This window comes from Klebsiella sp. BDA134-6, from assembly GCF_015601345.1.
GTDB lineage: Bacteria > Pseudomonadota > Gammaproteobacteria > Enterobacterales > Enterobacteriaceae > Klebsiella > Klebsiella grimontii.
The window spans coordinates 3,100,280-3,157,716 of sequence record NZ_CP064784.1; the positions used below are offsets into that span (position 1 = coordinate 3,100,280).

General features: G+C 54.6%; 55 protein-coding genes and 1 pseudogene (2 of these 56 running past the window's edge). 23 read left to right on the forward strand and 33 right to left on the reverse strand.

From position 1 onward, the window contains the following. The 5 genes from IYV58_RS14300 to IYV58_RS14320 form a co-directional block, all read right to left on the reverse strand. A protein-coding gene (locus IYV58_RS14300; RefSeq protein WP_004120012.1) for a MarR family winged helix-turn-helix transcriptional regulator crosses the window boundary here: on the reverse strand, window positions 1-454 show its 5' portion. The gene continues 44 nt to the left of window position 1, outside the view; only the first 454 of its 498 coding nucleotides appear in the window; it begins with the start codon at window positions 452-454; its stop codon lies off the left edge, out of view. Window positions 455-565: 111 nt separating this feature from the next. Continuing rightward, a complete protein-coding gene (locus IYV58_RS14305) occupies window positions 566-961 on the reverse strand; it encodes a nuclear transport factor 2 family protein (RefSeq protein ID WP_195729096.1) in 396 nt (131 codons plus the stop codon). 35 nt (window positions 962-996) lie between these two features. Further along, complete coding sequence (locus tag IYV58_RS14310; RefSeq protein WP_195729097.1) at window positions 997-5,367, reverse strand: non-ribosomal peptide synthetase family protein; 4,371 nt, start codon at window positions 5,365-5,367, stop codon at window positions 997-999. Between the two features lie 65 nt (window positions 5,368-5,432). Further along, entirely contained in the window at window positions 5,433-5,663 is a 231-nt protein-coding gene (locus IYV58_RS14315; RefSeq protein WP_004120004.1) for an acyl carrier protein, read from the reverse strand. Between the two features lie 2 nt (window positions 5,664-5,665). Further along, complete coding sequence (locus IYV58_RS14320) at window positions 5,666-7,186, reverse strand: amino acid adenylation domain-containing protein (RefSeq protein WP_004120003.1); 1,521 nt, start codon at window positions 7,184-7,186, stop codon at window positions 5,666-5,668. A 455-nt stretch (window positions 7,187-7,641) separates the two neighbouring features. Between IYV58_RS14320 and IYV58_RS14325 the strand changes: the two genes are divergently transcribed. Genes IYV58_RS14325 through IYV58_RS14345 form a run of 5 tightly spaced genes read left to right on the forward strand, consistent with a single transcriptional unit; the run spans window position 7,642 to window position 13,769 of the window. Beyond that, window positions 7,642-8,811 carry a 3-deoxy-7-phosphoheptulonate synthase gene (locus IYV58_RS14325; RefSeq protein ID WP_071988216.1) on the forward strand — a complete coding sequence of 390 codons (1,170 nt, stop codon included), beginning with the start codon at window positions 7,642-7,644 and terminating at the stop codon, window positions 8,809-8,811. Continuing rightward, window positions 8,801-9,586 carry a 2,3-dihydro-2,3-dihydroxybenzoate dehydrogenase gene (locus IYV58_RS14330; RefSeq protein ID WP_087828151.1) on the forward strand — a complete coding sequence of 262 codons (786 nt, stop codon included), beginning with the start codon at window positions 8,801-8,803 and terminating at the stop codon, window positions 9,584-9,586. The genes IYV58_RS14325 and IYV58_RS14330 overlap by 11 nt, the downstream gene beginning before the upstream one ends. Window positions 9,587-9,604: 18 nt before the next feature. Continuing rightward, entirely contained in the window at window positions 9,605-10,237 is a 633-nt protein-coding gene (locus IYV58_RS14335; RefSeq protein ID WP_004120000.1) for an isochorismatase family protein, read from the forward strand. Between the two features lie 23 nt (window positions 10,238-10,260). Further along, the gene (locus IYV58_RS14340; RefSeq protein ID WP_227676854.1) at window positions 10,261-12,216 is read left to right on the forward strand and encodes an anthranilate synthase family protein; all 1,956 of its coding nucleotides are present in this window, start codon (window positions 10,261-10,263) and stop codon (window positions 12,214-12,216) included. Window positions 12,217-12,254: 38 nt separating this feature from the next. After that, a complete protein-coding gene (locus IYV58_RS14345; RefSeq protein WP_049080284.1) occupies window positions 12,255-13,769 on the forward strand; it encodes a 4-hydroxyphenylacetate 3-hydroxylase family protein in 1,515 nt (504 codons plus the stop codon). 87 nt (window positions 13,770-13,856) lie between these two features. Here IYV58_RS14345 and IYV58_RS14350 read toward each other — a convergent pair whose 3' ends face one another. After that, the gene (locus IYV58_RS14350; RefSeq protein WP_195729098.1) at window positions 13,857-16,118 is read right to left on the reverse strand and encodes an ATP-binding cassette domain-containing protein; all 2,262 of its coding nucleotides are present in this window, start codon (window positions 16,116-16,118) and stop codon (window positions 13,857-13,859) included. A gap of 4 nt (window positions 16,119-16,122) precedes the next feature. Beyond that, window positions 16,123-17,355 (reverse strand): multidrug effflux MFS transporter, encoded by a 1,233-nt coding sequence (locus IYV58_RS14355; RefSeq protein WP_142471262.1) that lies wholly within the window; start codon window positions 17,353-17,355, stop codon window positions 16,123-16,125. Between the two features lie 401 nt (window positions 17,356-17,756). Here IYV58_RS14355 and IYV58_RS14360 point away from each other — a divergent pair, with 401 nt between their 5' ends. After that, entirely contained in the window at window positions 17,757-18,098 is a 342-nt protein-coding gene (locus IYV58_RS14360; RefSeq protein ID WP_123829330.1) for a hypothetical protein, read from the forward strand. Between the two features lie 6 nt (window positions 18,099-18,104). Continuing rightward, a pseudogene (locus tag IYV58_RS28335) lies at window positions 18,105-18,209 on the forward strand (VOC family protein); the annotation flags it as partial. A 15-nt stretch (window positions 18,210-18,224) separates the two neighbouring features. Here IYV58_RS28335 and IYV58_RS14365 read toward each other — a convergent pair. Genes IYV58_RS14365 through IYV58_RS14375 form a run of 3 tightly spaced genes read right to left on the reverse strand, consistent with a single transcriptional unit; the run spans window position 18,225 to window position 19,458 of the window. After that, window positions 18,225-18,443: a DUF7661 family protein gene (locus IYV58_RS14365; protein ID WP_004119990.1), complete on the reverse strand. Its 219-nt coding sequence runs from the start codon at window positions 18,441-18,443 to the stop codon at window positions 18,225-18,227. Next, window positions 18,437-19,012, reverse strand: a complete 576-nt coding sequence (locus tag IYV58_RS14370) for a GNAT family N-acetyltransferase (protein WP_195729099.1) — start codon at window positions 19,010-19,012, stop codon at window positions 18,437-18,439. The genes IYV58_RS14365 and IYV58_RS14370 overlap by 7 nt, the downstream gene beginning before the upstream one ends. After that, window positions 19,012-19,458 carry a VOC family protein gene (locus tag IYV58_RS14375; RefSeq protein WP_004119986.1) on the reverse strand — a complete coding sequence of 149 codons (447 nt, stop codon included), beginning with the start codon at window positions 19,456-19,458 and terminating at the stop codon, window positions 19,012-19,014. Before IYV58_RS14375 ends, IYV58_RS14370 begins: the two co-directional genes overlap by 1 nt. A 300-nt stretch (window positions 19,459-19,758) precedes the next feature. Between IYV58_RS14375 and IYV58_RS14380 the strand changes: the two genes are divergently transcribed. Beyond that, a complete protein-coding gene (locus IYV58_RS14380) occupies window positions 19,759-20,049 on the forward strand; it encodes a hypothetical protein (protein ID WP_004119983.1) in 291 nt (96 codons plus the stop codon). Window positions 20,050-20,084: 35 nt separating this feature from the next. On the opposite strand, the gene IYV58_RS14385 is transcribed toward IYV58_RS14380, so the two are convergent. The 6 genes from IYV58_RS14385 to IYV58_RS14410 all read right to left on the reverse strand — a co-directional run bounded on the left by IYV58_RS14385 (window position 20,085) and on the right by IYV58_RS14410 (window position 27,826). Continuing rightward, a complete protein-coding gene (locus tag IYV58_RS14385) occupies window positions 20,085-23,198 on the reverse strand; it encodes an efflux RND transporter permease subunit (protein ID WP_049113834.1) in 3,114 nt (1,037 codons plus the stop codon). Beyond that, window positions 23,195-24,664, reverse strand: coding sequence for an efflux RND transporter periplasmic adaptor subunit (locus IYV58_RS14390; protein ID WP_195729100.1), 1,470 nt, complete (start codon window positions 24,662-24,664; stop codon window positions 23,195-23,197). Before IYV58_RS14390 ends, IYV58_RS14385 begins: the two co-directional genes overlap by 4 nt. After that, entirely contained in the window at window positions 24,664-25,911 is a 1,248-nt protein-coding gene (locus IYV58_RS14395) for a TolC family protein (protein ID WP_004119973.1), read from the reverse strand. Before IYV58_RS14395 ends, IYV58_RS14390 begins: the two co-directional genes overlap by 1 nt. Before the next feature lie 13 nt (window positions 25,912-25,924). Continuing rightward, window positions 25,925-26,293, reverse strand: coding sequence for a copper-binding protein (locus IYV58_RS14400; RefSeq protein WP_117085658.1), 369 nt, complete (start codon window positions 26,291-26,293; stop codon window positions 25,925-25,927). A 72-nt stretch (window positions 26,294-26,365) separates the two neighbouring features. Then, complete coding sequence (locus IYV58_RS14405; RefSeq protein ID WP_004119969.1) at window positions 26,366-26,785, reverse strand: hypothetical protein; 420 nt, start codon at window positions 26,783-26,785, stop codon at window positions 26,366-26,368. A gap of 240 nt (window positions 26,786-27,025) precedes the next feature. Beyond that, the gene (locus IYV58_RS14410) at window positions 27,026-27,826 is read right to left on the reverse strand and encodes an MBL fold metallo-hydrolase (RefSeq protein ID WP_112164921.1); all 801 of its coding nucleotides are present in this window, start codon (window positions 27,824-27,826) and stop codon (window positions 27,026-27,028) included. Window positions 27,827-28,010: 184 nt separating this feature from the next. On the opposite strand from IYV58_RS14410, the gene tam reads away from it, so the two are divergent. Continuing rightward, window positions 28,011-28,763 carry a trans-aconitate 2-methyltransferase gene (tam, locus tag IYV58_RS14415; protein ID WP_049113830.1) on the forward strand — a complete coding sequence of 251 codons (753 nt, stop codon included), beginning with the start codon at window positions 28,011-28,013 and terminating at the stop codon, window positions 28,761-28,763. Window positions 28,764-29,007: 244 nt separating this feature from the next. Here tam and IYV58_RS14420 read toward each other — a convergent pair whose 3' ends face one another. From IYV58_RS14420 to sad, 7 genes are all read right to left on the reverse strand, one after another. After that, window positions 29,008-29,448 carry a GNAT family N-acetyltransferase gene (locus IYV58_RS14420; RefSeq protein WP_004119957.1) on the reverse strand — a complete coding sequence of 147 codons (441 nt, stop codon included), beginning with the start codon at window positions 29,446-29,448 and terminating at the stop codon, window positions 29,008-29,010. A 304-nt stretch (window positions 29,449-29,752) separates the two neighbouring features. Then, on the reverse strand, window positions 29,753-31,204 hold the full coding sequence (locus IYV58_RS14425) for a tagaturonate reductase (protein ID WP_049113826.1): 1,452 nt from the start codon (window positions 31,202-31,204) through the stop codon (window positions 29,753-29,755). Between the two features lie 111 nt (window positions 31,205-31,315). Continuing rightward, a complete protein-coding gene (locus tag IYV58_RS14430) occupies window positions 31,316-31,846 on the reverse strand; it encodes a GNAT family N-acetyltransferase (protein WP_004119951.1) in 531 nt (176 codons plus the stop codon). A 90-nt stretch (window positions 31,847-31,936) separates the two neighbouring features. Then, entirely contained in the window at window positions 31,937-33,349 is a 1,413-nt protein-coding gene (locus IYV58_RS14435) for a GGDEF domain-containing protein (RefSeq protein ID WP_004119946.1), read from the reverse strand. Window positions 33,350-33,455: 106 nt separating this feature from the next. Beyond that, entirely contained in the window at window positions 33,456-33,830 is a 375-nt protein-coding gene (locus IYV58_RS14440; RefSeq protein WP_004119940.1) for a DUF4186 domain-containing protein, read from the reverse strand. Next, entirely contained in the window at window positions 33,830-34,756 is a 927-nt protein-coding gene (gene glsB / locus IYV58_RS14445; protein ID WP_004119937.1) for a glutaminase B, read from the reverse strand. Before glsB ends, IYV58_RS14440 begins: the two co-directional genes overlap by 1 nt. A 219-nt stretch (window positions 34,757-34,975) precedes the next feature. Beyond that, complete coding sequence (gene sad, locus IYV58_RS14450) at window positions 34,976-36,361, reverse strand: succinate-semialdehyde dehydrogenase (RefSeq protein ID WP_004119935.1); 1,386 nt, start codon at window positions 36,359-36,361, stop codon at window positions 34,976-34,978. Window positions 36,362-36,466: 105 nt separating this feature from the next. Here sad and ptrR point away from each other — a divergent pair, with 105 nt between their 5' ends. Then, window positions 36,467-37,345, forward strand: coding sequence for a putrescine utilization regulator PtrR (gene ptrR / locus IYV58_RS14455; RefSeq protein WP_195729101.1), 879 nt, complete (start codon window positions 36,467-36,469; stop codon window positions 37,343-37,345). On the opposite strand, the gene IYV58_RS14460 is transcribed toward ptrR, so the two are convergent. Then, window positions 37,299-37,781, reverse strand: coding sequence for a GNAT family N-acetyltransferase (locus IYV58_RS14460; RefSeq protein ID WP_004119929.1), 483 nt, complete (start codon window positions 37,779-37,781; stop codon window positions 37,299-37,301). The two genes, ptrR and IYV58_RS14460, sit on opposite strands and share 47 nt — an antisense overlap. A 145-nt stretch (window positions 37,782-37,926) precedes the next feature. Between IYV58_RS14460 and IYV58_RS14465 the strand changes: the two genes are divergently transcribed. Then, the gene (locus IYV58_RS14465; RefSeq protein ID WP_004119917.1) at window positions 37,927-38,871 is read left to right on the forward strand and encodes an L-lactate dehydrogenase; all 945 of its coding nucleotides are present in this window, start codon (window positions 37,927-37,929) and stop codon (window positions 38,869-38,871) included. A gap of 13 nt (window positions 38,872-38,884) precedes the next feature. On the opposite strand, the gene IYV58_RS14470 is transcribed toward IYV58_RS14465, so the two are convergent. The 3 genes from IYV58_RS14470 to dtnK are packed head-to-tail and all read right to left on the reverse strand — an operon-like array spanning window position 38,885 to window position 41,865. After that, window positions 38,885-39,646, reverse strand: a complete 762-nt coding sequence (locus IYV58_RS14470; RefSeq protein WP_004119899.1) for a DeoR/GlpR family DNA-binding transcription regulator — start codon at window positions 39,644-39,646, stop codon at window positions 38,885-38,887. Window position 39,647: 1 nt separating this feature from the next. After that, the gene (locus IYV58_RS14475) at window positions 39,648-40,634 is read right to left on the reverse strand and encodes a D-threonate 4-phosphate dehydrogenase (RefSeq protein ID WP_049115657.1); all 987 of its coding nucleotides are present in this window, start codon (window positions 40,632-40,634) and stop codon (window positions 39,648-39,650) included. Beyond that, the gene (dtnK, locus tag IYV58_RS14480; protein ID WP_195729102.1) at window positions 40,627-41,865 is read right to left on the reverse strand and encodes a D-threonate kinase; all 1,239 of its coding nucleotides are present in this window, start codon (window positions 41,863-41,865) and stop codon (window positions 40,627-40,629) included. Before dtnK ends, IYV58_RS14475 begins: the two co-directional genes overlap by 8 nt. Window positions 41,866-42,041: 176 nt before the next feature. Here dtnK and IYV58_RS14485 point away from each other — a divergent pair, with 176 nt between their 5' ends. From IYV58_RS14485 to IYV58_RS14510, 6 genes are all read left to right on the forward strand, one after another. Then, window positions 42,042-43,187, forward strand: a complete 1,146-nt coding sequence (locus IYV58_RS14485; protein WP_004119882.1) for an iron-containing alcohol dehydrogenase — start codon at window positions 42,042-42,044, stop codon at window positions 43,185-43,187. An 18-nt stretch (window positions 43,188-43,205) separates the two neighbouring features. After that, window positions 43,206-44,090, forward strand: a complete 885-nt coding sequence (locus IYV58_RS14490) for a dihydrodipicolinate synthase family protein (protein WP_142446574.1) — start codon at window positions 43,206-43,208, stop codon at window positions 44,088-44,090. Window positions 44,091-44,201: 111 nt separating this feature from the next. Then, a complete protein-coding gene (locus IYV58_RS14495) occupies window positions 44,202-44,963 on the forward strand; it encodes a TerC family protein (protein ID WP_142445805.1) in 762 nt (253 codons plus the stop codon). 28 nt (window positions 44,964-44,991) lie between these two features. Continuing rightward, window positions 44,992-46,164 (forward strand): sialidase family protein, encoded by a 1,173-nt coding sequence (locus IYV58_RS14500; RefSeq protein WP_195321673.1) that lies wholly within the window; start codon window positions 44,992-44,994, stop codon window positions 46,162-46,164. Continuing rightward, window positions 46,161-46,631 carry a NanQ anomerase/TabA/YiaL family protein gene (locus IYV58_RS14505; protein WP_004119856.1) on the forward strand — a complete coding sequence of 157 codons (471 nt, stop codon included), beginning with the start codon at window positions 46,161-46,163 and terminating at the stop codon, window positions 46,629-46,631. Before IYV58_RS14500 ends, IYV58_RS14505 begins: the two co-directional genes overlap by 4 nt. Before the next feature lie 19 nt (window positions 46,632-46,650). Further along, window positions 46,651-47,931, forward strand: a complete 1,281-nt coding sequence (locus IYV58_RS14510; protein WP_004119848.1) for an SLC13 family permease — start codon at window positions 46,651-46,653, stop codon at window positions 47,929-47,931. A gap of 142 nt (window positions 47,932-48,073) precedes the next feature. Here the strand turns inward: IYV58_RS14510 and IYV58_RS14515 are convergent, their stop codons facing one another. After that, window positions 48,074-48,862: a PhzF family phenazine biosynthesis protein gene (locus IYV58_RS14515; protein WP_123829320.1), complete on the reverse strand. Its 789-nt coding sequence runs from the start codon at window positions 48,860-48,862 to the stop codon at window positions 48,074-48,076. A 9-nt stretch (window positions 48,863-48,871) separates the two neighbouring features. Continuing rightward, window positions 48,872-49,663 carry a PhzF family phenazine biosynthesis protein gene (locus tag IYV58_RS14520; protein ID WP_087828167.1) on the reverse strand — a complete coding sequence of 264 codons (792 nt, stop codon included), beginning with the start codon at window positions 49,661-49,663 and terminating at the stop codon, window positions 48,872-48,874. A 203-nt stretch (window positions 49,664-49,866) separates the two neighbouring features. Here IYV58_RS14520 and IYV58_RS14525 point away from each other — a divergent pair, with 203 nt between their 5' ends. Next, complete coding sequence (locus IYV58_RS14525; RefSeq protein ID WP_004119840.1) at window positions 49,867-51,066, forward strand: sugar transporter; 1,200 nt, start codon at window positions 49,867-49,869, stop codon at window positions 51,064-51,066. A gap of 73 nt (window positions 51,067-51,139) precedes the next feature. Here IYV58_RS14525 and IYV58_RS14530 read toward each other — a convergent pair whose 3' ends face one another. Further along, window positions 51,140-51,808, reverse strand: coding sequence for a MarC family NAAT transporter (locus IYV58_RS14530; RefSeq protein WP_004119839.1), 669 nt, complete (start codon window positions 51,806-51,808; stop codon window positions 51,140-51,142). A 260-nt stretch (window positions 51,809-52,068) separates the two neighbouring features. Between IYV58_RS14530 and marR the strand changes: the two genes are divergently transcribed. The 3 genes from marR to marB are packed head-to-tail and all read left to right on the forward strand — an operon-like array spanning window position 52,069 to window position 53,150. Then, window positions 52,069-52,503 (forward strand): multiple antibiotic resistance transcriptional regulator MarR, encoded by a 435-nt coding sequence (gene marR / locus IYV58_RS14535; RefSeq protein WP_004102349.1) that lies wholly within the window; start codon window positions 52,069-52,071, stop codon window positions 52,501-52,503. 17 nt (window positions 52,504-52,520) lie between these two features. Next, complete coding sequence (gene marA, locus IYV58_RS14540) at window positions 52,521-52,901, forward strand: MDR efflux pump AcrAB transcriptional activator MarA (RefSeq protein ID WP_004102351.1); 381 nt, start codon at window positions 52,521-52,523, stop codon at window positions 52,899-52,901. Between the two features lie 30 nt (window positions 52,902-52,931). After that, entirely contained in the window at window positions 52,932-53,150 is a 219-nt protein-coding gene (marB, locus tag IYV58_RS14545; RefSeq protein ID WP_004119836.1) for a multiple antibiotic resistance protein MarB, read from the forward strand. Between the two features lie 31 nt (window positions 53,151-53,181). Here the strand turns inward: marB and eamA are convergent, their stop codons facing one another. Beyond that, window positions 53,182-54,081: an O-acetylserine/cysteine exporter gene (eamA, locus tag IYV58_RS14550; protein ID WP_004119834.1), complete on the reverse strand. Its 900-nt coding sequence runs from the start codon at window positions 54,079-54,081 to the stop codon at window positions 53,182-53,184. Between the two features lie 192 nt (window positions 54,082-54,273). Here eamA and ydeE point away from each other — a divergent pair, with 192 nt between their 5' ends. Together ydeE and IYV58_RS14560 are read left to right on the forward strand one after the other, a co-directional pair. Continuing rightward, window positions 54,274-55,467, forward strand: coding sequence for an efflux MFS transporter YdeE (gene ydeE, locus IYV58_RS14555; RefSeq protein ID WP_195729103.1), 1,194 nt, complete (start codon window positions 54,274-54,276; stop codon window positions 55,465-55,467). A 117-nt stretch (window positions 55,468-55,584) separates the two neighbouring features. Beyond that, window positions 55,585-56,055: a helix-turn-helix domain-containing protein gene (locus IYV58_RS14560; protein WP_004119829.1), complete on the forward strand. Its 471-nt coding sequence runs from the start codon at window positions 55,585-55,587 to the stop codon at window positions 56,053-56,055. 132 nt (window positions 56,056-56,187) lie between these two features. On the opposite strand, the gene urtE is transcribed toward IYV58_RS14560, so the two are convergent. Both urtE and urtD read right to left on the reverse strand, forming a co-directional pair. Beyond that, window positions 56,188-56,886, reverse strand: coding sequence for an urea ABC transporter ATP-binding subunit UrtE (gene urtE / locus IYV58_RS14565; protein ID WP_049115158.1), 699 nt, complete (start codon window positions 56,884-56,886; stop codon window positions 56,188-56,190). Window positions 56,887-56,895: 9 nt separating this feature from the next. Then, window positions 56,896-57,437 carry the 3' portion of an urea ABC transporter ATP-binding protein UrtD gene (urtD, locus tag IYV58_RS14570; RefSeq protein WP_004119825.1) on the reverse strand. 256 nt of this gene lie beyond the right edge of the window, so 542 of the gene's 798 nt are visible here — the last part of the coding sequence; its start codon lies beyond the right edge, outside the window — the gene reads right to left on this strand; its stop codon occupies window positions 56,896-56,898.

Here is a 57,437-nt window from a genome sequence, read left to right on the forward strand (position 1 = left end):
GCAATATATTTGCAGCCCTTGCACAGAGCTCAGCGAAAATAGCAATTTCGCCCTGAGACATGCAGGATGCCACCTGCTCAGCCATGATGCGCCTGCTGGACTCTGCAGAATTCAGGAACTCAATACCTTTTTCCGTAATCCGCGTCAGCATTTCTCGTTTGTCACTTTCTGCCGATTCTTGTTCAACAAAGTGCTTATCTTTCAACATCCTCAGAATTTTGGACATTTTACTACGCGCAAATCCGAGCTTTTCACCAATTGCGCTTGGCGTCATCGGCTGGAACTGACGCAAAATATACAATGTATCGTACTGTGGCCAGTTAATGCCATCTGGATTAATCAACGAGCGACGTGCAACAAGTACACATTGCAAATTTCCTAAAGCATCTTCAAATTGACGATTCAATGATATTTCGCGCTCGGAACCACTAGCCACTTTTTTATTCATTTCCATACATTCTCCTGATGCCGTTTACAATAAGTTAAGCTTACCATTTTACCACATCCCTTCAAGGAATGAAAAGTCATCATAACTTTCGCCCCTATTAATAACACAAGAACTATCCTACTCATCCTGAAAGATATATTCTCTATTCATTACATCCTCATAATCTATTAACTCTGTTATCTCGCCATTATTCATTTTAATCACATTAATATACAACAAAGAGAACTGTTTTCCATCCGGCAGAGTATTCCCATGCAGTTTATATTCAACAATGACGACATCGGGATTATTCGTATAGTGGAATCGCTCATCCTCTATGGAGGTAAAGCGTAAGGGCGCAACGCCAAAGCCATTAGCATAGTGTAAGCGAATATTATCACGCCCAATAATCACCTCCCTGTTGCGACGAAAAGGCAACGACAAACGTCCATTAACAGAGAAAAGGGATGCCAGCTTATCCGATGACTTCTCCATCACTGCCGAAATATATTTATCAAATAATGCCGGAACCATTTTATATCCTCTTGATGAAATTGATAAAAATATTGTTAGACGATTTCTTTCTGCCGCTGGAAATAAACGATCATACGTTTGAATGTCTCCTCCGACAGCTCAGGAAAGCGCAAACCCAATTGCGCAATACGCTTAGTCGTCTCTGGATTACCATAGGCGTTGTCGCCAGTATCCAACAAATTCTCTTTAAAGAGATGAATGACCGGCCCCAGCGCAACCTCGCGCCCCTGGGTGACACACTGTTCAAGTTGTTGCAACCACTCGCCGTCAGAAGTCGTTTCCAACGGATAACCCAGAGAACGAATCGCCCGATACACCGGATCAAACCGGGTGCTCTGAGGATGGAAAATATGGAAGTTTTCCTGTCGCGTAGCCTCTGAACGCGCTAAGGCAACTATCGCTTCAGCGACAAAGTCGACAGGCAGCAGGTCCGTTGATAGTGAAGACGGATCCGGCGCCAATCCCATCTGGATAAAGCTTTTTATCTGTCGCCATAAAAAATCATCGCTCTGGCAGGCCCCACTTCGGCTATCTCCGCCAATACGTCCTATGCGAAATACGTTAGCGTCAAGTCCTTGTTCTCTGGCCTGTAGAACATAGCGTTCAGCCACCCACTTACTTTGCGTGTAACCTATCGACAGTGCTTCCGGATGACCCGGTACACAATGTTCAACGATAGGCGATTCAGGATAGCGTGGAGAAAATACGGCGATAGTGGATAAATAGTGCAGCGTTTTTCGTCCGCCACAACCGCAGAAAGCTAAAATATTCAGCGTACCCTGCACATTTGACTGTTTTACCGAAGAATAAGAGAGCAAAAAATTAATCTGTGCGGCCGCATGGAATACCGTGTCCACTCGCTCTGCCAAACGGCTGTACGCTTCAGAGCTTAATCCTAAATTGCGCTGGCCAACATCGCCGAGGCAAACTTCAACCCGGGAAAAATCAATCTCATCGGCGATGCCATAACGCATCGCATTTTCACGCAAACGAGCCAATGCGTGCTCATGCGTCCTGGCTCTTACCATGCATAGCACGGATTGGGTCCCGGCCAATAGCAATGAACGCAGCAGGTAGATGCCCAAAAATCCTGTCGCCCCGGTAAGCAGCGTCAGCCCAGGGGTTGAACACACTCCTCCCTGCCAATGTATGCGTTCATATCCATCCTGAACAAAGGAACGATCGACGGCATCGACGCGCCCCTTTTCACTGGCAATATAGCCGTCGATGGACTCAGCCATAGCCGACAAGGTTGGGTGATTAAATAACAAACGTAGAGGAATATCGCAATCGAACGCCTTACGCAGCAGAAAAACCAGCTGTGTGGCCAACAAAGAATGTCCACCAATGGCGAAAAAATCATCGTGCAGTGCGATCTGACGTCCCGGAAATAATGTTTCCCATAGCGCCCTGACCTGCTCCTGAGTTTTCGTCAGAGACCGCTCTGGCATCTGCGTTGATGATTCAACAATAATATCCACCTTAAGTAACGCTTTACGATCGATTTTCCCGCTAGGCGTGGTAGGCAGCTTATCCACAAAGACCAACTCTGTGGGAACCATATACTCCGGCAGCACCAGGCGAAGGCCGCGTTTGATCTTATCCTTTTGATTGCCTTTATCATCCAATAAACCAGCAATAAAGGCGATGAGCTGCTGGCTTCCTGAATGATCTGCCCTGCCAACTACCGCTGAAACCTGCACGCCCTCCAGGGCATTGATGGCCGCCTCTACTTCTGACGGTTCGATCCTAAAACCGCGAATTTTTAACTGATTGTCTATCCTGCCAAGGTAGCTGAACCGATCGTCATGCTCCAGCCTCACCAGATCACCGGTACGATACGCGTGGCAACTTTGTGCTGCAAAGCTCTCAGCAGAGATAAAACGTCGAGCGCTTTCTTCACTTTTATTGTGATAGCCGGGAGACAGAAAATCGCTAGCGATAAGTAGTTCACCAGCGACACCGGCGGGAACCAGCTGCAGACGCTCATCCACCACCAACAGACTGAATCCGGGTAGAGGGTAACCAATGGACGCTGCATCTCCCCATTTATCGCTTTCCGGCGGCAGCACATACGCGGAACAAACGTGGCTTTCTGAGGGACCATAGAGATTAATCAGGCGAACGGGTTGCCTGAAAAAATGTTTAATATCGGCGGTGAGTACGAGCTGTTCCCCGGTGGAGTAGACCTCTTTTAAACTCGGGAATTGCCTGTTGGCCAATGCGCTCAAATGCGCGAACTGCTGCAAAGCAACGTAGGGAAAATAGAGCCGATTAATTCCCTGCTCCTGGATAACCTCTTGCAGATGATCCAGATCTCTTCGCTCTTCTTCACTGGCAATATATAAGCGCCCACCGCAGGCTAACGTGCCGAAGATCTCCTGAACCGATACATCAAAAGAAAGTGACATAAAATGCAGAGTACAATCTCCCTGACCGCACTCAGATACATCTCGTTGCCACTTAATCAGGTTATTGAGCGTTTTATTTAATAACCGTACTCCCTTGGGCTGCCCGGTTGAACCGGATGTATAAATGATATACAGCTCATCGTCGGGCATTCTTTTGATATAAGACCATTCCCCAGGGTACTCCGGGGGAATGTCATCGATTAACAACAGAGGCACGGAGCCAGACACTGGGAATTTTGCTACCAGCGATCGCGTCGTGGCGATGCAGTCCACGCTGGCGTCCTGCAACATATAACCAATGCGCTCTTGCGGGTATTGTGGGTCGATCGGAATGTAGGCCGCGCCGGTTTTTAACACGCCAAACAGAGTGGCAATCGCCTCGGCATTCCTTTCCAGTAATAACGCAACACGTTTGCCAGGAGCGATATTTAACTGCTGCTGCAGGTAGGCGGCAATCTGCCCCGAACGTTCCGCTAACCAACCATACGATCGTGTGCCATTAGCGGTAATTAACGCAGTATCCGCAGAGTGGCTTACAGCATGCTGATTGAAAGCCGCCAGGGCGTCAAATCGCCAGGCCTCCGCGCACGGCTTAAGGCTGGCTCGAACAACCAGTTCACGACTTAACGGTGCATCCAACAGCCTCAGGGATGACAGTAATACCTCGCCGTCCTCGCCCATCGCGCTCAATAAATGGCGAAATATTTTCAGCCAGTAGTCAATGGTCTGCGGATGATACAACGCCGTCTTATACTCCAGCGTCAGCTTCCATTGCGGTTGTGCTTCAAAGAACAACGTCAGATCGTATTTTGCCATCTGGCTAAAATAGTCATCCAGCATGACCTTAAACGGTAAGTCGTTGAAAATATCGGCCCGGGTATCGGGCATAACCAGCAACGTTCTGAATAGTGGGCTGTCCTGTCCCGCGTTTTCACGCGACAGTGCGACAATTTCATTGAAAGGGATCAGCTTATTGAAATGTGCACCAATAAAAGATTGACGCACCTTTGCAGCCAGCGTCCTGACTGTGTCATCTTCATTGACCTGCACGCGAACCGGCAGAGTATTGATCATATATCCCGGCGTTTCGGCGAACTCGCTACGATCCCGCAGAGTAAAAGGTACGCCAACGGTAATATCTTTCTGCCCACTCATGCGGCTAAGGAAAAATTGCCAGCACATGGACATATACATAAAGGGAGTCATTGACAACGATCTTGCGTGCCGCTGTAGTGAGTCCGCTTCATGTTCGTTGAGGGCCTGCATGGTATAGGCGGCTTTGGTATCTTCCCGCAGACGACGGGGAAAATCGACCGGGAGGTCTGATAGTGGCGGAGCCGGATGCAGTGCCTGCCGCCAGTAATCCCGCATGTCTTCGCACTCTGCCGCCGCAAGGGACGCTGCCTGCCAACGAGTAAATTCCTGATAGCTTCCCGTGCCGTTAAACGCTGGCAGAGCGCGTTTCTCGTCAAGCGCATAATAGATTTGCAGCAAATCATGCAAGACAATACGTACTGAGGGGGCATCAATAATGATGTGGTGGAAGCAGCATGCTAGCCAGGTTGTACCCGAGTCTGAACTGAGCATATTAATGATACTCAACGGACCCTCAGCTAGTGATAAACGGCTAGCCGCCAGTTGTGCAGTCACCGATTCAGGCGTTTCATTCTGTCCGGATTTTCGATGGGAAAAAGAGAGATAGCCATCAGCGCCGATACGCTGCTGTAGTGTACCGTCAAGGTAAACAAAACGCGTTCTGAATATTTCATGGCGCGAGGTCAACTCAGCCACAGCGCGCTGCATAATATCAGCGTCCAGTGTCGCATTAACGGTCAGCAGCACTGGCACGTTATAGCATTGGGGCTGATCCAGCGTATTATCCAGCCACCACATTGCCTGCTGCCCGGGTGTCGCTGCCAGATACGTTACCGCAATTTCTCCACACGCCTTATTCAAACAGCTCTTATTTGACTCGCCGCTATTAAATGATGGCATTTTATCCCCCTCTTAAAATTCCCTGTAAAATCCTTCCTGATTGTTGGCAGTCCCAACTCCAGGTATTAGACCTGCTGCCGTTGCCGAATGGTCTGAGCCAGCGCGGCAATAGTTCCCGCTGTGAAAATGTCAGCCGGCGAGACAGCCAAATTGAATGCCTTGCTTACCATTGATGCTAACTTTATGAAATGTAATGAGTTACCACCCTGGTCTAATAAATTTTCTTGCGGGTTGATCACCGCTGAATGAATAATCTCCTGCCAAATCGAGAGTAGCTGTTGCTCAACGTTGTCCATATTTACACCTGCTCCAGTAAAGAATTTTTTAAGCGTAAACGATCTTTTTTGCCGTTAGCGGTCATTGGCAGGACCGGCACACGGCTAAATTTTTCAGGTATCATCCAGGCAGGAGCATGCATAGCGAGGTGATTCTTTAAATCCGCTACGGATAGCGCATCATCCTGCGTGACATAACAGGCATGCAATCGTGGTTCGTCCGGCGTCTCCTCTACTACAATCAGCACATCCTCCACAGCGTGATGTAAACGCAACAGGTGCTCAATACCGGCGAGATTGATGCGGAAGCCACGTATTTTACAAATATGGTTGCCTCGTCCGACCAGGACGATATTGCGATCCTGGTCGCACGTTGCCCGATCGTCGGTACGATAAAAAAGTACGTCTGCGCCTTGATACGGGATGGAGATAAACCTTTCCGCCGTCAGTTGCGGATCGGAATACCCCAGTGCAACTCCAGCCCCTGCGATAAACAATTCCCCATATTCACCGCAGGTACAGGGTTGCAAACGTTCATTGAACACCGCCATCTCAACCAAAGGGAGTGGAGTACCAACCGGTACAGGAGATTCACTGGTTAATTGCCCCTCGGGCTGAACATGATAGAGAGACGAGATCGCTGAATTTTCCGTGCATCCTAATCCATTGAATATTTTTGCTTTACCGGCCTGCGCCGCCACGCTAAATAGGCGAGGGTTGACAAAATCGCCCGACACCACCACACAGTCAGGTATATGCAGTGTTTCAACCGAAACCTCGACAAATAGCCGGAACAGTCCGCCAGAGAGGAATAGCATCGTCACGTTATCCGATTCGATCTGCCGTACCAGGGCCATCAAATCTGGCAAGCCAGGCGGCGCAATCGTCAGACACGCGCCGGTCAATAGAGCCATCCAGATTTCATTCGCTGAGGCAGCGAATGAAACATCTGCAATTTGCAAATAGCAGTCCCGCTCGCTATTCCCCAACGCCGGTACCGGCAGACTCAGTCTGGCAATCCCGCGATGAGCTATGAGCACGCTCTTCGGTTTTCCTGTTGATCCAGAGGTCATCAATATAAGCGCCGGATCATCAGCGCTTAATACTGGATAATTCCCGCTTCTTTGTTGAGCGCTGTTTTGTATCAGCGTCCTGCTCGACAACACCTGCCATGCCCCGCCGGGCACGCTTGTTACATCATCGCTAATGAGGTATTTGGCTCCTGCCGCACGTAAAATTTCACCCATATAGCGCTCAGGACTATTCGAGTTCACGGGAACCATAACAGCGCCTATTTTCATCAACGCCAGCATAAAAATATATAACTGCGGGCTACGTTCTATTTTTATTGCAACAACATCGCCTTTTATCAGGCAATTCTTTTGCAATACCGCAGCCAGCGCTGAACATTGCTCAGCAAGTTCTCGATAGGTTATTTTTCTTTGTTCGAAAATTAACGCAATCCTGTCCGGAAAACGTTGCGAAATCTCATCAAATATATCAGGAACAGCCTTTAACTGATTGGCATATGCTGAATGCGTCATCACTCTCTCCTGGAGAATTAGGAATGTTCACACGCATAAAATCTTCTCTTGAAGAAGAATTTAAAGACCTAAAGAAATGCCGCCAGTTTACCGTGATACGCCTTAAAAAAGCGCAGCAGGACAGGCAACATATAAGCAACACAAGCATAACCAAGCGTTGTTTTAATAGTCTATCTTCGAACCTTGCCCTCAGTCAATTTGATTTCCAAAAAAAAATCATATAGGAAAAAATCCAAAACACTAAAAAATAATAATCAATAAATTCAAATACTTAAAAAAACAACAATAAAAAATCATCTTTTTTGATTGACATAAGGAACCCATTGGCGTGCAATCTTTGTGCAAAACGTATCGTCTTTCATGCCCATTAAACAGACAAGGAATAGTACCTTCTCATCGCTTTTTTGTTAAAAAACAAACGGAAAACCTGTTAAATTTCGAGTGAGAGATTAGAAATGACATCATTTCCTGGCAATAAGTCCAATTGGCAACAGCCGTTCTGGAGCGATAAGGACATGCTTGCCCTGGTCATACGTGAATTAGACACTCTTCCAGAATTATTAAACTTTGAAGAAATAAGCGAATTTAATAAAGCATTAGCCGCCGTTTATGCAGGTAAAGCAATGATATTTCAGGCTGGCGACTGCGCTGAAAGAATTTGCGAATCTGGCGCGTTACATGTGCGGAAAAAATTGACCTTCCTCGAGCAAATGTCCCGCGAACTCTCAACTCTGACGGGACTGCCAATATTGACGGTAGGCAGAATTGCCGGTCAATATGCTAAACCACGCTCACAACACAACGAAGTCAATGGCGACAGGGTACTTCCCGTGTGGCGCGGTGATTCAGTCAACAGGCCCGAAGCGACGCCAGAAGCCAGGCGTAACGATCCGCAAAGGATGTTGCTGAGCTACCATGCTGCGGCGGAAACGCTGGCCGAAATTAAACGTTACGAACGGGAATATCCTCGCGATGTTCATCCCATCTGGACCAGCCATGAAGCGCTGTTGCTGGACTATGAAACGACTCAAATCCGCACTAATCCCCAGGGAGAATCCTATTTAGCCAGTACCCATTGGCCCTGGATCGGCATTCGTACTCTTGCGCCTGACAGCCCACATATCGCCATGCTGGCGAATATCGCCAACCCTGTTGCCTGCAAGATTGACGCCACCGTAACGCCATCGTTCATCGCGACACTTTGCCGACAGCTTAATCCTCAGCGTATTCCTGGACGTCTGACTTTTATTTCGCGTTTTGGCCGTTCACATATTCATCGTTTAGGCGCGTTGATTCAGGCCGCACAGGCAACCGAAACGCCGGTGTTATGGATGTGCGATCCAATGCATGGGAATACCGGGAAAACGCGGGCAGGCAATAAACGCCGCGAGCTTAGCGACATGATGGCTGAAATCTCCGGTTTCCTGAGGCAGGTGAAATCACATAATGCCTGCGCCGCTGGACTCCACCTGGAAGCAACGCCGAACCCGGTCATCGAATGCTTCTGTGAAAATAATCATCCTGAAGAACATCAACTTAAGCAAATTCTCTGCGACCCACGCCTGAACGTAGCGCAAACGCAGATGTTATTAACTCACTGGAAAGAGAGACAAAATGACCTTTGATAAAGACTACATTGCCGTTATTACTGGCGCCTGCGGTGGCATTGGCGAATCCGTTGCCCACGCGCTGGCGAAAGAAGGAGTTTCACTGGCACTTCTTGATAATAACGCCACTCAGCTGGCAACCCTTGTAGCCACACTACAAAATAACCATCCGCAGCCCATTGCAGGTTTTACGGTGGACGTTGCCGACGACCGCTGCGTAGCAGAAGCCTTTACCGCAATCGGTCGCCAACTGGGTCCGGTGGGTTATCTGGTCAACGGCGCCGGCGTACTGTGCCACGCCAGCGTGGCCGAAACACAGCCTCAAGATTGGACGAAAACTTTTGCCGTCAACGCGACTGGCGTATTTAACACCAGCCGCCATGCAGCCAATCTGATGATGGCTCAGCGTAAAGGCAGCATCGTCACTATCGCCTCAAACGCAGCGCGCGTGCCGCGGGCGACGATGGCCGCCTACTGCGCCTCAAAAGCCGCTGCCCAGGCATTTACTTATGCTCTGGGGCTGGAGGTCGCTCCGTATGGGATCCGGTGTAATGTTGTCGCTCCCGGCTCAACCGATACGCCGATGCTGCGCGGCATGTGGCATAGCGAAAGTGACCGGCAAAACACGCTTAACGGTAATCCAAAACAATTTCGCATCGGTATTCCACTCAATAAAGTCGCCACGGCGGAAGAAATTGCTGCCGCGGTCTGCTTTTACCTGTGCGAAGAATCAGGGCAAACCACGCTATCAACGTTATTGGTCGACGGCGGCGCCGCACTCGGCAGCTGCTAAGCGTACAAGGAGAATAACATGGAAAAGATACAGCCCTATCCACTGCCGACAGAACGCCAATTACCCAAATCAATTGCAGACTGGCAACCCAACAGTTCAAGAGCGGCGCTACTCATACATGATATGCAGCGTTATTTCCTCGATTTTTACACTGCTGACGCCTCGCCGATAGCGCAGGTGATCGACAACATTTACCGCTTGCTTAGCGTCGCCCGACGTCTGCATGTACCCGTATTTTATACAGCCCAACCCGGCGACATGACGCCGCAGCAGCGTGGCTTGCTGCACAGTCTATGGGGTTCAGGTATGAACGGCAGCCAGGAGCATAAACAGATTGTTCCTCCGTTGACGCCTCTGGAAAATGAGTGGGTATTAACGAAGTGGCGTTACAGCGCCTTCTTTAACTCTCCCCTTCTGAGTACTTTGCACGAACTCAAATGCGATCAGCTGATCGTCTGTGGCGTTTACGCCCATATCGGTTGTTTGTGCACAGCGCAAGAGGCGTACTCCAATGATATCGAGACATTTTTTATTGCCGATGCGCTAGCCGATTTCTCCGAAGAAAAGCATCGTCTGGCGCTTGAGCTAGCTGCGGAAACCAGTTCAGTCGTGCTGTCAACCCGACAAGCTATCGACGCATTGGAACATTAAAGATCCTCACGGCACTCCAGGAGATGATGATGTTATCTAAAGGCACAGCACAGCCCGACGAGCTTTCGGCTCATCTGGTCAATCTTGATAGACCCTTTGCCTGTATTTACCGCCCCCAATGCGAACCTATCAACGCAGTATTATTTCTTGAAGGGGATATTGAGCTAAACCAATCCCTTTCAGAATTAGCGCTGGATCCGCCCCTGGACGGGAAGGGTAAAAGCTCATTTAACAAATTGATCTTATTGCCATTTAATCAGGTAAAAGAAAAAGGTTATGCCTGCATTGACGATGGTGAACAGACGATCGTCATGAACATTGAGCGGCAAAATTATTACCCCATAGATTCGTTTATCGCAGCCATTAATGACCATGATATCAAGCCACGAAACCTGCAATTCGATCTTGATGACCAAACGTATGGCGACATTGTTGATACCGTCATTGATCAGGAAATCAGCTCCGGAGAAGGCAGCAACTTTGTGATTTCACGCAGTCTGGAGGGCGATATAACCAACTTCAGTATCCGCCATGCGCTGACGCTGTACAAACGGCTACTGCAATCTGAATGCGGGTCTTACTGGACATGGATGATCTTCACCGGCAGCCGCTATTTCATGGGGAGTACGCCTGAACAGCATATCCAGGTTGATGAGCAGAATGTGGCGATGAATCCTATCAGCGGCACGTTTAAATACCCCGACTCCGGGAATATGACGCACGTGCTGGATGATTTTCTGCAGGATACAAAAGAGCGCGACGAACTATTTATGGTGGTGGATGAAGAACTCAAAATGATGAGTAGCATCTGTCAGCATGATATTCAGGTATCCGGACCGAAGCTCAAAGCTATGTCGCACATCGCGCATACCGAATATTTTATCCATGGCAACTCAGATCGCAGCCTGAAAGAAATCATCAGGCAATCGCTATTTGCGCCAACAGTGACCGGCAGCCCATTAGAAAGCGCCTGTAAAGTTATCGCCCGGCGAGAACGCCGTGGACGCGGCTATTACAGCGGCATCGTTGCTATAACGGGTACGCAAGAAGGTAAACGTTATCTGGACTCGGCCATAATGATCCGCACGGCCGATATTACCGCTCAGGGACATTTTCGGCTTACGGCGGGTTCAACCATCGTCAGAAGTTCCATCGCACAAAATGAAGCTGGTGAAACACGCGCCAAATTACAAGGGCTAATGCATTCGTTCTTCTCTGGAACAAGCGCCGGGACGCCAAACCGAACAGGATTGTCTGCAGAACTTCGCCATCGGGCTGACCAGATACTGGCAAAACGGAATGCACGCGCCTCCGCCTTTTGGCTGGATAACTCGCAATTGGGCCCGTGCGCTCTACTCTCTCAACATGCCATCACACTGATCGACATGGAGGACAACTTCACCGCCATGATTGCCTATCAGTTACGCAGCGCGGGTTGCGCCGTTACCCTCATTCCCTGGTATGACTCCCTGAGCAAGCTAACGCAGCTCACCGATCGCGACATCGTATTCATTGGGCCCGGGCCTGGCGATCCAACCAATGTACGACTCGACAAAATACGCGTGGGCCGAAAAATTATTGCACAACGGCTGCGGGAGCAGCGTCCGTTAATCGGGACTTGTCTGGGGCATCAGTTAATTTGCGCCGAATTAGGCATTCCGATCGAGCGGCTGGTCAATAACCGCCAGGGTAGCCAACATCAGATATCTATCCAGGGAAAACCTCATACCGTTGGTTTCTATAACAGTTTCTCCGCACTCCATCAGCGGCCATGCTGGTACAGCCTGGAGCATGACAAAACAGTCCAGCTGGAACGACTCCCTTCCGGTGAAATTGTTGCATTATCGTCAGGTAACGTTGCCTCCATACAATTTCATAACGAGTCATTCCTGACGCAAGACGCATTTTCTATTTATCAATGGCTGATACAGAACGCCTTAACAACAACGGTAACTCTTAGTCAACAAGATGCCGTTTAAAAGGAAGTGTTGAAAACTGATATTCGGAGAGAGCTGACATGGGAAATAAATCAGTATCGTTACCTACCGGTAATGACTTTTTGGCGGGTCTGAATGATGGGCGAGAAATATGGGCTTATGGTGAAAAGGTCGACAATGTTATTACACATCCAGCGTTTCGCAATTCAGCACTGTCTATAGCTAAATTATACGACGCGCTCCATGACGAAAAGTATCAGGCTATATTAACCACGCCGTGTGATACCGGCAGCGGTGGTGTCACCCATCCGTTCTTCCGCGTTCCTCATTCTGTTGACGACCTGATACGCGATCGCGACGCAATCGCCCAGTGGGCGAGGCTTAGCTACGGCTGGTTAGGAAGGAGCCCTGATTTCAAAGCCTCGTTTCTTACGACTCTCGGCGCCAATCCCGAGGCCTACGGAGAATATGCGGATAACGCCAGACACTGGTACAAACGTTCACAAGAGGAGCTACTTTACTGGAATCATGCCATCATCAACCCCCCTATCGACCGCAATCTCCCGCCCGACCAGATTGAAGATATCTGCATTCACGTCGAAAAAGAGTGTGATGATGGCGTGATTGTTAGCGGTGCCAAGGTGGTTGCTACCGGCTCTGCCTTGACGCATTACAATTTCATCGCGCATTACGGTTTACCTGTCAAAAAAAGAGAATTTGCCCTGGTATGCACCTTACCCATGAATGCCCCAGGGCTGAAACTGGTTTGCCGCCCCTCTTACTCCTTAGCAGCCGAAAAGGTCGGCAGTCCCTTTGACTATCCACTGTCCTCCCGCTACGACGAGAATGACATGATCTTCATTCTGGATAAGGTGAAGATTCCCTGGGAAAACATTTTTATTTACGGCGATACGGCTAAAGCGGCCACGTTTTTACCCAGTTCTGGCTTTCTGCACCGCTCTACGTTCCACGGTGTGACGCGTCTGGCGGTAAAAATCGATTTTATCTGTGGTTTATTCATTAAAGGCGTGGAAGCCACCGGCGTAGCCGATTTCCGCGGTATACAGACCCGCGTCGGGGAAATGCTGGCCTGGCGTAACCTCTTCTGGGCCATAAGCGATGCTATGGCTAAATCGCCGAATCCCTGGCACAACGGCGCCCTCCTGCCTAACCTGGATTATGGTTTAGCCTACCGTTGGTTTATGAGTCTCGGCTATCCACGGATCAAAGAAATTATTGAACAAGATCTTGGCAGCGCGCTTATTTATATTAATTCGCATGCCAAAGATTTTGCCGCGCCGGAACTGGAGCCTTATCTGAAAAAATATATGCGCGGTTCCAACGGTATGGATGCCGTTGAAAGGGTAAAGCTTATGAAACTAATCTGGGACTCTGTAGGAACAGAATTCGCCAGCAGACACGAACTCTATGAACGAAATTATACCGGCAGTCATGAAAATGTTCGTATCGAACTGTTGCTCGCCGCACAAATGTCGGGGCAGATACAAGAATATAAAGGTTTCGCCGAACAATGCATGATGGATTATGACCTGGATGGCTGGTTGGATCGCGATTACCACTGGCCTGTAGACTAATAAGATTAACGGGACAATACATCAGTATAATAATGGGCATGCATCACATTATTGCCAGTCTCTTCTGGCTGTCCCGACCACTATCTCTCACTCTACCCGGCAATGTATGCGCAACCACTCCGCGGTTAAAGAATGGCGACAGGTCAGCATCGATTCAGGTGTACCGCTAAACAGTAATTTTCCCCCTTCTTGCCCGGCATAAGGTCCAATATCAATAATCCAGTCAGCCTGAGCGATCAACTCCATATTATGTTCAATAATAATGACGGTGTTTCCGCGCTCTACCAGTCGGTTAAAGAGTTTCAGCAGCGAGGCAACATCACTGGGATGAAGTCCGGTGGTTGGCTCATCGAAAATATACATGTCACTATCATGATTTAATTGTGACGCTAACTTCAGCCGCTGGCATTCACCGCCTGAAAGATGATTTAACGATTCCCCCAAGCGCAAATATCCCAACCCGACGTCGACCAGACTACGAAAAATTGGCCTGAGCTGTGGCTCATTCAGGAAAAAATCGCCAGCATCGTTAATCGACAGAGATAATACCTCCGCAATATTTTTTCCCTGATAATGATATTTTAGCGCCTGTGGGTTATAGCGCTGCCCCTGACAGGCCTCACATGGCAACGTAACCGTATCCATAAATGCCAGATCGGTTTGTATTACCCCTAGCCCATGACATTCCGGACAGGCGCCTTTAGCATTGGCGCTGAACCACGACGCTGACACATGGTTTTTTTCGGCAAACAGCGAACGGATCGTATCAAATGCGCCGCACCAGGAAGCAATATGCGATCGAATCGAAGTATGTATCGGTTTTTGATCGATAACGATCGCGTCCGGACATTGTGGCGCCAGGGCTCCCATGACGAATGAACTTTTGCCCGATCCCGCGACCCCGGTCACAGCGACCATAACGCTCAAAGGTACGTCTACCGATAAGTTATGCAGATTATGCAATGTGGCGTTTCTTACCGAAATATAACCTTTAGCACATCTCGGTCTTTTATTTATCTCTGCCCGTGAAGAGAAATATCTTCCCGTCAAGGTTTGGGATTGCTTAAGTGCCGACAGGTCACCCTCAAATACAATATTTCCACCTTGCTTGCCCGCTCCCGGCCCTAAATCAATAACATGCTCGGCTATCGCTATCATGTCAGGATCGTGCTCTACCATCAGAATGGTATTGCCTTTGTCGCGTAGTTTACCAATTAATATATTCAATTTAACAATATCTGCTGGATGAAGCCCGGTACTTGGCTCATCAATTATATAAACGATCCCGGTAAGACTACTTCCCAGATGCCGGACCATTTTTAACCGCTGGGATTCACCGCCCGATAAGCTGGGGGTCGTCCGGTTCAAATCCAGATACCCCAAGCCTACTGCACACATTGCATCTAACCTTTCCAGCAATGCTTCGAGCAGCGGCCTGACTTCAGGATAATCGAGCTTTTCTACAAACAGCTTTAACTCTGTGACAGGCAGTGTTGCACATTCGCCAATATTTTTCCCTCTTATCCTGCAGGAAAGTATTTTGTCGTTGAGCCTCATACCCTGACAAGAAGGGCAAACCTGTAAACTAACGACTCGCTGAAATTCCTCAGCTTTAGTATCTTTAGTTTCTTGTTTCAAATAACTTCGCGTAAAGCGCGTAATGACGCCTTCAAACTTTGCACTCTTAGGCCAACCGGCTAACGGCGCTTCAGGAATGAGATTATCCGCATACAGTAATAACTCTCGTTCCGCTTTTGAATAATCCATGATTTTTTTATCAGCATCAAAAAGCCCTGAATAAACATAACGTTTCCAGCGCCATGAACCCGGTGCAAAAGAAGGATAACGAATAGCGCCTTCATTTAAGGACAGATTTGAATCAATCAGTTGGTCGATATCAATGGTGCTGGCAATACCCAACCCGTCGCATGTCGCACACATCCCGGCAGGATGATTAAATGAAAAAACATTAGAATAACCAACAAAAGGTTCGCCAACACGAGAAAATAGTAGTCGCAGCAGAGTATAAATATCTGAGGCGGTACCCACCGTCGAACGTGCGTTGCCACCAATACGTTTTTGGTCAATAATAATGGCCACCGACAGGTTTTCAATGTCATCAACTTCAGGATTACCATAATGCGGTAAACGGTGTCGAATAAAAGGTGGAAAGGTGTCATTTAGCTGACGCTGAGATTCTGCCGCAATAGTTCCGAATACCAGAGAACTTTTCCCCGACCCGGAAACGCCGGTAAAAACTGTTATTCTATTTTTAGGGACCTCTAAATCAATATCTTGCAGATTGTTTTGTCTTGCACCAATAATTTTTATAGCGTCATGTGTATTCATCACACTATCCTTTTTTACCTGTCAATAATAATGCCATGATGGCTATTAAACAGCATCCCGCTATGATTAGCGACATCGGTAGTAATGACAACGGGTCTCCAAATCCAAGCAGTGATGGAGTTATCGCAGCGATACCAAACTGAAAAACCCCTAAAATAGCAGAACCCGTTCCTTTTAAATGTGAAGATGCCGCCATGGCCATACTCGCGGCATTGCCAAAGGTCAAAGCCATAGTAAACATCATGATTAACAGTAATACCGCCACAATCTCAAACTGGAAATGAGAAATATAGTCAACGATGCAAAGTAATATAGATATCACCAGTGTGCTTATCACCCCCAGTTTTATGAGGTTATCTTCGCCAAATTTCGTAACATAACGAGCGCTGACAATACTACCAAACATCATTGCTCCAGCGTTGATAGAGAATATTACAGCGAATTCCCCCGAGGATAAATTAAACGCCGATTGATAGATAAACGGCGATGCTGATATATAAGCAAATAGCGCCCCGAACTGGATTGAAAAAATTAAAGTATAACCTATATATTTCTTATGACTAAGCAGCTCGATAAACTGACTGATAAACTCGTTGAAGTTGAAAGGTAATCGCTGATGACGGGGTAAAGTTTCGCGAATAAAATGACTGCTGAGCAAGGTGGAGACTAATGATATTGCGGCCATAAAAACAAAAACTACCGGCCAGATAAACCATGCAGCCACTCCTCCAAGTAGTGGTGCAATAACAGGGGCGATCCCCTGTATCGCTAACACCAGATTAAAATATCGAGCGGCTTTAGTCCCCGGGCACAGATCAGAAATAATTGCCCGGGAAAGAACGATACCAGCCGCCCCTCCCAGTCCCTGAAAGAACCGTGTAACAATGAGCAGCTGAATGTTCGCGGATATAGCGCCAGCTAATGAAGCGATGGTTAATAGTGTCATCCCGCCTAACAATAATCTACGCCTGCCGTAATGATCGGACAACGGGCCAATGAACAACTGCCCAATTCCTAAGCCCACCATAAAAGCGGTGATACTAAGCTGAACTTTGTCAGGCGTCGTATGCAAATCACTGGCGATAGCTGGAAATAAAGGCAAGTACATATCAGTAGATAATGCAGCAACGGCGCTAAGCAAACCCAGAACAATAACGACTTTACTGGAAAGCAAACCTCTACTTTCATCTCTGTACATCGTACTGGCCGCCGGTGCCTGAACTTCTTTTGGTCGCATGATCAGTGTAATCCCTTTACCTTCTGTGGTCTGTCATAACTATACCACCAGCTAAAGTAATTGCAAAAACGAAATCAATTAAACAAACAACTAAATGATAAATTAATAAATATCAATAAGATACAAAAATAAAACTAAAAAATTATTGGTTTTTGATTGCCTTAAGGGTATCACAAAACTGATAATCCACTTCCATGGATATACTAAATAGAGTTGTAATATCAATAATCTATGCCAGAAACCTCAATACTCGCGATACCTGGAGTTGCATGTTGCGGGTGCTGCTTCATGCCCATAAAAGTTGGGCTGCCCTGTTGCTCAGACATGTAACTTGAAGTTTATTGAGTATATGTCCTGGAGCTAGAAGAAGGCGTTTTTGAAGGGATGTATAATGTTAATGTTTGACTAAAATATTTGCGGGGATATTCATCCGCCCTTGCAAAACGGGTGATGTAATACAAGAATCATTAATACGTGATTGTAAATCTGAATTTGACATTGCAGAATATAATGATGCTTTGTTTTCAACATTTACCCTCGGATTTTCTGAATCACTCTCCTTAACAGTCCTAAAACGACGAGTCGAATATCTTGCCGGAATAATTTCGGTACAAATCTTACGCATAAAAGAAGGTATTGATAAAAAAGTCGCACTTTGTAGCGACCGAAGTCCTGAATGGCCAGTAGGTTGGAATGGTAGTATCTCCCTGCCGAATGGCGAGAACGATGTAAAAGCGTGCTGACCGCAATTTGTGCCGGTCAGCGCGTTTAATCCGTACTGGAATGTGAACGGTAAAACCTTTGACGACCACGATGGTTATCGCATGGTGCTGCAAAACCGAAGCTGGTCATAACCACTGCCGGCGACGCTACTCCACAAGATGGACGTCAGGATGGCGCGGGCTTGCCGCTTCATGAAAAATATCCCCCAACCAGCCAGGAATTTCCGCCTCCGTAAGATCGTCCGGGATGATAACCCCGGCTAGCGGCGAAAATTTCCGCTCGTTAATATCGACGCGGAAAACCCGCCAGCGTTCGCCCTGACGCTGGACGCCAATATGACGCCCGAATACGTTATATATCAGCATCCTGTCTCCCTATATGACGCGGGAGCTTGTGCAGCCAATGCATTCCATTCCGCTTTGGTTATTTCCCACAGTTCGGCGTCCAGCAGGCCGGAGATGAACTGCTTTTTCTCGACACCAACCAGGCGCATACCGCTACGGTGCGAAATCTTTTTCGACCCGCTATTGTCGCAGGCCTTCGGCGCGCGCAGCACCTCCCGGTTAAGCGTATTAAACCAAAAATCGGTCACCCGGCGGCAGGCTTCGGTCATCAATCCCTGGCGATGCCAGCGCGGATCCAGCCAGAACCCGCGGTTGTTATCCACTTCATCAGAGAGCGTAATCAGGCCAATGACTCTCTCCGGCGCCGTTTTAAGGCGGAGGGTCCAAAACCAGCCGGTACCGTTAGCTGCGGCAGGTAAAGCCACATTATTGACAAAGCGCGACGCGCCATCCTCCGGAAAAGGCCATGGAAAACCGGCGGCAAGATAACGCACGATTTCCCACTGTGGAAAGAGAACCTGAATTTGCGGCGCATCGTCTGCGGTCAAGGGGAGCAGCAGCAGTCTTTCAGTCATCAATTCCGCTGCCATCACGCTTGTTCCTCGCGCAACCACGGCGTCACGGTGATGCCCGCCAGTAGCCCTTCCGGGCTAAGCAGGCGCGTAACGGTTTGCCCCCACGGCTCAATGCGGTTGTCCACCAGCAGCCTATAGCCTCTGGCTTTTAGCGCATCGGTTGCCGAGCCGATATCGCGGACTTCAAACTCAATCCACGCCTGCGGCACCGGCAGATAGTCTGGCCAGCTATCGGCATCAAAACAGGAACGCGCCGCCTGCGCCAGCGGCCAGAGGGCGAAATGTTTGACCCCGCCGAGAGCATCATGTTCGGTCAGCAGATACTCTTCGTTACCGGGCATCGGTTTGAGCGGCAGCCCAAGCGCGGCGACATAAAAGTCACGGCTGGCTGCGGCAGACTGCGTTATCGGCCCAAAGCCGGCGACAAAAAGTACATCCATTCCGTCTAAATCGTATTCCATATCCTCTCCCGTCATGGTCCGTGATGCGTTAACAAATTTTATACTCTGCCGCGCGCGACTTGCCCAGCCTTCTGTGTTCACTACGGCTACACATTGGGACGTTAATCTGGCCGCCAGGCGGCGATCGACGCAAATAAATATTGCTATAAAACTAATCAATATTTGACTGTAATTCGGCTTCCGTGCCACCATCGCCTCGGCGCCCGGCAAGCGGCGCGAAGGTGGTACGGGTGAATATCAGAGACCGCATGCTTAAGGTCCATACCCGTCCGCAACCTGATTCTGGCGGGAAATAAAGACATGCACCAAAGTTTTAATCAGCGCGTTCATTTCTATTATTGCATTCTGGTGGCGCTGAAAATGCACGCAAAATCAAAGAAATCGGGCGGAGTTCGCGGGAAAAATAATTTCCTGCTTAAATGGCTGCGCAAAGCGCAGGACAATAATATATTCCACCCGGATATCACCAGCGAGATCGAATGGCTGCGCGGAAAAATCATTCAGGCCGGCTACGATACCGACCTTGAACCAATGCTCGATTTTGTCTACGCCACCGCCAAACGTGCGGAAGATCTTAAGAACGCCGACTGATTCACGCCCGAGCCGCCTGGCTCGGGCGCTGAACTTTAGCGTTTGTTACGGTGCGTCAGAAGATAGACCGCCGGGATCACCAGCATCGACAGCAGCGGCGCGGTGATCATCCCGCCGATCATCGGCGCGGCTATACGCTGCATCACCTCCGATCCGGTACCGCCTCCCCACATAATCGGCAGCAGCCCGGCCATAATCGTCGCCACGGTCATCACTTTCGGGCGCACGCGCAGCACCGCCCCTTCATGAATTGCCTGGTTGAGCGTCTGGTCATCAAGCCGTCCGCGGCGCCTGGCGATCGACTGGTTTAAATAGAGCACCATAATCACCCCGAACTCCGCCGCCACGCCGGCCAGCGCGATAAAGCCCACGGCGGCAGCCACCGACAGGTTATAGCCCAGCAGCCAAAGTAGCCAGATGCCGCCTACCAGCGAAAACGGTAAGGTACCCATGATCAGCAGGGCGTCTTTAACCTGACCGAAGGTGACGTAAAGCAGAATAAAGATAATCATCAGGGTAAACGGCAGCACGATTTTCAGCTTTGCCGTCGCGCGCTCCAGATACTCATACTGCCCGGACCAGGTCAACGAGATACCTTCCGGCAGCTTGACCTGTTCGCTGACCTCACGCTGCATCTGGTCCACGGCGGATTTCAGGTCACGTCCGCGAATATCAACGTAGATCCAGTCCGATAGTCGGGCGTTTTCGCTTTTCAGCATCGGCGGGCCGTCGGTGATGGCGATATCCGCCAGTTCGGAAAGCGCCACCTGCGCCCCGCCGCTGGTCACCACCGGCAGATCGCGCAGCTTCTGCAGCGAGTCGCGCATTTCGCGCGGATAGCGAACGCTGATCGGGTAACGTTCTCGCCCCTCGATGGTTTCGCCGATGTTATCGCCGCCGACAACGCTGGCGACGACCGACTGCAGCTCCTTCACCGACACGCCGTAGCGGGCGGCTTTCACCCGGTCGATAGTGATATCGATATAGCGACCGCCGTCGAGGCGCTCCGCCAACGCCGAGGTCACTCCCGGTACGTTACGCACGATACGCTCAATCTCTTCGGCGGTTTTTTCGATCTCCGCCAGATTGTTGCCGTTCACTTTAATACCGACCGGGCTTTTAATACCGGTCGCCAGCATATCCAGGCGGTTACGAATCGGCGGTACCCAGACGTTGGCGATACCCGGCACCTTCACCGTATTGTCCAGCTCGCTGATGAGCTTATCCATAGTCATGCCGGGCCGCCATTCGCTTTTCGGTTTGAACTGAATGGTGGTTTCCAGCATGGTCAGCGGCGCCGGGTCGGTGGCGCTATCCGCCCGTCCGGCCTTGCCGAATACGCTTTGCACTTCAGGAATGGTCTTGATCAGGCGGTCGGTTTGCTGCAGCAGACGTCCGGCTTCGCGGCTGGAGATCCCCGGCAGCGTGGAGGGCATATACAGCAGGTCGCCCTCGTCAATCTGCGGCAAGAATTCGCTGCCGAGCTGCGCCAGCGGCCAGAGCGTGGCAACCAGCAGCAGCCCCGCCGCCGCCAGCGTCCCCTTCGGCCACTGCAAAACTTTATCCAGCAGCGGTTCATAGGCGCGGATCAGCCAGCGGTTGAGAGGATTGGCGGTTTCATCAGGGATTTTGCCACGGATAAAGTAGCCCATCAGCACCGGCACCAGGGTGATCCCCAGCCCGGCGGCCACCGCCATCGACCAGGTTTTAGTGAAAGCCAGCGGCGAGAACATCTTGCCTTCCTGCGCCTCGAGGGTGAATACCGGAATAAACGACAGGGTGATAATCAGCAGGCTGCAAAACAGCGCAGGCCCCACTTCCGACGCCGCGTGCTGGGCAATCTGCCAGTAGTCAGCAGAAGACGGCTGGCGTTCGGGATGCTCGTGCCGCCACTGCTCCAGCACCTTATGCATATTTTCAATCATCACGATTGCCGCATCGACCATGGCCCCGATAGCGATCGCAATTCCGCCGAGCGACATCATATTGGCGCTGACGCCCTGATAGTGCATCACGATAAACGCGCCGAGGATCCCCAGCGGCAGCGTGATCATCGCCACCAGCGCGCTGCGGAAGTGGAACAGAAACAGCGAGCAGACCACCGCCACAACGATAAACTCTTCGATAAGCTTATGGGTCAGGGTTTCGACCGAGTTTTTTATCAACTGCGAGCGGTCGTACACCGGGACAATCTCCACCCCGGCAGGCAGGCTTTTTTGCACTTCCGCCAGTTTGGCTTTCACCGCGTTAATGGTGGTCAGCGCGTTTTTGCCCGAACGCATGATGATAATGCCGCCCGCGACCTCGCCTTCGCCGTTGAGCTCGGCGACGCCGCGCCGAATCGCCGGACCGCGGCGCACGCTGGCGACGTCTGAGAGCAGCACCGGCACGCCGCCGCGCGCGGCGATAACGACCTGGTTAAAATCGTCGATGGACTTCAGGTAGCCGGTAGTGCGTACCATATATTCCGCTTCACCCAGCTCCAGCACCGAGCCGCCCCCTTCCTGGTTGGCGCTTTGGATCGCGCTAATCACCTGCTCGTGAGTCACGTTCAGCGCCCGCAGCCGGTCGGGGTTAAGAACCACCTGATACTCTTTCACCATCCCGCCGACGCTGGCCACCTCTGAAACATCCGGTACGGTTTTCAGTTCATATTTAAGGATCCAGTCCTGAATCGCCCGCAGGTCTCCGAGGCTATGCTGGCCGCTTTTGTCGGTGAGCACATATTCAAATACCCAGCCGACGCCGGTGGCATCCGGCCCGAGCGACGCTTTGGTTTCCGGCGGCAGGCTGCTCTGGATTTGGCTCAGGTACTCCAGCACGCGGGAGCGCGCCCAGTACGGGTCGGTACCGTCCTCAAACAGTACGTAAACGTAAGCATCGCCAAACATGGAAAAGCCGCGCACGGTTTTCGCCCCCGGCACCGACAGCATGGTGGTGGTCAGCGGATAGGTCACCTGGTCTTCGACAATTTGCGGCGCTTTGCCCGGATAGCTGACGCGAATGATCACCTGGGTATCGGAAAGATCCGGCAGCGCGTCCAGCGGCGCCTGCTGTATCGACCAGACGCCCCAGGCGGCCATAATCAGCGTCGCCAGCAGTACCAGCAGGCGGTTGCGCAACGACCAGCGGATAACGGCGGCAATCATGGCTGCTCCTTAGCGCCGCTCATCGGCATTATTGAGGTCACCCGCGCCCCTTCATCGGTCAGCACAAAATGAAACATCACCGACTCGCCGGGACGCACCTGTTCCCGTAGCTGCGGCGTAATAGCAAAGTCCATGATCATCGCCGGCCACTTCAGCGCCGGGACCGGCTGGTGCGCGATCGTCACCGCCTCATCGCTCACCGCCTTGATGATGCCCTGCGCCGAGTAGCTTTGTATCTCTTCATTCTGTCCGGCCATTTGCGGCAGTGCGCTGCGCAGGCTGGCTTCGGAGTCAATCAGGAACTGACCTGAGGTGACCACCTTTTGCCCCTCTTCAAGGCCGGAAGTCACCTCGACCAGACCATCCTGCGTTCGTCCCGCCGTCACCTCGACTGGACGGAAATGCCCCTCGCCGTCAGCGATCAGCACCCGGTTGCTGGTGCCTGTTGCGATTAATGCCTCTTCCGGGATAGTCAGCACCTCGCGCCCCTGCTGCGCCTCAGCCAGCTCAACGTTCAAATACATGCCCGGTTTGAGCTGATGCTGCGGATTATTTAGCTCTACGCGGGCTTTCAGAGTACGGGTGGTCGCTTCGAGGTCGGGAAGCAGCTCGCTGACGGTTCCCTGAAACGTTGTGCCGGGCCAACTGCTGGTGGCGGCCGTCACCTGGCTGCCTACGCGCAGCAGGCTGGCCTGGCTTTGCGGATAATCAATCACGATCCAGACCGGGTCGAGGCTGGCCAGCTCGAACAGCGGCTGGGTTGCCGTGACCTGCGCGCCGGTGCGCACGTCCAGCTTGCTGACGTAGCCATCGTGCGGCGCGCGCACCGTTATACGGGTTTGCGGTTTACCGCTGCGCTCAACGCTGCGGATAATCGCATCCGGCATAAACTGCAGCTGCAAACGGCCGCGTGCGGCGGCGGTTAAACCGCTATCGCCCAGTTGCCTCACCGCCAGATACTCCTGCTGCGCCGCCGCCCACTGCGGGATCCATAGCTCGGCCAGCGCCTCGTTCTTTTTCACAAACTGCTGGGAGGCGTTGACGTAGAGTTTCTCGATCAGACCGCTGGCCAGCGCCGGAACCGTTTCAACGCTGCGCTCGTCAATCGCGACGGTACCGAAAGCGCTGAGCTTCTGCGCCAGCGTCCGCCGGGCAACATCAGCCGTGCGTACGCCGAGGTTTTGCTGCTGGCGGGCGCTAATCTGCACCCCCCCGGCCTCCTCTCCCGCCCCTTCATCGGCGTAACGCGGCACCAGATCCATATCCATAAACGGTGATTTTCCCGGTTTATCGAAGCGGGTACCGGGGGCCATCGGATCGTACCAGTACAGTACTTTGCGGCCCGTTTCGGTCTGGGCCCCGTCAGCGGATGACGTCGGCGCGTTTCGCGAACCGAGCCAGTATCCGCTCGCGGCGGCCAGGGCGATGGCCAGCGCTACAAGGGTAATAGCAGATTTTGGCTTCATTATTTAACATCCTGTGGAATAAGGTAGCGAATGGCGGTCCACGCATCAGCGAGCGCTTTCTCCGCGTCGTTGCTGGCGATTTCGCCGCTCAGCAGATCGCGACGAGCGGCGAGCAGTTCCGCCAGCGCCGAGCTGCCGGCCCGATACTGGGCATTGACGAGACTCACTTTCTTGCGCAGCAGCGGCAGCACCTCGCTTTGCTGGCGATCGTAAATGGCTTTCGCGGCGTTATATTGCGAGATCAGCTGATACTGCTGGGCCTGATGCTCGCGCATCAATAACGTCAGCCGATCGTTGGCTTCATAGGTACGGGAGACGTCGGCGGCGTGATCTTTGTCCTGTCGTTTGCCCTGAAAAATAGGCATATCGACGGTAAACATGACGCCCACCATATCGTCGTAATCATCCCCGCGCCTGGCGTAATAGACCTCGACGCCAACGTCAGGGATCGCCGCGACTTCCGACTGACCTGATTTCGCTTTCGCCAGATCGGCCTCACGCGCGGCCTGAATCACCTCAGGATGTAGCTTAATCCCCGCCATTAACGCGGCTTCATCGGCCGGTAAACGTTCAATGCGCGGCAGCGGGCCGGAGATATCGCGGACCTCTTTGCCGGTAAGCTGCAACAGGCGCGCCTGGGCAATCTGCACATCACGGCGGGCATTATCCTGCTCATTTTTCATGGCATTCAGCGCCAGCTGAACGTCGAGCACGCTGCCGGGACTGGCGCTGGCGCTGCTGACACCGGCCTTTTGTACGTTGATTTGCCGGGAGGTTTCGCTGATCAACGCCTGAACCGATCGCAGCGACTTCTGCGCCACCGCCAACGCCAGCCACGCCTGAGCGGTTTCCCGCTGTAGCCGGGCACGGATCACATCGGCATTGGCGGCTGCCTGGCGCGCTTCGGCGGTGATCGAGTCGGCCTTCCGTTCGCGCTTAGTGCTGCTGACGTAGTCCTGCATCACGCCGACCCTTTGCATGGTCATCCCCTCGCGGGTCAGTCGGCTGGCGTTATTGCCGCCCAGCGGAACGTTTTCAATGCCGAATTTCAGCTTCGGGTCAGGAAGCTGCATGGCGGAATCCGCCCTGTTTTTTAACGCATTCACCTGATGATCGTTGGCGGAGAGCTCGGCGGAGTAGCTTTCCGCCGCCGACAGGGCCTCAGCCAGCGTCGTCGCCCAGCCGTTGGCGGAAATCAGCGACAGTAGAAGCGGCAGCCCGCAGGCCGCCTTATTTAAAATGGACATAATGACTCCGGAATTAGTGCGCGGTCATCGAAACGAGCGCGTAGCCGGAGTCCGTCTGGCGGAAGGTGAAATCAACCTTTTGCCCCACCGCCAGCCTTTTATCGTGGTTAGCGCCGAGCGCAAAACTCATGGTCATCGCCGGCCAGTTCAGCTCGGCAACCGGAGCGTGGGCAATCACCACGGCATTGTCACGCCAGGCTTTAATGACCCCGCTCGCCGAATAAAGGGTGGCGGAATCATCCGGCTTATCCATCCCCGTCATCTGCGCCATCGCGGACATATTATGGTGATGCATCGCGCCGTCTTCCGCGCTGGCGGACAATGAAGTGAAGGAAAAGGTCAGAACGCTGGTAATAAGCAGAAAAATAGAAGTCGAACGCATAATAAAATCTCCGAAAAAAACATAAAGTCGCCCGCAGACCGGGCAGATCTGATAGATGTTTTTAACGGCTTTTTATTCCCTGAAACGGCAGAAACGTATTTCAGTCGGCGGACCGGTGACCGGCGGCGTCCGCCAGTCCATACGTTCAGCGCTGGTCTCCTGCTGCGGGGAAACCACTAATAGCGCGGTTTCGGAGGGAAGCGCGTTCAGCTGTAAAGAGGTTAATGAGTTTGGCTGCGCGGTATCGGGGTCGCAGTGCTTCTCGCAGATGGCTTTCTGACCGACGTTTTCCATGCCGGGCATGCTCATCACGCCATCGACAATATGGTGAATCTGCGCCTGCGGCGCCACCGGCTGCTGCTGGCCGCCGTGGTGCGCCGCGATGGTCAACTGAAGGTTGAGCAGTAGCCAACAGGCACAAACAAGCCCCACGCGGATACGAAGCCGACGCCGGGTTACTTGTTTTAATAATGCCTGCAGTGACGCAATCATAGAGATATTCGCAATAAGAAGACCGCTGAATTAAATCACACTCACCGGCAGAATTAAATGATATTTCAAAGAGAAAACTCCAGGTTAAATAGAATGAAGTTTCTCTATAAATATTTACACCCAAAAGGGATATCAGTATTTGACCTTCCCCTAGGGGGAAGGTGTATAGCCGGCGGATAATGTATTTAATAAATAGCAAAAATGTTATTTATATGTAATTAGCAAAAGTGAACGCGATTATTATTCCAGCACCAACGTATCACCGGTTGCCGGCGCGCTACTCTCCGCTAGCCACCAGCGCCCCCATGAACCGGTACAGTGGCAGGCCATCACCTCCTCGACCTTCTGCTGGCGCAAGAACTGCTTTAGCCGACGTATCCCCCACGGCGGCGCGCTGCGCAGGTGAAGGCCACCGATGATGGCGCGTATCTGCTGGACGCCGGTGATCTTCTGACAGTGGCGAATCGTATCGATCAATCCGCGATGCCCGCAGCCGCAAATAATGACTAACCCCCGAGTCGAGCGGTAGATCAGCACACCTTCGTCGGCAATATAATCTTTCCCCGCCGCTTGACCCGCGAGGATGCCATAGGCTCGCGGGCGCGCGACCGCAATCTCGCCGGACCAGATTAATCGTTCGCCAATCGCCATAGGCTCGCGACTGTACTCCATGCGGTGGCGGGAGTAGTCAATTTCTCGCGACAGTTTTTTGACTTTCCAGCGACGTCCGGCAAGGGATAACGCCGAGTAGCGCTGTTGCGCGATCAGCGGATGGCAAATGATACGGCTGTTATCCGGTAGCCACGGCACGCCGCCGCAGTGGTCGTAATGACCGTGGGAGAGCACCGTGGCGGTCAAGTCAGATAAAGAGACTCCCATCCGCTGCGCATTATTAAGAAACGTGCCGTCTGGCCCGGTATCAAACAGCACCCGGCTGGTTTCATCTTCCACAAGCAGGCTTAATCCGGGTTTCGCCTGCAGCAGGCTGTCCTGCCCCTTGCCGAGTCGGTTTTCAAGTAACACTTTAATGATTAACGCCATTTAATTTTCATTACCTCTTTTTTGCGACGTCTACTCTAGCCAACCTCCACCGGGTCTACCGTGACGAACCCGGCATAAGTTAAGTGACGCTGTCACGTTTCATTAGCATAGAGCTATTGTTTATTTGCCAGTTAAGTATTGCCGTCTATGCTGATGAACGAGTTTCTCTTAACCGGAGCGCACTATGGCTGACTGGAATCCTTCACTTTATTTGCAATTCGGCACGGAGCGCACGCGCCCCGCCGCTGAGCTTCTCGCCCGCATCGCCCACCATCCCGTCGCGCTGGCCGTTGATTTGGGCTGCGGACCAGGCAACAGTACCGCTCTGCTACGGCATGCCTGGCCTGAAGCAACAATTATTGGCGTCGATAATTCACCGGCCATGCTGGAAGAAGCCTCTCAGAGGCTCCCGGACTGCTGCTTTGTCGAAGGAGATATCGCCGGGTTTCGCCCCGAGCGCCCGGCGGACGTTATTTACGCCAATGCTTCGCTGCAGTGGCTAACGGATCATCAGCGGCTTTTTCCCCATCTGGTCAGCAATCTTGCACCAAACGGCATACTGGCGGTGCAAATGCCGGTTAACTGGCAAGAGCCCTCGCACGCGCTGATGCGTGAGGTCGCGGAAGAGCTAGGATATCCAGCCAGCGGGCGACAGCCGCTGCCGGATGTGCCGGAGTATTACGATATGCTGACCGCCTGCGGCTGCGAGGTGGATATCTGGCGCACGACCTACTATCACCCGCTGGCATCGCATCAGGCCATTATCGAATGGCTGCAGTCAACGGGCCTGCGCCCGTTTTTAAAACCGCTTGATGAACCGCAGCGCCAGTCGTTCCTCGAACGCTATCTGGCGCAGCTGAAAAAGCACTACCCGTTACAGTGTAACGGAAAGGTGCTGCTGCGATTTCCGCGCCTGTTTATCGTCGCGCGCCGCTAGCATTTATGATGTAAAACATTGATTTTAAATAGTGATTTAACGTTTCGGCACCAGACTCTGGCGCCGAACGTTAAGGTTTACCAGGACAGGTGATGGACCAGGGAGAGATCCCATGCGGTGGCCAGCAGCGAAAGAAACATGATGAGGTTCACAACCGTCTCTATGCGTTTTTCCATTTTGTTACTCCTGAGTCGTTTCCCCTGTTTTACAGGGGAAATCTTAATAACTTCTTAATCTCAGATTTTCAGAGCGTCATACGGTAACGAACATAGTCATCGGCTGGCGTAAATTCTTCATACAGACGCCGGGCCGGATTATCAGTACGCGTGTGCCAGTATAGACGCGACCACCCTTTCTCTTTTCCTTCCGCTTGCAGCGCCTGCATCAACGCCCTGGCGATACCTTTTCCGCGCATTGACGCGGCAACGAACAGATCTTCCAGATAGCAAACGGGCGTCTTTACCCATGTCCCTTCGTGAAGGACACAAATCGCAAATCCAGCGACGTTGCCATCCGCCAGGGCAACGCGGCCTAACATGGAAGAAGCGGAATCAAGCATGCGCTGCCAGGTGTATTCCGTGACGTCCGGCGGCTGCGGGCTACCGTAGAAACAGGTATAGCCTTCCCATAGCCGTAACCACTGCGCTTTATCCTGCTGGCCCACTTCACGAATTTCGATGACCATTGGTCTAACCTCTCGTTTGGATAAGGCATTATTTTCCTGTCGAATAATTTGATCAAGCGGCAGGGGCACAATTCATCCTTTTCTCTTATTTGCCCTGTTGACCGCTGGCGGACGAAGCTGGCGCGATCTTACAGACCTGCGCCAGTTCAAAATACAAAAGAATGTTGTAACTAATGAAAGGGCAAAAATATCCCGGCAGCGGCCAGGTTGCGTTCGATAACGAATCGCGTCCAGCACGGTGCCGGGATTCTTGCCGGAAAGCGGCTGGCGTCTTACCCGGCCGTAATCCGTTCGTTTCAGGGTATCAGCACAGTGGCTTAACGGCGGCGCGCATACCGTCGCGCAGAATAGCATCCAGATCCTGCGTCACCTGCTCGACCAGACCAGAGACTTTCGTCAGGTCCTGCTCCCAGTGGGACTCAACGCAAAGCACCGCGTTTACCAGCTCGCGGGTGCTGATTTGACGATCCCGATGCTGGGCCCACAGCGCCTGATAGCTCTCCATCCATTCTGCGTCGTCCTGTACCGGATAGTTCTCACCGTGACGCTCGCCGCGATAAAATGCGATCAGCGCCGCCAGCGCAAAGGTCAGACGCGCCGGGAGTTTCCCTGCTTTCTTCTGTCCCGCCAGCAGCTGCGGCAGAATACGGGTACGATATTTTGTCATCCCGTTAAGCGCGATAGACAGCAGCTGATGCTTGATATACGGGTTACGGAAGCGGCCGGTTACCGCGCTGGCAAAAGACTCCAGCTCATCGCGCGGCAGATCGAGAACCGGAATGATCTCCTGGTAAATCGCCTTCTCGACAAAAGCGCAAATTTCCGCATCGTTCATCGCTTCGCCCACGGTATCCAGCCCTGCCTGGAAGGCGACCGGCACCAGCGCAGTGTGTGCACCGTTAAGAATGGCCACTTTACGCTCTTTGTACGGCTTAATATCGTCCACGATCAGCACGTTAAGCGGCAGTTTATCGAGTCGCAGCTCGGCGGCCAGAGATTTCGGCCCCTGAATGACAAACAGATAGAAGTGTTCGGCGGTATCGAGGAAAGCGTCTTTATAGCCCAGTTGCTCTTCAATCTGCGCGGCTTCATCACGTGGATAGCCGGTCACAATGCGGTCTACCAGCGTAGAACAGAAAGCGTTGGCTTCATCCAGCCATGCCACAAAGGCTTCCGGCAGCGCCCACTCCTGCGCATAGCGCAGCACCAGTTCACGCAACGCTTCGCCGTTATAGTCAATCAGCTCGCAGGGAACGATGACCCAGCCTTTATCCGCCGCGCCGGAGAAATGGCTGTAGCGTTCAAATAGCAGACGGGTCAGTTTAGCCGGATAGCTAACCGCGGGCGCATCGTCGAATCGGTCGCCCGCGTGGTAGCTAATTCCCGCTTCGGTGGTATTGGAAAACACAAAACGCATATCCGGGTTATGCGCCAGCCGCAGCAGTTCATCATAATCCGCATAGGCGCTGATTTCGCGATTGACCGAGCGAATCAGGCGCGCATCGCTGACCGCTTCACCCTTCTCATTTAGGCCGCGAATGATCGTGGTATAGAGACCGTCCTGCACGCTGAGCGACGGCGGGAACGCACTCTCAATCGGACGTACAATCACCACCCCGGCATTCAGGTCGGTATGCTCGTTTAGCAGATCGATCTGCCAGTCGATAAACGCACGCAGGAAGTTGCCTTCGCCAAACTGAATGATACGTTCAGGGTACTGCGCGCCCGGGAAATCGCGACGGTTTAGTGTTTTCACAAGGGTTCCCTCATAGAGTAGTCATACAACCTGAGTAATTGGTCCAATAAGTTATCAGGTTTTTAGGCAAGTGAAACCCTGTTTTGATCAAAGCTGTATGCAATATCAAATTTAAGACAGAAATTTATAGAACAGCGATGTTGCCGTCAGCTCGCCGTCCGGCATTAGCGCATAGCGCGGGATTTCCCCGGCTTTTTCCCAGCCGCACTGCACGTAAAAGTTTTCTGCCCCGCTGCCGGTTGCGGTATCCAGCACCAGAACACTCTTGCCCTGCTCGCGTGCGATCGCTTCCAGTCGGGCCATTAGCGCATTCGCCAGCCCTTGACGACGCGCATTTTGGTGAACCAGGAGCTTGGCGACATCGGCGCGGTGCGGTTGGTTTTCCGGTTGGTCGGTAATGAGCTGTACCGTGCCAACGAGCCGCTGCTCTGCATCTGCCGCGGCGAGGACAACCCGCTCCCCGGCGGCGACGCTTTGCGCCATTCGCAGCCAGAACGCCGTCGCGGTTTCCGGGGCGAAAGGCAGCATAAAGCTCACCGAGGCCCCGCCGTTGACGCAGCTGACAAGGATATCGGTTAATTCAGAAAGGTGTTTGAGAATATCGTCATGCGACAGGGTGCGCAGAGTGAAGGATGTGGTCATAGGTAACTCCTTGAAATTGACCACATCACTATGTTTTTAACTTATATTTAACACAAGCAGAATTATCATCGCGTTTTCTTATGGGATAATTCAGGCCATTTCGTGCGTAAAAATCCGGTTGCGCCCGGCACGTTTCGCCCGAATCAACGAATCATCGGCTTCCATCAGCAACTGGTTGAACAGATCCGTAACCCTGGCGGTAGCGAGCAGTTGGCTCTCCAGCCCCATGCTGACGGTCAGCTGGATTTTGTTTTGCCCCCAGGTGAAGGTCTGCGATGCGATGCCCTGACGAATTTTTTCCGCCAACGCCTGTCCGTCCCGCTCTGATGAAGTCAGCGTCGCGACGGCAAACTCTTCCCCGCCAATGCGCGCCACCATGCCCTCTTCACCTACCAGTAGCCGCACCTGCTGCGCAAACTGGGCCAGCACGCAGTCGCCGCACTCATGGCCCCAGCGATCGTTGACCTGCTTGAAGCCGTCGATATCCAGCACCATGACCGTTAACCGCCTATCTTCCGACAGCGGTTGGCGTTTCAGCGCTTCGCTTAACCCCGATCGAGAATAGACCCGGGTCTGGAAGTCAAAGTCAGCACGCAGGGCCAGCTGTTTGACAAGGTTATTAATCGCCTCGACGCTGGAAGCGACGATAATCGGGCTAATCAGCATCGCCGCGATACCCAGACGCGTCGAAAACAGCTGCCACGGCTGCATCCGGGTGTCGGGCGTGAGGTGAATCAGCGAGTTCGCCACCAGCAGAATTTCGCTAATCCCGGTAATAAAGGTCAACAGACAGGTCAACGGTAGCGGATAGCGAATCGCGCACCAAATCAGCGCGGGTAACGGGAAGGTTATGCTCCCGGCCCCGCCCACCGCCACGCCGAGCGCAATCGACAGCACCAGCGCGATCGCCGGTAACAGCTGACGCAGGCGAAAACGTCCGAACGCCGAAGGGAGCGTAAGGGTCAAAATGAACGGCAGGATCAGTACGGCGGTGGAAAACTGTTCACTAAACCAGTCCGCCAGTTGGGGAATAAACGTGGCGCGTTCCACATCTACCGAACCCAGCGCCCCAACAGCCGCGCAGAGCAGCGCCGCCAGCAGGCAGTAGCAAAACAGGCTTAGCGCGTTGATCGGTCCCGGCATCGAATCCGCCCGCCGCTTATCCCACAAAATGAGCTGCGCCAGGGTGACGATAAAAACGATATTGGAGAAATTAATCAGAAAGGAAGCGAACCCCATTCCCCAACGAGATGTTAAACCGTCATATACCAGCATGGCGGCAAAACAAACGGCGTAAAAATAGCTGCGATTTAGCCAGATATAACGCGCAAAAATCCCCGCCATTACCGCATTCAGCGGCCAGAAGAACGACAATTCTTGTACAAGACGCAGCATCGCGCCAAAGAAATGCAGCAGTAGCGTTAAAGTGAACAACACCAGCGCATCACGCACGGGCTGTTCCTCACGAAACAGCGTGAATGACCGAATCGACAGTGGAGACATTCATGATTATCCGTCTAATTGTTTCAGGCAATTATTATGTTAATAATTAGTAAGCGGTTCATCATATCATGAGAATAATTATCAGGCATATACCGCCGCCGATGAATTACGGTCTGCCGCGATCCGGCGAATTCATCTGGATCACCAGCCAGTGATGGATAACCTGCACCACGTAGCGCTGCTCTTCGTCGCTGAGCCCGCGGCCCCGCGGGATCGCGTGCCACTTTTCCAGACAACCGCGACAGCAGGTCGCGGTGGCATGCTGGGCGATAAACACCGGATGTCCGCGCATCGGGGTCTGCTTACCGTCGTTAGGAATTTGCGCAGGGGCCAGCCGACTGGCGATAAAGTCCGCCGCGTGCTGGTCGATAACTTCCGCGCCCTTATCATAACAATACTGCCGTTCTTTCACGCCGAGGCGAAAACGGGAGCGGAAAGTGGAACGCTGCAGGCGAGCAAACAGGTTTTCTATGGGTACCATCAGAATACCGACCTTCCCAGTTTTTGAGTGAGTTTTTCCAGTAAAGCAATTCCGGCCAGCGAGTTCCCCGCCTCATCGAGTTCCGGGCTCCACACCGCAATCGCCATCTCCTGCGGGACGATAGCCACAATCCCGCCGCCGACGCCGGATTTCGCCGGCAAACCGACGCGCCACGCAAATTCACCTGCGTTCTGATACATGCCGCTGGTCATCATCAGGGCGTTGACCTGCCGCGACTGAATCGGCGCAATCACCGGCGTCTCAAGGTGCGGGGCGATGCCTCTATCGGCAAGAAACAGAAAGGTGCGCGCCAGCTCCACGCAGCTCATCTCCAGTGAACAGTAGTGGAAATAGTTTTGCAGTACCGTGGCGACATCGTTATGGAAATTGCCGAAGGATTTCATTAGCCAGGCGATAGCGGCATTGCGCGCCGAATGATCGAACTCCGAGCGGGCAACCACCGGATCGTAGGCGATATCGCCCACCCCGCTCAGACGACGAACGATTTCCAGCATTCGCTGGCGAGGCGCGCTAAGGCGACTTTGCAGCATATCGCAGACCACCAGCGCCCCGGCATTGATAAACGGATTACGCGGTTTGCCTTGTTCAATTTCCAGCTGTAATAGTGAATTAAAGGGCTGGCCGGAGGGATCTTTCCCCACCCGCTGCCAGATCTCCTCTTCCTGATAGTGGTTCATCGCCACCACCAGGCTCAGGACTTTCGAGATCGATTGAATAGAGAAACGCTCGTGCGCGTCGCCGGCGCTGTAGTGCTGACCGTCGACCGTACAGATGGCTACGCCGAGCTTCTCGCCGCTGACGCGGGCCAGCGCCGGAATATAGTCCGCCACTTTACCGCGCCCAATCAGCGGCCTGACTTCAGCCAAAATGGCATCGAGCATTGCGTTATTCATTACCGTCGCCACGCGAGGCTCCTTGCCAACAACAAAATTCGGGCGGTAATTATAGGCGCACGCGGCGCGAAGAAACAGCTTCTTTCTCGCTTCGGTGCCGCTAAGTAAATAGCTTAATAATATCGGGGGTATGTTCCCGCAAGCGGCTTTTCCGGGCTACGCGATCGCAGATGGCTGCGTCCCGTAGCCCGGTCAGGTGCATTGCGCCGCCCCCGGAGGCAGTTTGTAGGGTTAGCGGCGATCTCTCCAGACGGTCTGGACGTTGCAGAATTCATGCAGGCCAAAATGGGAAAGCTCGCGGCCAAAACCGCTTTTCTTCACGCCGCCGAACGCCACGCGGGCATCGCTGGCGCAGTAGCCGTTGATAAACACCCCGCCGCACTCCAGCTCATCGGCAAAGCGCCGGGCCTGCGTTTCACTGGCGGTATAAACCGTTGCTGAAAGGCCAAATTCGCTATCGTTAGCCAGCGCCAGCGCATGATCGGCATCGCGGGCTTCGGTAATCGTCGCCACCGGCCCAAACAGTTCTTCACGAAAGCCGGTCATCTCAGCGGTGACGTTCCCCAGCACCGTCGGCGCATAGTAGTTACCCGCGCCTTCGATTTTTTCCGCGCCCAGCAGCAGGGTCGCCCCCTCTTTTAGGGTCGCCCGCACCTGCTCGTGCAGCTCATCGCGCAGGTCGAAACGCGCCATCGGTCCAATATAGTTCTGCTCGTCGCGCGGATCGCCCATTTTCAGCGCGGCGACGGCGGCGACAAATTTCTGCGTAAAGGCTGCAGCAATACCCGCTTCGACGATGAAACGCTTCGCGGCGGCGCAGACCTGCCCGGTATTCTGGTAGCGGCCAATCACCGCCGCCTTCACGGCCTCATCGAGGTCGGCGTCGTTAAGGACGATAAAGGGATCGGAGCCGCCCAGCTCCAGCACGCATTTTTTCAACGCCGCGCCGGCCTGGGCGCCAATAGCCTTCCCGGCGCGCACGCTGCCGGTGACGGTCACCGCGGCGATGCGCGGATCGTTAATCATTTGCGAAACGCCGTCGTTGGTGGCATTAACCCAGCCAAACACGCCTTCCGGCACGCCCGCTGCGGCAAAAATTTCGCCAATCATCGCCGCGCTGCCCAGCACGTTTGGCGCATGCTTAAGCAGATAGCTGTTGCCCGCCAGCAGAATCGGCACCGCGCCGCGCAGCACCTGCCACACCGGGAAGTTCCATGGCATGATCGCGAGGATCGCGCCCATCGGACGATACTCAATCACCGCTTTATTGTCTTCAACCAGCGTCGCTTCGGTATTCAGCATCGCCGGGCCGTGTTCGGCATACCAGTCACAGAGATTGGCGGATTTAGCGACTTCGCCGCGCGCCTGGGCAATCGGTTTACCCATCTCAAGGCTAATCATTTGCGCCAGCGCTTCGCCACGGTCGCGCATCACGCTGCCGACCTTACGCAGCGCCGCCGCGCGCGCCGCCACGCTGACGTTGCGCCATTGACGATAACCCCGTTCCGCAAGGGCAATGGCTGAATCGACTTGTTGTTCGCTGGCCCAGGGCAGAGACGACAGCGTTTCACCTGTGGTTGGGTTCACGGAAACCGCCTGAGTGGCAGATAAATTCATCGTTTTTCTCTCTGTGTTGATTGCGAAGTGACCTTATTCTGGCTTACCCTTCCCTTCATTAAAAATGAATAATATTAAGCAACCTTTTCACAAAAGAAGAACGCTATGGATCTGACCCAGCTTGAGATGTTTAACGCCGTCGCCAGCACTGGCAGCATTACCCAGGCCGCGCAGAAGGTGCATCGCGTGCCGTCAAACTTGACCACGCGCATTCGCCAGCTGGAGGCGGATCTCGGCGTCGAACTGTTTATTCGCGAAAACCAGCGCCTGCGTCTGTCGCCCGCCGGACATAGCTTTTTACGCTATAGCCAGCAGATCCTGGCGCTGGTTGATGAGGCGCGGATGGTGGTCGCCGGAGACGAGCCTCAGGGGCTGTTTTCGCTCGGCTCGCTGGAGAGTACCGCCGCCGTGCGTATTTCCCCGACCCTGGCGCACTTTAACCAGCGCTATCCAAAGATCCATCTGGCCCTCTCCACCGGCCCATCCGGCACCATGATCGACGGCGTACTCGAGGGCAACCTGAGCGCGGCGTTTGTCGACGGCCCGCTGGTGCATCCGGGGCTTGAAGGGTTACCGGTGTTCCCGGAAGAGATGATGATCGTCGCGCCATTTGGCCATCCGCCCATCGCTCGCGCCAGCGAAGTAAACGGCACCAGCGTCTACGCGTTTCGCGCCAACTGCTCCTACCGCCGTCATTTTGAGAGCTGGTTCCACGCCGATCGCGCCACCCCGGGGCGGATCCATGAGATGGAGTCCTATCACGGCATGCTGGCCTGCGTCATTGCCGGCGCCGGACTGGCGCTGATGCCGCGCAGCATGCTGGAGAGTATGCCGGGCCACCAGCAGGTTTCCGCCTGGCCGCTGGCCGAAGAGTGGCGCTGGCTAACGACATGGCTGGTCTGGCGGCGCGGGGCGAAAACTCGCCAGCTCGAGGCGTTTATAGCGCTGCTGAACGAAGATCGACAAGCAGCAGTTTCTCCATAAAGATGCTTAACGGATCCGGCTGATACGGCGTGAAGGCGCTGCGCGTCTGATACCCATTGCGCGTATATAGCGCAACGGCGGCGTGCTGATGAATGCCGGTTTCCAGGCGCACGGTATGGCATTCACGCTTTATCGCCTCTTTCTCCAGCGCGGCCAGCAGTTTTTCTCCCAGCTGCTGGCCGCGATGGGCCGGGTTAATGAACACCCGTTTCATCTCGCCAAACCCCTCTTCGCCGAGCACGATCGCCCCGCAGCCAACGGCCTGCTGCCGGGCATCGCGGATAATTAGTGCGATCACCGACTCCGCCGGGAGCGCGCTCAGGTCGATCAGATGGTTGCTTTCCGCCGGGTAGAGCGTCTGCTGGTAAGCATCCAGTTCGGCAATTAAAGCGGTGAGGTCCGGGTGGTTTAGCGGGGTCGCGGCGATAGTGTACATAAATAAGCTCCTTTTTTGAGCGTACTGTAACGCGCGGCGTCCGCAGCGCCGCCATAGCATTAACTTATAGCTTCCGGCCCCACTTGCTCTCACCCCTTGGGAGGCAGTAATTTTGCCGCATGACGTCTTTTATCAGGATAAAACGATGAATACCAAAGCACGCAAGGTGATGATTATCGGGGCCGGAAACGTCGGCGCCTCTGCGGCCTACGCCCTGTTAAACCAGTCGATTTGCGAGGAGCTGATCCTTGTCGATCTCAATAAACCACGCGCCGAAGCGCACGCTCAGGATCTGAGCGACGCGGCCGCCTATATGCCGGGAATGATGACGATTTCCACCCGGGAAGCCAGCGACTGCGCCGATGTCGATATTGCGGTGATCACCGTTTCCGGCGGCGCGCTCAAACCGGGCCAGACCCGGTTGGACGAATTGACCAACACGGCGAAAATCGTCAAAAGCCTCGTCCCGCAGATGATGAGCGGCGGTTTCAACGGCATCTTTTTGGTTGCCACCAATCCCTGCGACATCATCACCTGGCAGGTATGGCAGCTTTCCGGCCTGCCGCGCAGCCAGGTACTGGGGACTGGCGTCTGGTTAGATACCACCCGCTTACGCAGGGTGCTGGCCCAGGCGCTGGATATCGGCGCGCAAAGCATCGACGCCTTTATTCTCGGAGAGCATGGCGATGCCCAGTTTCCGGTGTGGTCGCACTCGGCGGTATACGGCTCCGCCATTGCCGATGTTTACCAGAAACATACCGGTAAAGCCCTCGACCGGGAGCTGATTGCCGACAAGGTGCGTAAGCTGGGGTTTGAGATTTACGCCGGCAAAGGCTGCACGGAGTACGGCGTCGCCGGGACCATCGCCGAAATCTGTCGCAATATTTTCACCGGCAGCCATCGCGCGCTGGCGGTATCGTGCATTCTTGATGGAGAGTACGGCGTAAGCGGCGCGGCGGCTGGCGTTCCCGCGGTGCTCACGCAAAGCGGCGTGCAGCAAATCATTGAGCTACAGCTGGCAGATGATGAAGCGGAGAAGTTCCACCACGCTATCGAGGTGATTAAAGCCAATATCGCCCGTCTGCCGTAAGCCGCTTCCCCGGCTAGCCGGCCACGATCAGCCGGGGATGAATATGCGTTAACGCTTCGCGCGTCGCTTCCGGCAGATGACTATCGGTAATGATATCGGTGAGTGAGTCGAGATGCGTGATATTAAACAGCGACCAGGCGCCGTATTTGGAGCTGTCCGCCAGCAGTATGCGCCGTCGGGCGTTGGCGATTAAGTCGCGCTTCAGCGCCGCTTTCTCTTCCGTTGGCGAGGTGACGCCCTTCTCCAGGTCCCAGCCGTTGCAGCTGACGAATGCCAGATCGGGCCAGATATTCTGCAGCAGGCGGCGCCCGTGATCGCCGATGCAGGACTGGCTGCTGTCATCGATGCGCCCGCCGATGATCGTCACTTCAATTTGCTTAAACTCTGACAGGAACAGGGCGATATGCAGGTCGCTGGTGATCACCCGCAGCGGCAGATGGGTAATTTGCCGGGCCAGTTCAATCATGGTGGTCCCGGCATCGAGGACAATGGCGTCCCCGGCCTTAACCAACGCCGCCGCCGCGCTGGCGATGGCGTATTTTTCCTGCAGGCTACGCTGGGATTTCTCCTGCGTGGTCGGTTGTGCTGGAATAAACCGGTTGAGGGTCACGCCGCCGTGCGTTCGGCTGATCACTCCTTCCTGATCGAGCTTGATCAGGTCTCGGCGAATGGTCGCGGGCGAGGCGTCGGTCACCGCCACCAGCTGGTCCACTGTCACCAGATTATGGCTCTTGAGATAATCCATAATCTGCTCTAACCGGTTATATCCCTTCATGTTATTCCTGTGCGATTTGCATGGCGAGCTCAATAGAGGTAGTCATGCTGTCAGACTTAGCTTTACCTGTCCAGGCAATATCAAACGCCGTGCCGTGGTCGGCGGAAGTGCGAATAAACGGCAGTCCGGCGGTAATATTCACCCCATCATAAAACCCAAGCAATTTTAGCGGAATATGTCCCTGATCGTGATACATCGCGACCACCATATCAAACAACCCTTCGTGGCACTGCATAAACACCGTATCCGGCGGGCACGGTCCGGTCACGTTGAGCCCTTTAGCTTTCATTGCGTCAACCGCCGGCCCGACGATGCGGATCTCTTCATCGCCAAACAGGCCGTTTTCCCCGGCGTGAGGATTAACCCCGGCGACGGCGATACGCGGCTGGCTATAACCCACCCGGCGCAAGAAGCTATCGGCAATACCAATCACCGTCTCCACCCGCGGCTGGTTCAGGTTATCGAGGAATTTACGCAGCGCCACATGGGTGGAGATATGGATAACCTTGAGCTTATCGGTATACAGCACCATCGCGAAATCTTTGGTCTGCGTCAGATGAGCCAGCATTTCGGTATGCCCTGGGAAATGGTGCCCGGCCAGATGCAGCGCCTCTTTATTTAACGGCGCGGTGGCGAGCGCGAACACTTCTCCGGCCATCGCCAGGTTGGTCGCCCGCTTGATGCAGCGGTACGCTAAATCACCTGCCTGTGCCTGTACCTCGCCCGGGCGCAGTCCCTGCGGATCGGTCAGCGGTTCGTCGATAACGTTGATGACGCCGGGACTAAACCGCGCCTGTCCCGGATTATCAATGATTCGCAGCTCGGCGCGGGGGGTGATCTCCATCGCCAGGATCCGCCGCAGCGTCCGCGCGCAGCCCACCACCACCACCGGCGCGCCGTTCAGTTTCCCCTCCGCCAGGGATTTAATAATAATTTCCGGGCCAATGCCTGCCGGATCTCCCATCGTTACCGCTATGATGTTAGTCACTCATTTTCTCCTCAATAAAGTTCACGACCTCCAGCAGGGTGGTTTCCGTTCCGAATCCGCCTGCCTTAGTCATTACCGGCCGCTGCCAGCTGCTACCCAGAAAATTGCCGTACGGCACGCACTGCGCCACCCGACCCGTAATATGAAATCCGCTGGCCCCCAGCGCCTGCGCGACGGCGATGGCCACGTCGCCGCCGGACAGATATAGCGCCCCCGGCTGGCGCTGGGCGATGGCCCGTTCGCTGACCTGCGCCAGATACGCGCAGATACGTTCGCCAAGCGCGGTGCGATCGACGCCGTGCTGACGGCACAGGGCATCAATGCCCTTTCGCGCCTCGCTATCGGGACGCGTGGTGACAACGCAATGATTATTTTCACTCAATACCGCGGCGATGCGTCGGGCGTCAGCGTCGACATCGCCGCCAAAGGCCATCGCGACATCAATTTCTACGCGAACAACGCGCGGATGCGCCTCAAGCCGGGCGACCTGCTGTTGCGCGATCTCGCTCATTGAACCGACAATCGCCAGCAGCGGTCCGCGCGGTACGGCAGCCAGCCGACGCGCCAGGGCGTCACACAATCCTGCCGACCCCGCCAGCAGCACTTTCCGATCGCAGGCCGCGACTGCCTCGATAATGACGTCCAGTTGCCGATCCTCTTCGGCGTCCACGATCAATACTCGCGGTACATCGCCCGTCTGCGCCAGCGCGGTCGCCAGGGTATCGACCGTCGCCCTAAGGCAGCGCAGCTCGCTTTGCTGCGCCACCACGGCGGCGATATCCGCGCTGCCGACCGGCGTTTTCGGGTCGGTGGCGAACTCGGTTTCATTGACTGGCAGGCCGCGCACATAGCACAGCCCCTCTCGCGTCACCCGGCCTGCCGCCGGGAAAGCCGGGGCCAGGACCGCCACGGAGCACGCCAGAGCGCGCATCGTCGCCTCCAGTTCGGCGCCGAGGTTGCCGCGCAGGGTGGAGTCGATTTTCTTCACCGTCCAGCGCGGCTGAAAACGCGGCAAGATAGCCTGCAAGAGATACGTAATACGCCGTGCCGCTTCTGCGGCGGGCTGCGCGCGGCTGTCGCTATTGAGGATCAGCGCCTGCGCCTCTCCCCGATAGCGATCGGAAAACGCCACTTCCGCCCGCATTCCCGTCTCCGCCAGGCTGACGCCGGCGTCATTAGCGCCGGTGAAGTCGTCCGCCAGAACCAACACCTTATTATCCCCGCTGCCCATCGCTTTCCCTTTTATCACTGTTCGACATTGATAATGATTATATTCAATCACAATTGATTAAATGTGAGCAAGCTCAAGTTATTAAATCGCCGTATAAATTATAACTTCACCCCACAATGTGAATGGCACGCAGAACGGATGATTAAATTTAATCATTCATAAAAGAGGAGAAAAAAGTGGCAACCATTAACAGCACTCTGATTAGCGGCGCGGGCGCCTTTACCGCTCTGCTGCCGCTGCTGGCGGGCAAACGGCGCATTTTGCTGGTCACTGACGGCAACGTGGGCAAACTCGATGCCGCGCAGCAGATCCGCGCGCTTCTGCAGGATGAGGGGCGTCAGGTGCAGATCGTGGATACGGTGCCCGCCGAGCCGAGCCAGCACGATATGGCGCAGATTCAGCGCCTCGTCAGCGCCAGCGAGCCGCAGCTTATCGTGGGGATCGGCGGCGGTAGCGTCCTAGATGTGACCAAGCTGCTCTCGGTCCTGCTGCATCCCCGCTCACCGGGGCTTGACGCGCTGCTGGCAGGCGAAAAACCGCAGCAAAAAGTAACCTCTCTGTTAATTCCCGCCACCGCCGGGACCGGCTCAGAGGCCACGCCGAACGCAATACTGGCTATCCCGGAGCAGAGTACCAAAGTGGGCATTATCTCCCCGGTTCTGCTGCCGGATTACGTTGCCCTGCTGCCGGAATTGACCACCAGCATGCCCGCACACATCGCCTCCTCTACCGGCATCGACGCGCTGTGCCACCTGATTGAGTGCTTTACCGCCACCGTTGCCAATCCGGTGAGCGATAACGCGGCGCTGATTGGCCTGCGCAAGCTGGTACGCAATATCGAGCTCTCGGTGACCGAGCCGCAGAACCTGAGCGCGAAGCTGGAGATGCTGTGGGCCTCTTATTATGGCGGCGTGGCGATCAACCATGCGGGTACCCATCTGGTTCATGCCCTCTCCTATCCGTTGGGCGGCAAATACCATCTGCCGCACGGCGTGGCGAACGCGATTTTGCTGGCGCCCTGTATGAAAGCGGTGCGCCCGCATGCGGTGGCGAAATTTGCCCAGGTCTGGGATCTGATCCCTGAGGCCGATCTGACGCTCAGCGAAGAAGAAAAATCTCATGCGTTGGTCGCCTGGCTGGCCGCGCTGGTGAAACGCCTACAGCTGCCAGACAACCTCGCCGCGCTGGGCGTGCCGCCGGAAAGCATCGGCGAGCTGAGCGAAGCGGCGCTAAACGTCAAACGTTTACTCAATAACGCGCCGTGCAGCGTTAACCAGCAGCAGGTCGAAGCGATCTACCGCACCCTATTTCCACAGCCATAACACTCGGGAAAGATGAATATGAGCAATGCAATTACCGGCGTACTGACCGCCATCGTGACGCCCTTTACCGCCGAGGGCGCGGTAAATATTCCGGCGCTGAAGCAGCAGGTTCAGCGTCAGCTCACCGCCGGCAACGGTATTTTCTGCGGCGGGACCAACGGCGAGTTTTTTGTGCTCAATGAAGCGGAAAAAGTCGCTGTCGCTAAAGCCTGCGTGGAAGAGGTCGCCGGTCGCGCGCCAGTGGTGGCGCATATTGGCGAAGTGTCGACTCGGGAAACCATCCGTTTGGGTCAGCAGATCGAAAAACTGGGCGTCGATGCGGTCTCGGTCATCACCCCGTGGTTTGTCCCGCTGACGCAGGATGAGCTTATCAGCCACTATACGGCCATCGCTGACGCTCTGAGCGTACCGATATTCCTGTACAACATCCCGGCGCGTACCGGCAATACCATCGAACCTCAGACCGCGCGCGTTCTGGCGCGGCACGCCAACATCATCGGCGTCAAAGACAGCGCCGGAAGTTACGAAAGCCTGACGGGATTTCTCGATGCGGCGCGAGGCATTGCCAATTTCGACGTGCTGAATGGCCCCGATTCGCTGATTCATCAGGGATTTATTGACGGTTGTTCCGCCTGTATTTCCGGGCTGGCCAACGTCGCGCCGAAAGAGATCAACGCCATCTGGGCGCGCTTTAACGCCGGCGATATTGATGGCTCCCGCCATGCTCAGGAGAGCGTGACCGGGCTGCGTACCGATCTGTATAAAGTGGCGTTCTCGCCGGCGGCAGTAAAAAAAGCGCTGCAGCTGATGGGTTTTGCCGTCGGCGACAGCCGCTATGCGGTCAGCTTTACGCCAGCCCAGTGCGAACAAATCAAAGACATTATCGCCAGGTATATTTCCTGAACACACCAGGAATACCGGGTTCGATCGTCGGTGCCGGTTACAGGAATAAACAGCACCGACAATCTTGACGATTATTTATAACACGTCTTACGCTGTGTAAGGGATGTTGCCATGTTTATCTGGATGCTGGACCCTGAAATAGGGTTGACGCTAATCACGCTGACCTTCCTGGAGATTATTCTCGGGGTCGATAATATTATATTTCTTTCACTGGTGGTGGCGAAACTCCCGCCCCATCAGCAAAATCTTGCCCGCAAGTTAGGGCTCAGTGGCGCAATGATCATGCGCGTGTTATTGCTGGTGTCGATTGCCTGGCTGGCGCACATTACGCTGCCGCTATTTACCATTGCCCATCTTGTCGTTTCTGTGCGCACGATTATTTTATTTGTTGGCGGTTGTTTTCTTATTTACAAATCACTGCAGGAAATACGCGGCGAGCTTCAGCCGGAAGTAGAGTCGCACAGCGACGGCCTGCGCCAGCTCTCGCTGGCCGGGGCCATCATCCAGATTATGCTGCTGGATATCGTCTTCAGCCTTGATTCTGTTATTACCGCAGTCGGTCTATCGCAGCATATTTTTATTATGATTACAGCGGTCATTATCGCCGTCGGCGTAATGATGTTGGCGGCGAAAACCATCGGCGATTTTGTGAATAATACACCAACCATGAAAATGCTCGCATTAACCTTCCTGCTGCTGGTAGGGATATTACTGGTGGCCGACAGTCTGGAAATACACATTGCGAAAGGCTACCTCTATTTTGCTATTTTCTTTTCGCTGGCGGTAGAAACGCTAAATATTATTCGCAGCAGAAAAATCATTAAAGCTTCACAGCAGCAAGACGCTTACGTCTCATTACCGATCAATAAATAAAACCCTACTAAAATAACGGAGAGTGAATATGTCTGTAACCGCAGTTCGTGACGGTATTATTTCTCAGCACCCGCAGGATGAGCGCGTGGAAACCGCCATGCTCCCCTCATCCTGCCCGCAAAATCACGCGGCTAACCTGCTGCCGCTGCCGGACGGCTCGCTGATGTGCGTGTGGTTTGGCGGCACTCAGGAAGGCGTCGCCGATATCTCCGTCTGGGGGTCGCGCCTGCTCCCCGGCCGTCGCCAATGGTGCGATGCGGTCAAATTGTCCGACGACCCCAGCCGCTCAGAGCAAAATCCGCTGCTTTTTCTCGACCCGGATAACGTGCTGTGGCTGCTGTGGACCGCGCAGATCTCCGGCAATCAGGATACCGCCATCGTGCGCTACCGCCAGTCAACGGATCTGGGTCAGACCTGGGGCGACATTACCACCCTGCTCGACAAGCCCGGCACCTTTATTCGCCAACCGATGACCGTTCTGGACAACGGCAACTGGCTTCTACCGGTCTTCTACTGCCGCACGCGGCCGGGCGAAAAGTGGGTCGGCAACGACGATATCAGCGCCGTCAAAATCTCCGCCGATAAGGGCAAAACCTGGCGTGACGTCGAAGTCCCGCACAGTCTCGGCTGCGTGCATATGAATATCACCCCGCTGCCGGGCGGCGTGCTGGTGGCCCTCTTTCGCAGCCGCTGGGCAGACAATATCTACTACAGCCAGTCGGTGGACAACGGGGAAAGCTGGTCAGCGCCGGAGCCGACGGTGCTGCCCAATAATAACTCGTCCATTCAGGTCACTACCCTTGCCAGCGGCGAACTGGCGCTGGTGTTTAACCCCATGAGCGCCGCCGGCGCGCTGGAACGTCGCGCGTCGCTTTACGATGAAATCGACGACGGCGACAGCAGCCGTAAAGAGCCAGAAGCTAACGGCGGTCGCTCGGCGTTCTGGGGCGCGCCGCGCGCGCCGATGACTGTCGCCCTCTCTGCCGATGGCGGTAAAACCTGGCCATGGCGGCGCAATCTCGATGAAGGCGACGGCTACTGCATGACTAACAATTCGCTGGATAAGCGCAATCGCGAGTTCTCCTACCCGAGCATTAAACAAGGGGCGGACGGCACGCTGCACATTGCCTACACCTGGTTCCGCCAGGCGATTAAATACGTGCATATCACGCCCGAATGGGTGAAGGAGTCCGCGCGATGATCGTCGGCAACCTTAACGCTCTGCCGCTGGCAGGGCTTCCCCCGGCGCTGCGGCAAATTCTCGCCCATCCGCAGGCCACGCTAGCGGCGCTGAGCGCCAGGAAAGACGGGCGCTGGCAGCCGGAAAACTGTCGCTGGTATTGCGATATCGGCGAAGCGTCCACCCAGCCCGCCGCGCGGCGTCACACCGAATATCACCATCAATGGGCCGATATTCAGGTGATGCTGGCAGGCTGCGAGGTGATTAACGCCGGAACGCTCCGCGTCGCGCAGGATAGCGATGAAGAGCGCAAACCGGATCTGTTTATCGCCCGCGATTGCCCTCTACCGGTATCCATCACCCTGCATGCCGGTGATTTTGCGCTATTTCTGCCCGGCGAACCCCACCAGGCGCTGTGCGCGGTAGACGCGCCGGTAACGGTACGCAAAGCCGTATTTAAAGTGCCGGGCGACATGCTGGAAGGGTAAATAATAAGGAGCAATAACGATGACAATGGAAATGATTCTGGCGCTGGGCATTCTGGTGCTGATGATCGTGCTTATCATGTCGGACAAAATGGCCTTTGGCGCACCGCCGCTGCTGGCCTGTCTGCTATTGGTTGTGACCGGGCTCGCCAACGTCCAGCAGGCTTTTGCCGGGTTTGTAAACTCCAGCGTCATCATGATCGCCGGGTTTATGGTGGTCATGGCGGCGCTGCAGAAAACGCGGCTGATAGGCAACGTCAAGTCCGCGATGGTGAATCTGGTGAACAGAGGCAGCTACAAAAGCTATGCTCTACTGCTATTGATTGTGATGCTCGGCGCCAGCCTGGCGGGTACTGGCTCAACCGGCTACTACGTGCTGATCCTGTCGCTGGTCTCGACGATCCCCTACAGCAAGAAGCTGCCGACCTCGAAGCTGATGATGCCGCTGGGATTCGCCACCAACCATCCGCTGTTTCCGGTTAACGTCGCGCTGCTGTTCGGCGTCACCGCGACGGTGCTGCAAACCGCCGGATTTAACGAAGAAATTTCGATGGTGAAATTCGCGCTGGTGAATCTGGTGATGTCGCTGGCGTTCCTGGCATGGTGCCTGCTTGCCTGGCGCTTTTTACCCGATCACCCAATAGCCGATGCTTCTGAAGAGGCCATGGCGGTGCGCGAAGAGGAAGCCGTCACCCTGCCCGCGTGGAAAGAGTACTGCACCGTCGGGGCATTCGCCGTCAGCGTGGTCGGCATGATGCTGATGAATCAGTTAGGCAATATCGCCTACGTGGTGCCGGGCCTTGCCGCCGCGTTCGTCATGATGATTAACGTCGTCGACTTCAAGGAGGTGCGCGATCATATGGGCGCGCCGGTTATCCTGATGATGGCCGGGGTTATCGGCGTCGCCGACGCGCTGGCGGGCACCGGGTTTACGGCAATGGTGGGCGATGCGGTTGCGGGCGTGCTCGGCTCCAGCGTCTCTCCGTTCGTCTTTATTTTTATCTTTGCGCTGCTGACCAGTACCTGCGCCACCTTTACCGGTTCGAACATGGGGTCGGTCTATATCTTCGCGCCGATTGCTATAGCCGCCTGCACCAGCCTCGGCCTTAACCCAACCGCGGCCGCTATTGCCGTGGTCATTTCAGGCTGGAACGGCGGCTATATGCCGATTGACGGCATGCCGGCAATGATTCTGGGAATGGGTAAATATAAATTGCCGGAATTCTGGCTATTTTCGGTACCCATGTACTTAATTCGAATTCTGGCATTATGCGTCGGCGCGATCGTTATATTTCCGATGTAATGAACGGATAAGCCCCATCGTCGTTTTACCCGCTTGTGGCGTTGGATTTTCGTCGCGTACGCAGGATACTTCCGCCTGGTCACCCACTCAGGCTCAGGATCGGCTGACCTGTCGCCGATCCTGTCTTATTATTACGGCCTGGCTAGCGCAGCGTGATGACGCCGTTTAAATAGGTCACCGCCTGGCCGCTCATCAAGACTCTCTCGCCCTTCAGCTGACAGCGAATATCGCCGCCGCGCGCGGAAACCTGACGCGCCAGCAGATGGGTTTTGCCCAGCTTCGCACTCCAGTATGGGATCAGCATGGTATGCGCCGAACCGGTTACCGGATCTTCCCACACCGCTTCGCCGGGTGAGAAAAAGCGGCTAACGAAGTCATATTCGCCGCTGCCTGCCGCCGTCACGGTCACTTTATGTTCACCGGGCGTCATCGCCGCAATGTTGGGCCGCAGGGCTTCGACCCGGTCACGAGAGGCAAGTTCGATGAGCCATGCGCGCCCCTTGCGGGCGTGGAGATAGCTGTCAATCCCCAGCGCGGAGAGCATCGCCGCGGGCGGCTCGCGCTCTTCGGTTTGCCCCGCCGGGAAATCCAGGGTCAGCCAATCGCCTTCGCGGCTCACGGTCAGCCGACCGGAAGCGGTCGCGAAGTGAATCACCGCATCAGGATAATCCAGGTGATGAAATATCACGTGCGCGCTGGCAAGCGTGGCGTGGCCGCAAAGATTAACCTCGTTGCGGGTGGTAAACCAGCGCAGCGCAAAACCATCGCTCTCAGGCACCACAAACGCGGTTTCCGACTGGTTGTGCTGTTGGGCCATTTTGAGCAGCAGCTCATCCGGCAGCCACTCCTTGAGCAGACATACTGCCGCCGGATTACCGGCAAAAGGCTGCTCGCTGAACGCCGCCACCAGATAGACAGGAACGTCAATCACCGGGCCTCCTTAGCGTAAAGTTATGGTGCCGATGAGGTAGGTCGTCGCCTGACCGCCGATCAGAACCCGATCGCCCCGCCACTGGCAGCGCAGGTCGCCGCCGCGGGCCGACACCTGCCGCGCCTGCATCTCCGTTTTGCCGAGCTTCTCGCCCCAGTAGGGAATCAGCATGCTGTGCGCGGACCCGGTGACCGGGTCTTCCGCCACCGACTCGCCCGGGCAGAAGAAACGGCTGACAAAGTCATACTCTTCATCCGCGGCGCTAATACAGATCATTTTGCCAAGGCGCTGGAGCATATGCATGTCCGGACGCACGGCCTCGACCTGCTGGCGGTCGGCTAAAATCACCAGATAATCGCGCGCCACGCGAACTTCCACCGCGTCGCTCACCCCGAGCCCCGTCAAAAGTTCAGCTGGCGGCTGTTCAACGACCGTCGTCGCCCAGGCCGGGAAATCCAGCGTCAGCCAGTCGCCGCTGCGGGTGACGCGAAGCTCGCCGACGAAGCGGGTGCTAAACACGATTGTCGACGAGGGGTGGTCGAAATATTCAAAAATGACGTGCGAGGCCGCCAGGGTCGCGTGGCCGCAGAGGTTGATTTCGTACAGCGTCGTAAACCAACGCAGCTCATACCCCTCATCCGTACGCACAAAAAACGCGGTCTCCGATTGATTATGCTGCTGGGCCATTTTCAGCAGCGTTTCGTCCGGCAGCCATTCGGTGAGCGGGCAAACCGCCGCCGCGTTACCGCCAAAGTTACGATCGCTGAAGGCATCAACCAGATAAAAGCTAATTTCCTGCATTGTTCTGTCCCTCTTTTTTTTACTTATCGATAACATGACATAAACGGGAGAAATCCACACGTTTAATAGAAAAATTAATCCGTTAGTCGCAGAAACCTCGCCTCAACAAAAATGAGATGCAGATCACAAAATGATTGTATTTTCAGCAGCAATCGTTTTAAGATCGTCCCACTTCTTTCCTCTTTGTAACCAGCCCTGAACTTATGATGACAAATACGGTTTCACGCAAGGTCGCGTGGCTTCGCGTAGTCACGCTTGCGATTGCGGCATTTATCTTTAATACCACCGAATTTGCACCCGTGGGCCTGCTGTCGGACATCGCCGACAGCTTTGGCATGGAAACGGCGCAGGTGGGGATCATGCTGACGATCTACGCCTGGGTTGTCGCCCTGATGTCGCTGCCTTTTATGCTGCTGACCAGCAAGATGGAACGCCGTCGCCTGCTGGTTGGCCTGTTTATCCTGTTTATCGCCAGCCACGTGCTGTCGTTCCTGGCCTGGAACTTCAACGTGCTGGTGATCAGCCGTATCGGCATCGCCTTCGCCCACGCGGTGTTCTGGTCGATCACCTCCGCGCTGGCTATTCGTATGGCCCCGCCGGGTAAACGGGCACAGGCGCTTAGCCTGATTGCCACCGGTACCGCACTGGCGATGGTCTTCGGCATCCCAATCGGCCGTATTGTCGGGCAGTATTTTGGCTGGCGCACCACTTTCCTGGTCATCGGCCTGGGGGCGCTGGTCACCATGGTTTGCCTGATCAAGCTGCTACCTAAGCTGCCGAGCGAGCACTCAGGGTCGCTGAAAAGCCTGCCGGTGCTGTTCCGCCGCCCTGCGCTATTGAGCATCTATTTGCTGACGGTCATCGTGGTGACCGCGCACTATACCGCCTACAGCTATATTGAACCGTTCGTCCAGACGGTGGCCGGGCTGAGCGGCAACTTCGCCACTCTGCTGCTGCTGACCCTGGGCGGTGCGGGGATCGTCGGCAGCATCCTGTTTGGTAAACTCGGCAACCTGCATGCTTCCGGGTTGATTAACGCCGCGATTGGCCTGCTGCTGGCGTGTTTGCTGCTGCTGCTGCCCGCCTCGCACAACGCCAATCACCTGATGCTGCTGAGCGTCTTCTGGGGCGTGGCGATCATGATTATCGGTCTCGGTATGCAGGTGAAAGTGCTGGCGCTGGCGCCGGACGCCACCGACGTGGCGATGTCGTTGTTCTCGGGGATATTTAATATCGGCATCGGCGCGGGCGCGCTGGTCGGCAGCCAGGTCAGCAGCCATCTGTCGATGGCGTCTATTGGCTACGTCGGCGCGATCCCAGCCGTTATCGCGTTAATCTGGGCGGTGATGATTTTCCGTCGCTGGCCGGTATCGCTGGAAGATCACCAGCCGCATCACTCCTGATAGTTCGGCGTAAAAAAAGCCTGCCGGTTGCAAAATCGGCAGGCTTTTTTATTTTTCCGTCGACGCAAAGTCGTCAGGCGTGATAAGTCGAAATAATCTCCAGCACGCCGTTAATAATAAACTGCACGCCCATGCAGACCAGCAGGAAGCCCATCAGGCGCGAAATCGCCTCAATGCCGCCCTTCCCGACCAGACGCATAATCGCGCCAGAACTGCGCAGGCAGCCCCAGAGGATAATCCCGACCAGGGCAAAAATAATCGGCGGCGCCACCAACACAACCCAGTCCGGGAAGCTCGCCCCGTGCTTTACCGTCGACGCTGAGCTGATAATCATCGCGATTGTCCCCGGCCCGGCGGTGCTTGGCATCGCCAGCGGAACGAAGGCGATATTGGCGGTCGGTTCATCCTCGAGCTCTTCCGATTTCAGCTTGGCTTCCATCGAATCGTGGGCTTTTTGCTGTGGAAACAGCATGCGGAAGCCGATAAAGGCGACAATCAGGCCGCCGGCAATACGCAGACCGGGAATCGATATTCCGAAGGTGTTCATCACCACCTGTCCGGCATACCAGGCGACCATCAGGATGGCGAACACATAAACCGAGGCCATCAGCGACTGACGGTTACGCTCGGCGTTGTTCATATTCCCGGCCAGGCCCAGGAACAGCGCTACGGTAGTCAGCGGGTTCGCCAGCGGTAGAATCACCACCAGCCCCAGGCCTATCGCTTTAAAAAGATCCATCATAGAGAATTAAGGTCCTGTAAATATTGGATTAGCAAAAAATGAGGCGTACTGAGTATATCGTCTGGGGTCAGATTGTACCCGTTCTCCGCAGAACGCATTCACCACTCCATCAAATCATAAGACAACAACGCGAAATAGAGTGACCTGCATCACATCAATTCGTTTTAGCAAATCGTGGCATCGGGCAATTCATCAGGTTGACTTATATTTGCCTAGGCAATAATATCTCCCGCAACTAAGTCATTGCCTGGGCAACCATTGTGAAAAGTACAAGCGACCTGTTTAACGAAATGATCCCCCTTGGTCGCTTGATCCAAATGGTTAACCAGAAAAAAGATCGCCTGCTCAACGACTATCTCTCGCCGATGGATATTACTTCCACCCAGTTCCGGGTGCTCTGTTCCATTCGTTGCGAAGTGTGTATTACCCCCGTTGAGCTGAAAACCGTGCTTTCGGTCGACCCAGGCGCAATGACGCGCATGCTCGACCGCCTGGTCTGTAAAGGCTGGATTGAACGGTTACCCAACCCGACTGACAAGCGCGGCGTGCTGGTACAGTTAACGCCAGACGGCGCAGCCCTTTGTGAGCAATGTCATCAGGTTGTGGGTCAGAAATTGCACCAGGAACTAACAAAAAATCTGTCGACGGATGAAGTGGCCACTCTTGAGTGTTTACTCAAAAAAGTTCTGTCGTAATAAGAAGAGGTAAGATGATGTCCAGACGCAATAACGACGCCATCACTATCCATAGTATTTTGTCGTGGATCGAGGATAACCTGGAATCGCCCCTGTCGCTGGAGAAGGTTTCAGAGCGCTCAGGTTACTCCAAGTGGCACCTGCAAAGAATGTTTAAGAAAGAGACCGGTCACTCGCTGGGACAGTATATCCGCAGCCGTAAGCTGACCGAGATCGCGCAGAAGCTGAAGCAGAGCAACGAGCCTATCTTATACCTGGCCGAGCGCTACGGTTTTGAATCGCAGCAAACGCTGACGCGAACTTTTAAAAACTATTTCGATGTTCCGCCGCACCAGTACCGTATTACCAATGTACCGGGCGAGTCGCGCTATCTGCTCCCACTGAACAACTGTTGTTAACCGCCTGCATAAAGACGTATTGAGGAAATAATGAAACTATTCGCTTCCGCCGCCATCGTGCTACTGGCGCTGGCCTCAGGCCAAAGTTACGCGGAGCAAACCAGCACTCCTGTTCGTCACAACAACCGGGATGCGATGATTATTCCTTCCGAACATAACGATTCGCCTTTTGATTTCAATCACATGGCTTCGGGCAGTGATAAATCAGATGAACTGGGCGTGCCCTATTACAACCAGCAAGGCCTGTAAATCCCTTTAGCCCCGTTACCGGGGCTTTTTTTTACCCCCGCGCCACGCCCGGACGCGCGATCCGCAGGCCAAACACGTTGATATACAGCCCGGCCAGAATCAGTACCGCCCCCAGCAGCTGCAGACTGTTCAGCGTCTCGCCGAGCAATAAGGCGGCGCTGGCCATCCCGACAACCGGCACCAGCAGCGACAGCGGCGCCACGCGCCAGGTCTCATAGCGGCCGAGCAGCGCCCCCCAGATCCCGTAGCCGATGATAGTGGCAATAAACGCCAGGTATAGCAGCGACAGGATCGTCAGCAGGTCGATATGCAGCAGGCTTGCCGCCATGACCTGCGGACCGTCGAGGATCCACGACGCCAGCATAAACGGCAGCACCGGAATCAACGCGCTCCACACCACCAAAGACATAATCGGCGGCCGGCTCGCATGCGACATAATTTTCTTGTTGAAGATATTGCCGCAGGCCCAGCTCAACGCCGCGGCCAGCGTTAGCATAAAGCCCACCAGCGGCACGTGCTGACCGCCGAGGCTGGCTTCGACCAGCACCAGCACGCCGAAAATCGCCAGCGCGATCCCCGCCAGCTGTTTCCCCTGCAAACGTTCGCCGAAAATAAACGCCCCGAGAATGATGGTGAAAAAGGCCTGGGCCTGCAGCACCAGCGATGCCAGCCCGGCTGGCATGCCAAGACTGATCGCGCAGAACAGAAACGCAAACTGACCGAAGCTAACCGTCAGGCCGTAGCCCAGCAGCAGGGTTAACGGAATTTTTGGTCGCGCGACGAAGAACAGCGCCGGGAAAGCCACCAGCAAAAAGCGCAGCCCGGCAAGCATCAGCGGCGGCATATTATGCAGTCCCATTTTGATCACCACGAAATTCAGCCCCCATACCACCACCACTAGCAATGCCAGCAGTCCGTCTTTACGCGTCATACCCGCCTCGGTTGTTATTGGAATTTTTGTGAACAAAATCAAAGTAACGAATAATTCGCCCGCCGCATAGATCATTATTTTCGGTAGGGCGCTGACGTGCTTTTCATTACCGATGGGAACTATACAAGCCTCGGTTAGCGTGCTATTTGTGATCGTGACAACAAAAATAACATCATATCAGGCAAGGAAAAAATGATACCGACTCTCAGGCGCTCAACCGCAGCGCTGCTGGCTTCGTCGTTGCTGTTAACCATTGGCCGTGGCGCAACGTTACCTTTTATGACGATCTACCTCACCCGTCAGTATCAGCTGGAGGTGGATAAAATCGGCTATGCGCTGTCGAGCGCGCTGATCGTTGGGGTGCTGTTCAGCATGGGTTTTGGCATTCTCGCCGATAAGTTCGATAAAAAGCGCTATATGACGCTCGCCGTGCTGGCGTTTATTGGCGGTTTTATCGCGATTCCGTTGGTTAACAGCGTCGCGCTGGTGGTCTTTTTCTTCGCGCTGATTAACTGCGCCTACTCCGTATTCTCAACCGTGCTGAAAGCGTGGTTCGCCGACGTACTCTCGCCGGCGAAGAAAGCGCAGATATTTTCCCTCAACTACACCTTCCTCAACATTGGCTGGACCGTCGGGCCGCCGATCGGCACCCTGCTGGTCATGCACAGCATTAACCTGCCGTTCTGGCTGGCGGCCGGCTGCGCCGCCCTGCCGCTGGTATTTATTCAGCTGTTTGTTCAGCGCGCCAGCGCCGCGGTTGCTCAGGATAACGCGGTTCAGTGGTCGCCGTCGGTGCTGCTGCGCGATCGCGCTCTGCTGTGGTTTACCCTCTCCGGCCTGCTGGCCTCTTTTGTCGGCGGTTCGTTCGCCTCCTGTATTTCCCAGTATGTGCTGGTGGTTGCCGATAGCGACTTTGCCGAAAAAGTGGTTGCCGTGGTGCTGCCGGTCAACGCCGCCGTGGTGGTGGCGTTGCAGTATGCCGTCGGCCGGCGCCTGACCGCTCGTAATATTCGCCCGCTAATGACCTTTGGGACGGCCTGTTTTGTGATCGGACTGGGCGGATTTGTCATTTCCGATAATAGCCTGCTGCTGTGGGGCGTCTCCGCCGCCATTTTTACCCTCGGGGAGGTTATTTACGCGCCGGGTGAATATATGCTGATCGATAACATTGCGCCGCCGGGCATGAAAGCCAGCTACTTTTCCGCCCAGTCGCTGGGCTGGCTGGGAGCGGCGTTTAACCCGATGCTGACCGGGACGATTTTGACTCACTTACCGCACTGGTCGCTGTTTGCGATATTGATGCTGGCTATTATCGCCGCATGGCTGATGATTTTCCGTGGGATGAACGTTCGTCCGTGGAACGGCAGCGCGGTCGCCAGCACCTGAGGTCAGGCGCCGTGCGGTTGTCAGGTTGCTGTCGCGTCCCTGTCGGGTTCCGATCGTGGTGACCGACAGCCCGCTCGATAATACTCCATCTCAGGTTTTCACCCGGAGATAGAAACAATGAACAATAGCAATCAGGTTAAACAATTACGTTTGCAGCGCGCCTGGTCACAGGAGCAGCTTGCCGAACTGGCCGGCGTGAGCGTGCGCACCATTCAACGCATCGAGAACGGCGACCGCCCCGGCCTGGAGACGCTCAGCGCGCTTGCGGCGGTGTTTGAAGTCAACGTCGCCGAGATTAGCGGCGAGTCGCCGGAGGGGCATGAGGAGTCGCTGGATTTACGCATTGAGGAAGCCAAAGCGCGCGTCGAATGCGAGAGCCGTTTTTTCCGTTCTCTGACGGTAGCTGTCGTCGTCTGCGTTCTGCTGGCGCTGCTAAACTGGCTGACCGGCGCAGACAGCTACTGGTCCGCATGGGTGGCCATCATCTGGGGGACGCTGCTGGTGGTTAAAGGGTTACGCCTGTTTGTCTTTGGCGAATGGATCAATAGCTGGCGTCAGGCGCGTCTGCAGCGGCTGCTGCGCAAATAACCCTCTGCGCGCTTTTTCCCGGGGGGCGGCGCTCGACGCGCCTTGCCCGGGCTACGGGCCAGCAGACTGCTGTATACCTGTAGCCCGGCTAAGCGCAGCGCGAGCCGGAGGGAGGCCGCCATTCGGGAAGGGTTAAATGGTGACCATCCCGCGGACGCCTTCGGCTTCCATATCGCGGCCGTTGCCCTGTTGAATAATCGCGCCGCGCGACATCACCAGATAGCGATCCGCTAAACCTGCGGCGAAATCATAGAACTGCTCCACCAGCAGAATCGCCATATCCCCGCGGTTCGCCAGCTGGCGAATAACCTCGCCAATCTCCTTAATCACCGACGGCTGAATGCCCTCCGTCGGTTCATCAAGAATCAACAGCTGCGGACGGCTGGCCAGCGCCCGACCAATCGCCAGCTGCTGCTGTTGGCCGCCGGAGAGGTCGCCCCCGCGCCGTTGCTTCATGGTTTTGAGCACCGGAAACAGCTGATAAATCTCTTCCGGCACCGCCCGCGCGTCGCGGGCGGGAAAGCGGGACAGCCCCATCAGCAGATTCTCCTCGACCGTCAGGCGTGGAAAAATCTCCCGCCCCTGCGGCACGTAGGCGATCCCTGACTGTACCCGCTGGTGCGGTTTACGGTGGGTGATATTCTTCTCCTGCCACCGCACCTCGCCGCTGCGCGCCGGGATCAGCCCCATCAGACACTTCAGCAAGGTGGTTTTCCCCACCCCGTTGCGCCCGAGCAGACAGGTGATTTCGCCCTGGCGGGCGGCAAAATCCACCCCGCGCAGAATGTGGCTGCCGCCATAGTATTGGTGTAGTTGATTAACCTGTAGCATCCGCGCTCCTTAACGTCCGAGATAAACTTCAATCACCTGTTCGTTGGCCTGCACTTCCCTCAGCGATCCTTCCGCCAGCACCTGCCCCTGATGCAGCACCGTCACCCTGTCGGCGATGGTCTCGACAAAGCCCATATCATGCTCGACCACCATCAGCGAATGCTGCCCGGCCAGGGTGCGGAACAGCTCGGCAGTATATTCCGTCTCCGCATCGGTCATCCCGGCGGCGGGTTCGTCCAGCAGCAGCAGATGCGGCTCCTGCACCAGCAGCATGCCGATTTCAAGGAACTGCTTTTGCCCGTGCGACAGCAATCCCGCCGGTCGATAGCGTTCGCCCTCAAGCCGCAGCAGGCGCAGGGTATCGCTGATTCGGTCAGCCTGCTCGCTGTTCAGACGGGCCCGCAGACTGGCCCACACCGACTTGTCGCCTTTCATTGCCAGCTCCAGGTTTTCCGCTACCGTCAGCGCCTCAAAGACCGTCGGTTTCTGAAACTTGCGCCCGATGCCCTGGCGAGCGATCGCGATGGGATCGAGGGTCGTTAAGTCCACCG

Excerpts from the sequence above, each read along its gene's own strand:
- IYV58_RS14305 (WP_195729096.1), bottom strand. The coding sequence starts at position 961 with ATGGTTCCGGCATTATTTGATAAATATATTTCGGCAGTGATGGAGAAG.
- IYV58_RS14310 (WP_195729097.1), bottom strand. The coding sequence starts at position 5,367 with ATGCCATCATTTAATAGCGGCGAGTCAAATAAGAGCTGTTTGAATAAG.
- IYV58_RS14315 (WP_004120004.1), bottom strand. The coding sequence starts at position 5,663 with ATGGACAACGTTGAGCAACAGCTACTCTCGATTTGGCAGGAGATTATT.
- IYV58_RS14320 (WP_004120003.1), bottom strand. The coding sequence starts at position 7,186 with ATGACGCATTCAGCATATGCCAATCAGTTAAAGGCTGTTCCTGATATA.
- IYV58_RS14325 (WP_071988216.1), top strand. The coding sequence starts at position 7,642 with ATGACATCATTTCCTGGCAATAAGTCCAATTGGCAACAGCCGTTCTGG.
- IYV58_RS14330 (WP_087828151.1), top strand. The coding sequence starts at position 8,801 with ATGACCTTTGATAAAGACTACATTGCCGTTATTACTGGCGCCTGCGGT.
- IYV58_RS14335 (WP_004120000.1), top strand. The coding sequence starts at position 9,605 with ATGGAAAAGATACAGCCCTATCCACTGCCGACAGAACGCCAATTACCC.
- IYV58_RS14340 (WP_227676854.1), top strand. The coding sequence starts at position 10,261 with ATGATGATGTTATCTAAAGGCACAGCACAGCCCGACGAGCTTTCGGCT.
- IYV58_RS14345 (WP_049080284.1), top strand. The coding sequence starts at position 12,255 with ATGGGAAATAAATCAGTATCGTTACCTACCGGTAATGACTTTTTGGCG.
- IYV58_RS14350 (WP_195729098.1), bottom strand. The coding sequence starts at position 16,118 with ATGAATACACATGACGCTATAAAAATTATTGGTGCAAGACAAAACAAT.
- IYV58_RS14355 (WP_142471262.1), bottom strand. The coding sequence starts at position 17,355 with ATGCGACCAAAAGAAGTTCAGGCACCGGCGGCCAGTACGATGTACAGA.
- IYV58_RS14365 (WP_004119990.1), bottom strand. The coding sequence starts at position 18,443 with ATGCTGATATATAACGTATTCGGGCGTCATATTGGCGTCCAGCGTCAG.
- IYV58_RS14370 (WP_195729099.1), bottom strand. The coding sequence starts at position 19,012 with ATGGCAGCGGAATTGATGACTGAAAGACTGCTGCTGCTCCCCTTGACC.
- IYV58_RS14375 (WP_004119986.1), bottom strand. The coding sequence starts at position 19,458 with ATGGAATACGATTTAGACGGAATGGATGTACTTTTTGTCGCCGGCTTT.
- IYV58_RS14380 (WP_004119983.1), top strand. The coding sequence starts at position 19,759 with ATGCACCAAAGTTTTAATCAGCGCGTTCATTTCTATTATTGCATTCTG.
- IYV58_RS14385 (WP_049113834.1), bottom strand. The coding sequence starts at position 23,198 with ATGATTGCCGCCGTTATCCGCTGGTCGTTGCGCAACCGCCTGCTGGTA.
- IYV58_RS14390 (WP_195729100.1), bottom strand. The coding sequence starts at position 24,664 with ATGAAGCCAAAATCTGCTATTACCCTTGTAGCGCTGGCCATCGCCCTG.
- IYV58_RS14395 (WP_004119973.1), bottom strand. The coding sequence starts at position 25,911 with ATGTCCATTTTAAATAAGGCGGCCTGCGGGCTGCCGCTTCTACTGTCG.
- IYV58_RS14400 (WP_117085658.1), bottom strand. The coding sequence starts at position 26,293 with ATGCGTTCGACTTCTATTTTTCTGCTTATTACCAGCGTTCTGACCTTT.
- IYV58_RS14405 (WP_004119969.1), bottom strand. The coding sequence starts at position 26,785 with ATGATTGCGTCACTGCAGGCATTATTAAAACAAGTAACCCGGCGTCGG.
- IYV58_RS14410 (WP_112164921.1), bottom strand. The coding sequence starts at position 27,826 with ATGGCGTTAATCATTAAAGTGTTACTTGAAAACCGACTCGGCAAGGGG.
- tam (WP_049113830.1), top strand. The coding sequence starts at position 28,011 with ATGGCTGACTGGAATCCTTCACTTTATTTGCAATTCGGCACGGAGCGC.
- IYV58_RS14420 (WP_004119957.1), bottom strand. The coding sequence starts at position 29,448 with ATGGTCATCGAAATTCGTGAAGTGGGCCAGCAGGATAAAGCGCAGTGG.
- IYV58_RS14430 (WP_004119951.1), bottom strand. The coding sequence starts at position 31,846 with ATGACCACATCCTTCACTCTGCGCACCCTGTCGCATGACGATATTCTC.
- IYV58_RS14435 (WP_004119946.1), bottom strand. The coding sequence starts at position 33,349 with ATGTCTCCACTGTCGATTCGGTCATTCACGCTGTTTCGTGAGGAACAG.
- IYV58_RS14440 (WP_004119940.1), bottom strand. The coding sequence starts at position 33,830 with ATGGTACCCATAGAAAACCTGTTTGCTCGCCTGCAGCGTTCCACTTTC.
- sad (WP_004119935.1), bottom strand. The coding sequence starts at position 36,361 with ATGAATTTATCTGCCACTCAGGCGGTTTCCGTGAACCCAACCACAGGT.
- ptrR (WP_195729101.1), top strand. The coding sequence starts at position 36,467 with ATGGATCTGACCCAGCTTGAGATGTTTAACGCCGTCGCCAGCACTGGC.
- IYV58_RS14460 (WP_004119929.1), bottom strand. The coding sequence starts at position 37,781 with ATGTACACTATCGCCGCGACCCCGCTAAACCACCCGGACCTCACCGCT.
- IYV58_RS14465 (WP_004119917.1), top strand. The coding sequence starts at position 37,927 with ATGAATACCAAAGCACGCAAGGTGATGATTATCGGGGCCGGAAACGTC.
- IYV58_RS14470 (WP_004119899.1), bottom strand. The coding sequence starts at position 39,646 with ATGAAGGGATATAACCGGTTAGAGCAGATTATGGATTATCTCAAGAGC.
- dtnK (WP_195729102.1), bottom strand. The coding sequence starts at position 41,865 with ATGGGCAGCGGGGATAATAAGGTGTTGGTTCTGGCGGACGACTTCACC.
- IYV58_RS14490 (WP_142446574.1), top strand. The coding sequence starts at position 43,206 with ATGAGCAATGCAATTACCGGCGTACTGACCGCCATCGTGACGCCCTTT.
- IYV58_RS14495 (WP_142445805.1), top strand. The coding sequence starts at position 44,202 with ATGTTTATCTGGATGCTGGACCCTGAAATAGGGTTGACGCTAATCACG.
- IYV58_RS14500 (WP_195321673.1), top strand. The coding sequence starts at position 44,992 with ATGTCTGTAACCGCAGTTCGTGACGGTATTATTTCTCAGCACCCGCAG.
- IYV58_RS14505 (WP_004119856.1), top strand. The coding sequence starts at position 46,161 with ATGATCGTCGGCAACCTTAACGCTCTGCCGCTGGCAGGGCTTCCCCCG.
- IYV58_RS14510 (WP_004119848.1), top strand. The coding sequence starts at position 46,651 with ATGACAATGGAAATGATTCTGGCGCTGGGCATTCTGGTGCTGATGATC.
- IYV58_RS14520 (WP_087828167.1), bottom strand. The coding sequence starts at position 49,663 with ATGCAGGAAATTAGCTTTTATCTGGTTGATGCCTTCAGCGATCGTAAC.
- IYV58_RS14525 (WP_004119840.1), top strand. The coding sequence starts at position 49,867 with ATGATGACAAATACGGTTTCACGCAAGGTCGCGTGGCTTCGCGTAGTC.
- IYV58_RS14530 (WP_004119839.1), bottom strand. The coding sequence starts at position 51,808 with ATGATGGATCTTTTTAAAGCGATAGGCCTGGGGCTGGTGGTGATTCTA.
- marA (WP_004102351.1), top strand. The coding sequence starts at position 52,521 with ATGTCCAGACGCAATAACGACGCCATCACTATCCATAGTATTTTGTCG.
- marB (WP_004119836.1), top strand. The coding sequence starts at position 52,932 with ATGAAACTATTCGCTTCCGCCGCCATCGTGCTACTGGCGCTGGCCTCA.
- eamA (WP_004119834.1), bottom strand. The coding sequence starts at position 54,081 with ATGACGCGTAAAGACGGACTGCTGGCATTGCTAGTGGTGGTGGTATGG.
- ydeE (WP_195729103.1), top strand. The coding sequence starts at position 54,274 with ATGATACCGACTCTCAGGCGCTCAACCGCAGCGCTGCTGGCTTCGTCG.
- IYV58_RS14560 (WP_004119829.1), top strand. The coding sequence starts at position 55,585 with ATGAACAATAGCAATCAGGTTAAACAATTACGTTTGCAGCGCGCCTGG.
- urtE (WP_049115158.1), bottom strand. The coding sequence starts at position 56,886 with ATGCTACAGGTTAATCAACTACACCAATACTATGGCGGCAGCCACATT.